56 protein-coding genes and 1 pseudogene (1 of these 57 cut by a window edge) are annotated in these 53,214 nt (G+C 71.7%); 26 read left to right on the top strand and 31 right to left on the bottom strand.

Annotated elements, in window-relative coordinates:
* Window positions 1-123: 123 nt before the first annotated feature.
* Entirely contained in the window at window positions 124-1,980 is a 1,857-nt protein-coding gene (locus ABZX11_RS35640) for an AMP-dependent synthetase/ligase (RefSeq protein WP_354921584.1), read from the bottom strand.
* Window positions 1,981-2,177: 197 nt separating this feature from the next.
* Here ABZX11_RS35640 and ABZX11_RS35635 point away from each other — a divergent pair, with 197 nt between their 5' ends.
* The 5 genes from ABZX11_RS35635 (at window position 2,178) to ABZX11_RS35615 (ending at window position 7,364) form a co-directional block, all read left to right on the top strand.
* A complete protein-coding gene (locus ABZX11_RS35635; protein WP_354921581.1) occupies window positions 2,178-2,834 on the top strand; it encodes a transcriptional regulator in 657 nt (218 codons plus the stop codon).
* Between the two features lie 601 nt (window positions 2,835-3,435).
* Window positions 3,436-5,997, top strand: coding sequence for an ATP-binding protein (locus tag ABZX11_RS35630; protein WP_176175285.1), 2,562 nt, complete (start codon window positions 3,436-3,438; stop codon window positions 5,995-5,997).
* The gene (locus ABZX11_RS35625) at window positions 5,997-6,413 is read left to right on the top strand and encodes a roadblock/LC7 domain-containing protein (protein ID WP_043776694.1); all 417 of its coding nucleotides are present in this window, start codon (window positions 5,997-5,999) and stop codon (window positions 6,411-6,413) included. Before ABZX11_RS35630 ends, ABZX11_RS35625 begins: the two co-directional genes overlap by 1 nt.
* Window positions 6,410-6,781 carry a DUF742 domain-containing protein gene (locus ABZX11_RS35620; protein ID WP_176175286.1) on the top strand — a complete coding sequence of 124 codons (372 nt, stop codon included), beginning with the start codon at window positions 6,410-6,412 and terminating at the stop codon, window positions 6,779-6,781. The genes ABZX11_RS35625 and ABZX11_RS35620 overlap by 4 nt, the downstream gene beginning before the upstream one ends.
* The gene (locus ABZX11_RS35615; protein ID WP_004561734.1) at window positions 6,762-7,364 is read left to right on the top strand and encodes an ATP/GTP-binding protein; all 603 of its coding nucleotides are present in this window, start codon (window positions 6,762-6,764) and stop codon (window positions 7,362-7,364) included. Before ABZX11_RS35620 ends, ABZX11_RS35615 begins: the two co-directional genes overlap by 20 nt.
* Before the next feature lie 16 nt (window positions 7,365-7,380).
* On the opposite strand, the gene ABZX11_RS35610 is transcribed toward ABZX11_RS35615, so the two are convergent.
* Window positions 7,381-7,818, bottom strand: a complete 438-nt coding sequence (locus ABZX11_RS35610) for a DoxX family protein (RefSeq protein ID WP_176175287.1) — start codon at window positions 7,816-7,818, stop codon at window positions 7,381-7,383.
* A gap of 115 nt (window positions 7,819-7,933) precedes the next feature.
* Between ABZX11_RS35610 and ABZX11_RS35605 the strand changes: the two genes are divergently transcribed.
* Entirely contained in the window at window positions 7,934-8,401 is a 468-nt protein-coding gene (locus ABZX11_RS35605) for an NUDIX domain-containing protein (RefSeq protein ID WP_176175288.1), read from the top strand.
* Here the strand turns inward: ABZX11_RS35605 and ABZX11_RS35600 are convergent.
* The 7 genes and pseudogenes from ABZX11_RS35600 to ABZX11_RS35570 all read right to left on the bottom strand — a co-directional run bounded on the left by ABZX11_RS35600 (window position 8,391) and on the right by ABZX11_RS35570 (window position 14,368).
* Entirely contained in the window at window positions 8,391-9,038 is a 648-nt protein-coding gene (locus tag ABZX11_RS35600) for an HAD family hydrolase (protein WP_354921576.1), read from the bottom strand. The two genes, ABZX11_RS35605 and ABZX11_RS35600, sit on opposite strands and share 11 nt — an antisense overlap.
* A 28-nt stretch (window positions 9,039-9,066) precedes the next feature.
* Window positions 9,067-9,255: pseudogene (locus ABZX11_RS35595) on the bottom strand (O-acetyl-ADP-ribose deacetylase); the annotation flags it as partial.
* A 117-nt stretch (window positions 9,256-9,372) separates the two neighbouring features.
* Window positions 9,373-11,283, bottom strand: a complete 1,911-nt coding sequence (locus ABZX11_RS35590; protein ID WP_354921573.1) for a hypothetical protein — start codon at window positions 11,281-11,283, stop codon at window positions 9,373-9,375.
* On the bottom strand, window positions 11,231-11,683 hold the full coding sequence (locus tag ABZX11_RS35585; RefSeq protein ID WP_354921570.1) for a hypothetical protein: 453 nt from the start codon (window positions 11,681-11,683) through the stop codon (window positions 11,231-11,233). Before ABZX11_RS35585 ends, ABZX11_RS35590 begins: the two co-directional genes overlap by 53 nt.
* Window positions 11,684-11,727: 44 nt before the next feature.
* The gene (locus ABZX11_RS35580; RefSeq protein ID WP_354921567.1) at window positions 11,728-12,519 is read right to left on the bottom strand and encodes an alpha/beta hydrolase; all 792 of its coding nucleotides are present in this window, start codon (window positions 12,517-12,519) and stop codon (window positions 11,728-11,730) included.
* A 100-nt stretch (window positions 12,520-12,619) separates the two neighbouring features.
* Complete coding sequence (locus ABZX11_RS35575) at window positions 12,620-13,741, bottom strand: metallophosphoesterase (RefSeq protein WP_354921565.1); 1,122 nt, start codon at window positions 13,739-13,741, stop codon at window positions 12,620-12,622.
* 213 nt (window positions 13,742-13,954) lie between these two features.
* A complete protein-coding gene (locus ABZX11_RS35570) occupies window positions 13,955-14,368 on the bottom strand; it encodes a DUF1992 domain-containing protein (RefSeq protein ID WP_354921562.1) in 414 nt (137 codons plus the stop codon).
* Window positions 14,369-14,430: 62 nt separating this feature from the next.
* Here ABZX11_RS35570 and ABZX11_RS35565 point away from each other — a divergent pair, with 62 nt between their 5' ends.
* Entirely contained in the window at window positions 14,431-15,201 is a 771-nt protein-coding gene (locus ABZX11_RS35565; protein ID WP_176175293.1) for a TetR/AcrR family transcriptional regulator C-terminal domain-containing protein, read from the top strand.
* Here ABZX11_RS35565 and ABZX11_RS35560 read toward each other — a convergent pair.
* The 3 genes from ABZX11_RS35560 to ABZX11_RS35550 form a co-directional block, all read right to left on the bottom strand.
* Window positions 15,198-15,458 (bottom strand): hypothetical protein, encoded by a 261-nt coding sequence (locus ABZX11_RS35560; protein WP_354921559.1) that lies wholly within the window; start codon window positions 15,456-15,458, stop codon window positions 15,198-15,200. The two genes, ABZX11_RS35565 and ABZX11_RS35560, sit on opposite strands and share 4 nt — an antisense overlap.
* Entirely contained in the window at window positions 15,455-16,618 is a 1,164-nt protein-coding gene (locus tag ABZX11_RS35555) for a lytic murein transglycosylase (RefSeq protein ID WP_354921556.1), read from the bottom strand. Before ABZX11_RS35555 ends, ABZX11_RS35560 begins: the two co-directional genes overlap by 4 nt.
* Window positions 16,619-16,813: 195 nt before the next feature.
* The gene (locus tag ABZX11_RS35550) at window positions 16,814-17,728 is read right to left on the bottom strand and encodes a LysR family transcriptional regulator (protein WP_354921553.1); all 915 of its coding nucleotides are present in this window, start codon (window positions 17,726-17,728) and stop codon (window positions 16,814-16,816) included.
* Between the two features lie 103 nt (window positions 17,729-17,831).
* Here ABZX11_RS35550 and ABZX11_RS35545 point away from each other — a divergent pair, with 103 nt between their 5' ends.
* On the top strand, window positions 17,832-18,527 hold the full coding sequence (locus tag ABZX11_RS35545) for an SDR family oxidoreductase (RefSeq protein ID WP_354921550.1): 696 nt from the start codon (window positions 17,832-17,834) through the stop codon (window positions 18,525-18,527).
* Window positions 18,528-18,617: 90 nt separating this feature from the next.
* Window positions 18,618-19,289 carry a hypothetical protein gene (locus tag ABZX11_RS35540; protein WP_354921547.1) on the top strand — a complete coding sequence of 224 codons (672 nt, stop codon included), beginning with the start codon at window positions 18,618-18,620 and terminating at the stop codon, window positions 19,287-19,289.
* A 3-nt stretch (window positions 19,290-19,292) separates the two neighbouring features.
* Here the strand turns inward: ABZX11_RS35540 and ABZX11_RS35535 are convergent, their stop codons facing one another.
* A complete protein-coding gene (locus ABZX11_RS35535; RefSeq protein WP_354921544.1) occupies window positions 19,293-19,730 on the bottom strand; it encodes a GNAT family N-acetyltransferase in 438 nt (145 codons plus the stop codon).
* Window positions 19,731-19,891: 161 nt separating this feature from the next.
* On the opposite strand from ABZX11_RS35535, the gene ABZX11_RS35530 reads away from it, so the two are divergent.
* Window positions 19,892-20,074 carry a hypothetical protein gene (locus tag ABZX11_RS35530; protein ID WP_354921541.1) on the top strand — a complete coding sequence of 61 codons (183 nt, stop codon included), beginning with the start codon at window positions 19,892-19,894 and terminating at the stop codon, window positions 20,072-20,074.
* 23 nt (window positions 20,075-20,097) lie between these two features.
* On the opposite strand, the gene ABZX11_RS35525 is transcribed toward ABZX11_RS35530, so the two are convergent.
* The 5 genes from ABZX11_RS35525 to ABZX11_RS35505 form a co-directional block, all read right to left on the bottom strand.
* Window positions 20,098-21,588, bottom strand: coding sequence for an alpha/beta hydrolase (locus ABZX11_RS35525; protein WP_354921537.1), 1,491 nt, complete (start codon window positions 21,586-21,588; stop codon window positions 20,098-20,100).
* Window positions 21,589-21,669: 81 nt separating this feature from the next.
* Entirely contained in the window at window positions 21,670-23,064 is a 1,395-nt protein-coding gene (locus tag ABZX11_RS35520; RefSeq protein ID WP_354921534.1) for an MDR family MFS transporter, read from the bottom strand.
* Window positions 23,065-23,121: 57 nt separating this feature from the next.
* A complete protein-coding gene (locus tag ABZX11_RS35515; protein WP_354921531.1) occupies window positions 23,122-23,451 on the bottom strand; it encodes a hypothetical protein in 330 nt (109 codons plus the stop codon).
* A gap of 231 nt (window positions 23,452-23,682) precedes the next feature.
* A complete protein-coding gene (locus tag ABZX11_RS35510; protein ID WP_354921528.1) occupies window positions 23,683-24,579 on the bottom strand; it encodes a hypothetical protein in 897 nt (298 codons plus the stop codon).
* 111 nt (window positions 24,580-24,690) lie between these two features.
* Window positions 24,691-25,155 carry a GNAT family N-acetyltransferase gene (locus ABZX11_RS35505; protein WP_176175302.1) on the bottom strand — a complete coding sequence of 155 codons (465 nt, stop codon included), beginning with the start codon at window positions 25,153-25,155 and terminating at the stop codon, window positions 24,691-24,693.
* A 60-nt stretch (window positions 25,156-25,215) separates the two neighbouring features.
* Between ABZX11_RS35505 and ABZX11_RS35500 the strand changes: the two genes are divergently transcribed.
* A complete protein-coding gene (locus ABZX11_RS35500) occupies window positions 25,216-25,851 on the top strand; it encodes a TetR/AcrR family transcriptional regulator (RefSeq protein WP_354921525.1) in 636 nt (211 codons plus the stop codon).
* On the opposite strand, the gene ABZX11_RS35495 is transcribed toward ABZX11_RS35500, so the two are convergent.
* On the bottom strand, window positions 25,808-26,773 hold the full coding sequence (locus tag ABZX11_RS35495) for a helix-turn-helix domain-containing protein (RefSeq protein WP_176175305.1): 966 nt from the start codon (window positions 26,771-26,773) through the stop codon (window positions 25,808-25,810). The genes ABZX11_RS35500 and ABZX11_RS35495 overlap by 44 nt on opposite strands.
* 51 nt (window positions 26,774-26,824) lie before the next feature.
* Between ABZX11_RS35495 and ABZX11_RS35490 the strand changes: the two genes are divergently transcribed.
* The 7 genes from ABZX11_RS35490 to ABZX11_RS35460 all read left to right on the top strand — a co-directional run bounded on the left by ABZX11_RS35490 (window position 26,825) and on the right by ABZX11_RS35460 (window position 33,413).
* Complete coding sequence (locus ABZX11_RS35490) at window positions 26,825-27,205, top strand: cupin domain-containing protein (protein WP_354921522.1); 381 nt, start codon at window positions 26,825-26,827, stop codon at window positions 27,203-27,205.
* 137 nt (window positions 27,206-27,342) lie between these two features.
* Window positions 27,343-27,846, top strand: a complete 504-nt coding sequence (locus ABZX11_RS35485; protein WP_176175308.1) for a helix-turn-helix domain-containing protein — start codon at window positions 27,343-27,345, stop codon at window positions 27,844-27,846.
* A 60-nt stretch (window positions 27,847-27,906) separates the two neighbouring features.
* Window positions 27,907-28,398 carry an SRPBCC family protein gene (locus tag ABZX11_RS35480; protein ID WP_354921518.1) on the top strand — a complete coding sequence of 164 codons (492 nt, stop codon included), beginning with the start codon at window positions 27,907-27,909 and terminating at the stop codon, window positions 28,396-28,398.
* Window positions 28,395-29,420, top strand: coding sequence for an LLM class flavin-dependent oxidoreductase (locus ABZX11_RS35475; RefSeq protein ID WP_354921515.1), 1,026 nt, complete (start codon window positions 28,395-28,397; stop codon window positions 29,418-29,420). The genes ABZX11_RS35480 and ABZX11_RS35475 overlap by 4 nt, the downstream gene beginning before the upstream one ends.
* Window positions 29,417-31,738, top strand: coding sequence for a molybdopterin-dependent oxidoreductase (locus ABZX11_RS35470; protein WP_354921512.1), 2,322 nt, complete (start codon window positions 29,417-29,419; stop codon window positions 31,736-31,738). The genes ABZX11_RS35475 and ABZX11_RS35470 overlap by 4 nt, the downstream gene beginning before the upstream one ends.
* A 26-nt stretch (window positions 31,739-31,764) precedes the next feature.
* Window positions 31,765-32,310, top strand: a complete 546-nt coding sequence (locus tag ABZX11_RS35465; RefSeq protein ID WP_354921509.1) for a dihydrofolate reductase family protein — start codon at window positions 31,765-31,767, stop codon at window positions 32,308-32,310.
* Window positions 32,307-33,413 (top strand): epoxide hydrolase family protein, encoded by a 1,107-nt coding sequence (locus ABZX11_RS35460; protein ID WP_354921506.1) that lies wholly within the window; start codon window positions 32,307-32,309, stop codon window positions 33,411-33,413. The genes ABZX11_RS35465 and ABZX11_RS35460 overlap by 4 nt, the downstream gene beginning before the upstream one ends.
* Here the strand turns inward: ABZX11_RS35460 and ABZX11_RS35455 are convergent.
* Complete coding sequence (locus ABZX11_RS35455; protein WP_354921503.1) at window positions 33,410-33,979, bottom strand: hypothetical protein; 570 nt, start codon at window positions 33,977-33,979, stop codon at window positions 33,410-33,412. The two genes, ABZX11_RS35460 and ABZX11_RS35455, sit on opposite strands and share 4 nt — an antisense overlap.
* Before the next feature lie 112 nt (window positions 33,980-34,091).
* On the bottom strand, window positions 34,092-35,615 hold the full coding sequence (locus tag ABZX11_RS35450) for an AMP-binding protein (protein ID WP_354921500.1): 1,524 nt from the start codon (window positions 35,613-35,615) through the stop codon (window positions 34,092-34,094).
* A gap of 61 nt (window positions 35,616-35,676) precedes the next feature.
* Between ABZX11_RS35450 and ABZX11_RS35445 the strand changes: the two genes are divergently transcribed.
* Together ABZX11_RS35445 and ABZX11_RS35440 are read left to right on the top strand one after the other, a co-directional pair.
* Window positions 35,677-36,513: a hypothetical protein gene (locus ABZX11_RS35445; protein WP_354921497.1), complete on the top strand. Its 837-nt coding sequence runs from the start codon at window positions 35,677-35,679 to the stop codon at window positions 36,511-36,513.
* Window positions 36,514-36,576: 63 nt separating this feature from the next.
* On the top strand, window positions 36,577-37,314 hold the full coding sequence (locus ABZX11_RS35440) for a nitroreductase/quinone reductase family protein (protein ID WP_354921494.1): 738 nt from the start codon (window positions 36,577-36,579) through the stop codon (window positions 37,312-37,314).
* Here the strand turns inward: ABZX11_RS35440 and ABZX11_RS35435 are convergent, their stop codons facing one another.
* The 5 genes from ABZX11_RS35435 to ABZX11_RS35415 are packed head-to-tail and all read right to left on the bottom strand — an operon-like array spanning window position 37,315 to window position 41,976.
* Window positions 37,315-38,163, bottom strand: coding sequence for an LLM class F420-dependent oxidoreductase (locus ABZX11_RS35435; RefSeq protein ID WP_354921491.1), 849 nt, complete (start codon window positions 38,161-38,163; stop codon window positions 37,315-37,317). It lies immediately after the preceding gene.
* 32 nt (window positions 38,164-38,195) lie between these two features.
* Entirely contained in the window at window positions 38,196-38,885 is a 690-nt protein-coding gene (locus tag ABZX11_RS35430) for a TetR/AcrR family transcriptional regulator (protein WP_354921488.1), read from the bottom strand.
* A gap of 29 nt (window positions 38,886-38,914) precedes the next feature.
* Window positions 38,915-39,841: a phosphotransferase gene (locus tag ABZX11_RS35425; RefSeq protein ID WP_176175317.1), complete on the bottom strand. Its 927-nt coding sequence runs from the start codon at window positions 39,839-39,841 to the stop codon at window positions 38,915-38,917.
* Between the two features lie 11 nt (window positions 39,842-39,852).
* Window positions 39,853-41,034 (bottom strand): histidinol-phosphate transaminase, encoded by a 1,182-nt coding sequence (locus ABZX11_RS35420; protein ID WP_254897180.1) that lies wholly within the window; start codon window positions 41,032-41,034, stop codon window positions 39,853-39,855.
* A 33-nt stretch (window positions 41,035-41,067) separates the two neighbouring features.
* A complete protein-coding gene (locus ABZX11_RS35415) occupies window positions 41,068-41,976 on the bottom strand; it encodes a hypothetical protein (protein ID WP_354921484.1) in 909 nt (302 codons plus the stop codon).
* Between the two features lie 210 nt (window positions 41,977-42,186).
* On the opposite strand from ABZX11_RS35415, the gene ABZX11_RS35410 reads away from it, so the two are divergent.
* From ABZX11_RS35410 to ABZX11_RS35400, 3 genes are all read left to right on the top strand, one after another.
* The gene (locus tag ABZX11_RS35410) at window positions 42,187-42,486 is read left to right on the top strand and encodes a hypothetical protein (RefSeq protein WP_354921481.1); all 300 of its coding nucleotides are present in this window, start codon (window positions 42,187-42,189) and stop codon (window positions 42,484-42,486) included.
* 114 nt (window positions 42,487-42,600) lie between these two features.
* On the top strand, window positions 42,601-43,167 hold the full coding sequence (locus ABZX11_RS35405; protein WP_176175321.1) for a dihydropteroate synthase: 567 nt from the start codon (window positions 42,601-42,603) through the stop codon (window positions 43,165-43,167).
* Entirely contained in the window at window positions 43,164-43,901 is a 738-nt protein-coding gene (locus ABZX11_RS35400; protein ID WP_354921590.1) for a dihydrofolate reductase family protein, read from the top strand. Before ABZX11_RS35405 ends, ABZX11_RS35400 begins: the two co-directional genes overlap by 4 nt.
* A gap of 209 nt (window positions 43,902-44,110) precedes the next feature.
* On the opposite strand, the gene ABZX11_RS35395 is transcribed toward ABZX11_RS35400, so the two are convergent.
* From ABZX11_RS35395 to ABZX11_RS35380, 4 genes are all read right to left on the bottom strand, one after another.
* On the bottom strand, window positions 44,111-44,512 hold the full coding sequence (locus tag ABZX11_RS35395) for an NUDIX hydrolase (RefSeq protein ID WP_354921478.1): 402 nt from the start codon (window positions 44,510-44,512) through the stop codon (window positions 44,111-44,113).
* A 15-nt stretch (window positions 44,513-44,527) separates the two neighbouring features.
* Window positions 44,528-46,198 (bottom strand): hypothetical protein, encoded by a 1,671-nt coding sequence (locus tag ABZX11_RS35390; RefSeq protein ID WP_354921475.1) that lies wholly within the window; start codon window positions 46,196-46,198, stop codon window positions 44,528-44,530.
* Between the two features lie 1,417 nt (window positions 46,199-47,615).
* Window positions 47,616-47,981, bottom strand: a complete 366-nt coding sequence (locus ABZX11_RS35385; protein ID WP_354921472.1) for a VOC family protein — start codon at window positions 47,979-47,981, stop codon at window positions 47,616-47,618.
* Window positions 47,982-48,011: 30 nt separating this feature from the next.
* Window positions 48,012-48,425, bottom strand: a complete 414-nt coding sequence (locus ABZX11_RS35380) for a hypothetical protein (protein WP_354921469.1) — start codon at window positions 48,423-48,425, stop codon at window positions 48,012-48,014.
* 100 nt (window positions 48,426-48,525) lie between these two features.
* On the opposite strand from ABZX11_RS35380, the gene ABZX11_RS35375 reads away from it, so the two are divergent.
* The 3 genes from ABZX11_RS35375 to ABZX11_RS35365 all read left to right on the top strand — a co-directional run bounded on the left by ABZX11_RS35375 (window position 48,526) and on the right by ABZX11_RS35365 (window position 52,884).
* On the top strand, window positions 48,526-49,662 hold the full coding sequence (locus ABZX11_RS35375; RefSeq protein ID WP_354921466.1) for a serine hydrolase domain-containing protein: 1,137 nt from the start codon (window positions 48,526-48,528) through the stop codon (window positions 49,660-49,662).
* A 328-nt stretch (window positions 49,663-49,990) separates the two neighbouring features.
* The gene (locus ABZX11_RS35370) at window positions 49,991-50,182 is read left to right on the top strand and encodes a hypothetical protein (protein WP_176175327.1); all 192 of its coding nucleotides are present in this window, start codon (window positions 49,991-49,993) and stop codon (window positions 50,180-50,182) included.
* Between the two features lie 209 nt (window positions 50,183-50,391).
* Window positions 50,392-52,884, top strand: coding sequence for a CHAT domain-containing protein (locus tag ABZX11_RS35365; RefSeq protein ID WP_254897181.1), 2,493 nt, complete (start codon window positions 50,392-50,394; stop codon window positions 52,882-52,884).
* Here the strand turns inward: ABZX11_RS35365 and ABZX11_RS35360 are convergent.
* Window positions 52,881-53,214, bottom strand: partial view of an aldo/keto reductase gene (locus ABZX11_RS35360; protein WP_354921462.1) — the final stretch only. Its footprint extends 632 nt past the window's final position; only the last 334 of its 966 coding nucleotides appear in the window; the start codon falls outside the window, past its right edge — the gene reads right to left on this strand; its stop codon occupies window positions 52,881-52,883. The two genes, ABZX11_RS35365 and ABZX11_RS35360, sit on opposite strands and share 4 nt — an antisense overlap.

The raw sequence follows: 53,214 nt of genomic DNA, 5'->3' as shown, positions 1-53,214 counted from the left end.
CCGGCCCCCCCGCCCTCGGTGCCTTTGTCGTCGCACCCCCCCCCGCCCCCGCCGCGCCCCCCCCCCCCGGTCTGGGGGTTGTGCGGCGGGTTCTCGACCCGCCTCACCACGCACGAGGCAGACCTAGGCGCCCGCGGCCGGCTCCGGGTCGCGGACCGCGGCGTACAACGCCTCGATGTCCGCCGAATACCGGTCGTTGATCACCCGGCGCTTCAGCTTGAGCGTCGGGGTCAGCTCGCCGGACTCGGGCGTCCACGTCTTCGGCAACACGTGGTAGCGCTTGATCTGCTCGATCCGCGCGAGCCTGCTGTTGGCCGACTCGACCGCGCGCTCCAGCTCGGCCCGCACCGCCGGGTGCGAAGCCAGCTCGTCCGGTGAGGCCTCCACGCCGTTCGCCGCGGCCCAGCCGGGGGCGATCTCGTCGTCGAGGACGATCAGGGCCGTCACGTACGGGCGGTCGTCGCCGATGGCCACCGCCTGGCCGATCAGCGGGTGCTCCTTGAGCAGGCCCTCGATCCGGGTCGGCGCGATGTTCTTGCCGCTCGAGGTGATGATCAGTTCTTTCTTGCGGTCGGTGATCGTCACGAAGCCGTCTTCGTCGATCGTGCCGATGTCGCCGGTGGCGTACCAGCCGTCGGCGTCGGTGGCGTCGGCGATCGTGCCGTCCTCCTGGAGGTAGCCGAGGAACACGATCGGCCCGCGCACCAGCAGCTCGCCGTCCTCGGCGACCTTCACCTCGACGCCGTCGAGCGGTTTGCCGACGCTGCCCGCGCGGAAGTCCGAGCCGGAGTTGGACGTCGCCGCGCCGGTCGTCTCGGACAGGCCCCAGACCTCGCAGATCTCGATGCCGAGCCCGGCCAGGAAGTAGATGATCTCCACCGGCAGCGCGGCCGCGCCGCTGGAGGCGACGAGCACCTTGTCGAGCCCGAGCAGCGCGCGCACCGGCGCCAGCGCGGCCTCGTCGGTCTGCCGGATCTTCTCGGCCAGCTCCGCGGGCACCGGCTGCCCGGCGCTGCGCAGCTTGTAACCCTGCTGCAGCAGCTCGTTCGCCTGCAGCAGGGCGGTGCGCCGGTCCTCCGGCACGCCACCGAGCATGTTCTTGAGTCCGGCGACCATCTTCTCCCACACGCGCGGGACGCCGAAGAAGCTCTGCGGGTGCACCTTGCCGAGCGCGCCGACGACCCCCGACGGGTCGGCGAGGGTGTGCACGTGCCCCGCCCAGACGATCGGCAGGTAGATCGACAGCTCCCGCTCGGCGATGTGCGCGAGCGGCAGGTACGCGATGTTCGTCGCGTGCATCGGCGGGTGGTGCAGCTCGGTGACCGCGTACGCCTGGTGGATCGCGTTGCGGTGCGAAAGCACGACCCCCTTCGGGTCACCGGTGGTGCCCGAGGTGTAGATCATCGACAGCGGGTCGTCCGGCTTGATCTCCGCCCACGACCGCTCGAAGGCGTCCGGGTCGGCGGCAAGCGCTTCCCGGCCGCGCTCCCGCACCGCGGCGAGGGAGACGAACCGGTCGTCGCCGTCCGGGATCGCGGTCTCGTCCATCACGACGACGTGCCGCAGCGCCGGGAGGTCGTCCAGCACCGGCCGCCAGCGCGCCAGCTCGGTCTCCCCGCCGAGCACCACGACCGGGGCCGCGCTGTGCCGGGCGACGTACCGGATCTGGTCCGGGCTGAGGGTGGCGTAGGCGGTGCAGGGGATGGCGGACAGGTGCGTCGCGGCGAGGTCGGCGACGATGTGGTCCGGGCAGCCCGGCGCCATGATCAGCATCCGGTCGCCCGCGGCGAGGCCGAGCCCGGCCAGCCCGCGGGAGACCTCGGCGATCGCGGTGCGGAACTCGGCCCACGTCAGCGTCGGCTGTCCTTCGATGTCGAGCGAGGTGATCGCCGGCAGGTCCGGGTACTCGACCGCGTTGCGGTGCAGCAGCCGCGGGATGGTCAGGCCTTCGGTCTGCTCGGCGACGGACGGGGTGGTCAACGCTGGCCTCCTCGGTGCTCCGGATGGCCACACTGTAGGGGCTTCCGGCGCAGGTGGATAGAGAATCGCGGCCACGTCAGGCGGCACCGTCGAAACGGACAAAGCGGTCAGGTACCCACCACTGTCCACTGTGTACACGGGCGTTCGCGGCGGAATCGCGCTTCAATGGAGGGGCCACGGACACCTGGGGGTAGGCGATGGCGCACTCCGCACGCAAGCTGCTCGAAGAGATCCAGGCCGAACTCGCGCCGCACGACGGCGACAACCGGCTGGTGCCGCTGATCACCGCGGGCCGGGCGCCCCGCGCGGTGTTCGCCGCGCTCGCCGCGGAGGAGAAGCTGATCACCCTCAGCGACTGGCGGAGCTTCCACGAGCTGGCGGCCCGGGCCGACGAGCCGAACGCGCGCACCTTCTTCGGCGGTCTCGCCCCGGGTGAGCAGCAGGCGAACAGGATGCTGGACGCCTTGCTCGCCGCGACTGGTCCGGACCACGGCAAGGAGCGCCCGCGCGCGGGCTGCCAGGTGTACCCGGCGTACGTCGCCTGGCTCGCGCTGAACGGCGAGTCGTCGGCCACCGCGGCGGGGATCTTCGCCAACTTCGCCGCCTTCGGCCGGTACTGCCGTGACGTCGCCGCCGGCATGCGCGAGCACTACGGGTTCACCGGCGAGCAGTGCGCATTCTTCGACTTCTTTGCTGCGGACGTCCCGGAAATAGAAGAACAAGCGCTCGCCGCGATCCAGGCCGGCCTCGACGCCCACCGGCTCGACGACCGGGAAGCGCACCGCTGCGCGCGGCTGTTCCAGAGCTACGAACTCCTCTTCTGGAACACCTTGGCCGACGAGTTCCCGGGCTGACCGGACCCGGTTCCGGCTCCGGAACCGGTACCGGGGCTGCCGCAGGGTGATCGTCCGGCCGCGGATGCGGAATGCCGGGAATTCGCGCGCGGTCTCCGGTGAATCCGCGGCCGGGAACGGCGATCCTGCGCATTCCGCTTTCTCCGGGGTGTCTACTCCGGACGAAGGCGGGGCGCGGGGGTGCGCGCGAACCCCCGTGATGTTTGTCACCGAACGATTCGCCGCTGTCGTACGTAGAGGGCGCCGGCCGGACGCACGGCGGTCCCGGGAGCGCTTCCAGTGCTCACACACCTGCGTGGAACCGGAGTCCTCCTGCGACGAAGCTCACGACTTGCGGTGGTGGACTTTCGAAGCGCAGGCAGCGACTGTGGAGGGATCACGGTCGCAAGATCACGTTCTCGCCACGGACTTGACGCGCCCTGGAGGGCTGCCTAACGTCGTCGCGGGCGAAGCAGACCACGGTGATGTTGATCCGGCTGGTCGGAATCCGGGTGTTGACCGCCTCGGGCGACCCGAAAACCATGTACTGCCGGAAGGAAAACGGACCCAGGTGAAGCAGATTTCTCTTCGACGCAACCGGGGATCCTCGATTCGGAAGCGCGTGCTCACGATCGCGCTCATCCCCAGTGTGGCCCTGCTGCTGGTCGGGGTGGCCCTCGCGGGCTACCTCATCTACGACGCGGTCACCGCTCGTGATTACACCAACCGGATCCGGAATTCGGAAGCCCCCGCGATCCCCTTCTTCGCCGCGCTGCAGCAGGAGCGCCAGGCGACCCTGAGCCTGCTGGCCGGGCAGAGCAACCAGCGGGCCGTGCTCGCGGCCGTCCGCCCGAAGACGGACGCGACCGCCGCGAAGGAGATCGAGAACCTCAAGGACAACTTCGCCGACTACGACAACACCCCGCCGAGCGTCCAGAAGAACATCGTCACGTTCTTCGGGCTCTACCAGCAGCTGCCGCAGACCCGCCAGGCGGTCGACAGCGGCCAGATGCAGATCGGCCAGGCGTTCGCCTTCTACAACAAGCTGTTCGACCAGTTCACCGACGGCGTGGCCGGGCTCGCGCAGAACGCCCGCGGCGCCCAGAACGCCTTCGACCGGCTGACCGCCATCCCGCTGTTCACCGCGGCCGACGCGATGCAGCGCAGTGACGCGCTCGCCGCCGCCGGGCTGGCGGCGGGCGGCCTGTCGAACGAGGACTTCCGCTCCTACGTCGGCCAGGTCGGTGCCTACCACGCCCAGCTCGACGCCTCGGCGCCGAAGATGATCCCGGACGTCAAGGCGAAGTACGACCAGCTGCTGGCCAGCCAGCCGTGGCAGGCCGTGACCCAGGTCGAGACCGCGTTCCTGCGCGGTGACCTGTCCAAGCTGCCGGTGCCGCAGGACCAGTGGCGGGCCGCGGCCCGCCAGGTCGGCGACGCGCTGATGGGCATCTTCATCCTGCAGAGCTCGAACGCCAGCCAGGCCGCGATCAACGACGCGGACTCGACGTTCACCGAGTCGCTGATCGCCGGCGTGATCGCGGTCCTGTTCGCGGTCTTCGTGGTCTTCGTCGCCGTCCGGCTGTCGAACCGGCTCATCGGCCGGCTGCACCGGCTGCGCGAGGACACCCTCGACGCGGCCGAGGTCCGGCTGCCCGAGCTGGTCGCCCGGGTCCAAGCGGGCGAGCCCGTCGACCTCGAAGAGGGCGGGCACTTCCTCGACCACGGCACCGACGAGATCGGCCAGGTCGCCGACGCCTTCAACAAGGCGCAGCAGACCGCCATCGCGGCCGCCATCGACGAGGCGAAGACCAAGGAGGGCACCAAGACGGTGTTCCTCAACATCGCCCACCGCAGCCAGGTCATCGTGCACCGCCAGCTCAAGGTGCTCGACCAGGCCGAGCGCAAGCAGGAGGACCCGGACCAGCTGGACACGCTGTTCCAGCTCGACCACCTCTCCACCCGCGCCCGCCGCAACGCCGAGAACCTGATCATCCTCGGCGGCGGGCAGCCGGGCCGCCAGTGGCGCAACCCGGTCGGGCTGGCCGAGCTGGTCCGCGGCGCGTCCGCCGAGACCGAGGACTTCGCGCGGGTCAAGACGGCCGTGCTGCCGCAGATCGCCATCCGCGGCCCGGTCGTCGGCGACCTCGTGCACCTGCTCGCCGAGCTGATCGACAACGCGACGTCGTTCTCGCCGCCGCAGTCGCGGGTCGAGATCCGCGGCAACGTGGTCGGCAAGGGCGTCGTGATCGAGGTCGAGGACCAGGGCCTCGGGCTCGAGCCGGACCAGACCGAAGAGATCAACGCGATGCTGGCCGACCCGCCGGACTTCGGGATCATGGCGCTGTCGGACGAGCCCCGCCTCGGCCTGTTCGTGGTCGCGCGGCTGGCCGCCCGCCACGGCATCCAGGTGCACCTGCGGGAGTCGGCCTACGGCGGCACCCGGGCCATCGTGCTGGTGCGCACCGACCTGCTCGCCCCGCTCTCGGAGTCCGAGCCGGAGCAGCCGATCACCCCGCCGAAGCCGGAGCTCGTCCCCAACCCGGTCGAGCCGGAGACCACGGCCAACGACGAGGTCGCCCCGCTCAAGCGGCCGGTGCGCCGCCCGGCGCGGCACCGCACCGAGCCGCCGACCGCCGTCCCGACGGCGCCTCCGACGGCTCCCGCGGCCGTGACCCAGCCGCCGACGCCGGTGCCGCCGATGCCCGCCCCGCCGGTCACCGTCCCGCCGCCGGCCCCGGAGCGGTCGCAGCCGTCGTCCGCGCCGACGCCGGTCCCGGTCGGGTCCGTGTCGGAGCCGGTGAGCCAGCCGACCCAGGCCCAGCCGGTGGCCGCGGTGCGGCCGCCCGCGCCGCCCGTCCGGACTTCGCGCCCGGCCCGCCCGGCCGCGCAGCAGCCGGTGTGGCCGCCGCAGGAGCCGCGCGCCGCGGCGACGCCGGAGAGCCGGCCGCAGCAGCCGCGCCGCCCGGAGGCACCCGGGCGGCCGCCGCTGCCGCAACGGCGACGCCAGCAGAACCTCGTGCCGCAGTTGCGGGAAGATAAGCCCGCACAGGAACGCGAAGAGGTCCGGCTGGACTCGCCGGAGGCCGCCCGCAGCAGGCTGTCTGCCTTCCAGCAGGGCACCCGGCGGGCCCGTGACGAAGAGTTTCCCGAGAACGACGACAGGTACGGAGAGCGCGAGTAATGGTCAACTCAGGCGCCCACGAGCTCGACTGGCTGCTGGACGACCTCGTCAAGCGGGTCGCCGGGGCGGACCGGGCGGTGGTGCTGTCCTCGGACGGCCTGCTCATCGGGCGGTCGGGCAACCTTTCCGAGGAGGACGCCGAACACCTGTCCGCGGTGGCTTCGGCCTTCCAGAGCCTGGCCCGCGGCACCGGGCGGCACTTCGGCGGCGGCAACGTCCGTCAGACGATGGTCGAGATGGACCACGCGTTCCTGTTCGTGACGGCGGCCGGGCGAGGCGCCTGCCTCGCCCTGCTGGCCCGTGAAGACGCGGACATGGGGCTGGTCGCGTACGAGATGAACCTGATGGTGAAGCGGGTCGGGCAGGTCCTCACCTCGGCCCCGCGGACCGCCGGCGCGCAGCCCACTGCACCATGAGCGCACGGCACGAAGCCTGGTTCGACGAGGAGGCCGGCCCGCTGGTCCGGTCGTACGCGGTCACGGGCGGCCGCACCCGGTCGGACACGCTCGGGCTCGACCTCATCACGCTCGTGGTGGCGCTGCGCACCGCGCACGAGGCAGGCATGCTCGAACCGGAGTACGCGCGCATCATCGCCCTGTGCCAGCGGCCGGTCTCGGTGGCCGAGGTGGCCGCCAGGGTCGATCTGCCGCTGCCCGTGGTGAAGGTGATGCTCAGCGACCTCATCGAGCAGAACCTGGTGCTGTTCCGTACCGCGGCACCGGTCCAGGAAACTCCCAACCGACACGTATTGCAGGCGGTTCTTGATGGCATCCGGAAACTCTGACCCCCGGCGGAACCTGACCGCGACCGCGGTCAAGGTACTCATCGCCGGCGGGTTCGGGGTCGGCAAGACCACGATGGTCGGCTCGGTGAGCGAAGTGCCGCCGCTGCGGACCGAGGAGGTCATCACCACCGCCTCCGAAGGCGTCGACGACCTGTCGGGCGTCGAGCAGAAGACGACCACGACGGTCGCGCTCGACTTCGGCCGCATCACGATCAACCCCGACCTGATCCTCTACCTGTTCGGCACGCCCGGTCAGGACCGGTTCTGGTTCATGTGGGACGAGCTGGCCGAAGGCGCGCTCGGCGCCGTCGTGCTGGCCGACACGCGGCGGCTCGACAGCTGCTTCGCGGCGGTGGACTTCTTCGAGCGCCGCAACCTGCCGTTCGTCGTCGGCGTGAACTGCTTCGACGGCGCGTACCGCTACGGCACGGAGGAGGTCCGGCAGGCGCTCGACGTCGGCATGGACGTCCCGCTGCTGCTGTGCGACGCCCGCGAGCGCGAGTCGACCAAGCAGGTGCTGACCAGCCTGATGGAACACGTGATGGCGCGGTCCGACCTCGCGGCCGCCCAGGGCGGCTACTGACCGGACCGCGCGCTCGTCAGCGACGTCGCTTGATCAGGGTGTCGAGCGCGAACCGGCCCGGGCCGATCGCGGCGAACAGCAGGAAGACCCACGAGTAGACCGCGGCGGGCTCGCCCATGTTCTGCAGCGGCAGCAGGCCCATCGGCGCGTGCACGGTGAAGTAGGCGTAGGCCATCACGCCCGACAGCAGGATCGCGGCGGGCCTGCTGGCGAGCCCGACGAGCAGCAGCAGCGCGCCGACGAGCTCGAAGACGCTGCCCCACCAGCCGGGGAACGAGCCGAACGGGACGCCCCCGCCTTGGCCGTCGATGCCGCCGAAGAAGCCGAAGCCCTGCAGGCCGTGGAAGCCGAACAGGAACGAGATCACGATCCGGCTCGCGCCGATCACGATGCCGGTGACCTGGGTCTTCGCCGGGGCGGTGGTGCGGGTTTCGCGGACGGTGGTGGCGGTCATGGCGGGTTCCTTCCCCTGGGTTGCCGTCTTGCCTTCTGCCTACGCGTCGAGTGGGTTCTCGCCGGATCGACAGCCCCGCGGAAAAATCTTGGAAGAGTTTCGGGAGACTGTCCCCATGGCGGGCAAACAGAGTGCCGGGCTCCTGCTCCACCGTCGCCGCGGCGACGAGGTCGAGGTGCTGCTCGGGCACATGGGCGGGCCGTTCTGGGCGAAGAAGGACGCGGGCGCGTGGTCGCTGCCCAAGGGCGAGCTCGACCCCGACGAGTCGCCGGAGGCCGCGGCGCGGCGCGAGTTTTCGGAGGAGCTCGGGCTGCCCGCGCCCGACGGCGAGTACGTCGAGCTGGGCGTGGTGAAGCAGTCGGGCGGCAAGGTCGTGACGGCGTGGGCGGTCGAGGCCGACCTCGACCCGGCCGCGGTGGTGCCCGGCACGTTCACCATGGAGTGGCCGCCGCGCTCGGGACGGCAGCAGGAGTTCCCCGAGGTGGATCGGGTCGAATGGTTCCCGCTCGAGGCCGCCCGGGAGAAGCTGGTGAAGGGCCAGCTGCCGTTCCTGGACCGGCTGCTGGCGCTGGTCACCGGCTGAGCAGCGTCTCCAGTGGTTTGGCGGTGAAGGACGGCAGCACGACGTCCGCCTGCCCGAAGTCGAGGTTCCTGGTGATCGCGTTCGGCACGGCGACGCAGGTCAGCCCGGCGGCCTTGGCGGCGGTGACGCCGTGCGGGGTGTCCTCGAAGGCGATGGCGTCCGGTGCCGCGGCGCCGAGTTCGGCCAGGGCGGCGAGGTAGAGGTCGGGGTCGGGTTTGGCCTTGTGGAGGTCCCCGGTGAGGACGGCGTCGAAGTAGTGGTCGAGCCCGAGCCGTTCCAGGTGCGGGTTCACCCAGGCCCCGGACGAGCTGGAGGCGACGGCCAGCCGGATGCCGAGGTTCTTGGCCGTGTCGAGGTAGTCCCGGACCCCTTCGCGCGGGCCGAGGTCCTCGAGCAGCCGGAGGACGTGGGCCCGGGTCTTCGGCCGCAGTGCCTCCGGATCGATGCCGGGCGCGTGCTCGGCGAGCAGGGCGAACATGGCGGGCGTGGTGTGCTGGGTGCCGATGACGGCGTACCAGGCATCGAGCGGCAGCTCGGCACCGTACTCCCGGAAGACGGCCTGCCAGGACTGCAGCACGGCGGATTCGGTGTCGGCGAGCGTGCCGTCGAAGTCGAAGACCAGGGCGCGGGTGGGCACGCCTGCACCCTGCCCGGTGGGTGATCGTTCAGGCAAGGGAGTTGTGACGAGCCTGAAAGGCTTGGACGGCGGCTTCGGCGCGGAGCGCGAAGACGACTTCCTCGATGGGCCCGGGTTCGGCCTCGGAGACGGTGGTGAGCGCGATGTCGGCGGCCGACACCATCGGCCACCGGTAGATGCCGGTGGAGACGGCGGGGAACGCGACGGTGCGGGCCCCGGCTTCGTGCCGTGGAGCGCGTTGGAACCGGCCGCGGACGAGCGGCCCGGCCCGCCGCTCCCGCCCTTCCCGTGTGGGTCCGGGCGTTCGCGGCGTGGGCCGGGCCACGGTCTCCGGCTACGGGTGCACGGTCAGCCGGTACAGGCGCTCGCCGATCTTGTAGTACAGGTCGCCGAAGCGGTCGGCCGTCAGGTCTTCCATGCCCTGCTTGGTCAGCAGGACCGTGACCGCCTTCGTGACCTTGTCGATCTTGAAGATCCGGTCGCCCTGGGTGCCGTACACGTGGTCCGGGTCCTTCGGGACCGTCAGCAGCACGCCGTCGCGCCAGGCCATCGTCGGCTTCGCGTCGTAGTCCGGGTCCGGGAACAGGCGCTGGGTCTTCATCGCGCCCGGTGCGGCCGGGTCGAACGTGAGCAGCGTTACCCCGGCCAGGCCCCAGACCTGGCCGTCCACCTCGGTCAACGCGGTGATCGCGCGGGTCGAGGGCAGCGGGTACCGGGCCACCGCGCCGTTCGCCGGGTCGTAGGAGAACACCTCGGCCGAGGCGCCCGGCGCGAACACCGGGTTGACGCCCAGCGCACCCCTCGTCGACGTGCCGCCGAAGACCTTGCCGCCCGCGTAGGCCAGCGAGACCACCGCCTGGTCCGGGACGACGCAGACCGCCCGGCCCGGTGTGCCGTCTTGCCAGATGTTCAGCGCGCCGCTGCGCTTGCCGTACTTCGGGGCCGTTCCCATGTAGACGGTCCCGTCGGGCGCGCCGGCCAGCGCGTACGGGCGGTCCTGCGGCGGCGGGCCCTCGCCCGTGCGGCAGTCGGCGGCCTTGTCGCCCGTCGCGCCGCCGGTGTACTGCAGCTTCGGCGGCCACGTGCCGCCCGGCTCGTAGCTGTACAGCCGGGCCGACGGGTAGACGCCGATGTAGAGCTTCCCGTCGTGGGCCAGCAGGCTGTCGGTCTGGTTGAGGCCGTTGCGGGTCGGCGTGTCCGGGCGGTTGTCGTCGGCGTCGCCGTGCAGCGGGTCGTACACGCCGGTGCCGCCGGTCAGGTAGCCGCCGGTGTAGATCCTGCCGTCCGGGCCGGTGCCGAGCGCGTTGATCGCGGCGGGCAGCACCGGTGTCCCGGTGACGAGCCGGGTGCTCGACGCGCCGGTCGCCGGGCTGTACTTGAAGATCCGGGTGCCGTCCGGGCCCGCGCCGAGGCCGGCGAGCGTGCCGTTCTCCCAGCTGTAGCCGGTGACGTCGAGGTCGGGCCGCACGTTCGTCGCCTGCACGGCCTTCGTGGCGATGTCGTAGGACTGCAGCAGCCCCTCCTTGACGAACCAGACTTTGCCGTCCGCGGCCGGGGAGTGGTGCAGGTCGGTGTCGGTGATCGTCGCGTCCACCACCGAGCGGTACGAGCCGTCGGCGTTCTTGACGACCTGCAGCACGAGCAGCGTCCGGTCGAGCCAGGCGAACAGCCGGCCGCCGGTCCAGGTCAGGCCGCCGACCATCGAGTTGTGCGTGTACTCGGCGGGCAGCAGGCTGTCGGTCCGCCCGGTGACGTTGTCGTAGCGCACCAGCGAAGCGTTCGTGCCGGTGCCGAGGTAGGTCGCGTTGGCGGCCGGGTCGTGGGCGATGCTGCGCACGTACTCGGCACCGGCGACGACCGGGGTGGCGCCGATGGTGGTGAACGTGCCGTTGTCGTACTTGAAGTAGCGGCCGTTGTCGTAGGTGCCGCCGTAGACCTTGCCGTTCGCGCCGGCTTCGAGGTCCCAGATGAAGGAGTACCCGCCTTCGGCGCGGCCGAGGTCGGTCAGCGTGGTCGTGCCCGGCACGTGCCGGTACAGCTTCGAGTTCGGATAGGTGCCCAGGTAGACGCTGCCGTCGGTGGCCGTGGTGGCGGCCCAGCCACCGACGGTGGGGGTGTCGGCGGTGTCCGGGAAGGTCAGCTTCGAGGTGACCTTCTCGGTGGCGACGTCGATGACCGCGAGCTGCGGGTTGCTAGATGAGCGCGGAGACGCTGGTGGTCCCCGCGGGCGCCACTCCCGAGGCACTGGCGGTGTTCCACTTCCTGCCGGAGACCGGACCGCCGGTCACGCCGCCCAGCAGCTGCCCGGACGAGTCGCGGAACCGCAGGTACAGGTCGGCCGCGCCGCTCTCGGTCCACACCTGGCCGTAGGCGGTGTACCGGACGCCGGCGGTGGCGGGCAGTCCCGGCTGGCTCTCCCGGCCGTAGGCCTTGTCCGCGGCCGTGTCGTCGATGCGCGCGGTGGTGCGTCCGTCCCACGTCGCCGCGGTGACCCCGCCGGGGCTGTGCGATCCGCTCCAGCCGGTCAGCCCCAGGTCGAACCCGCCGTTGGCGATCTGCAGATCGGCCGCACCCGCCGGGGTGGGCACGGCGAGCAAGCCGGTGGCCAGCGCGGCGGCCAGGGTGCGGGGCAACAGGCGTCTCATGGCGACCACGATCGGGCGCGGCCGTACAAAACGGGTACAAGCCCTCAGCGGAGGAAGTATTCCTTCAGCACCGGCGCCAGCGCCGTCGCCTTCACGATGTGCGTCTGGCCCGGCAGCGTCCGGTACTCCGCCGACGGCAGCACCTTCGCCAGCGACCCCACGCCGTTGCGCATCCAGTCCGGGCTGCGGCCGCCGTCGATCACCAGAGTCGGGGCCGTCACCTCCGGCCACGCCGCCGGCAACGGTTCGCCCGACTGGTGACCGATCACCAGCGCCGTGTCGTACGGGATCGTGTGGGCGACCCTCTTGAGCTTGGCCCAGAACGGCATGAGCCGCATCATCGCCACCACCGCCCGGCCCAGCCCGACGCCCTCGGTCATGAACATCTTGACCGCCTTGCCGCGCTTGCCGTCCTTCAAGGCCTGGTCGAGCCGGGTGGGGTAGTCCTCCGGGACGCGGGGGCGGCTGCCGTCGACGATGAACGGGGGCTCGTACAGCGCCAGCTTCGGCGCCGCGACCCGGGGAGCCGCTTCGAGGACCAGCGCGACGCCTGACGAAATGCCGAACAGGAACGCCTCGCCGCCCGCCTCCTTCACGATCGCCGCGAGGTCCTCGACTTCGCGCTCGACCGCGTACGGCCCGGCGTCGCCGCTCTCGCCCCGGCCCCGGCGGTCGTAGGTGTACACGGTGAAGTGCGCGGCCAGCTCCTTGGCCAGTGCGTCGTTGGGGGACGAGCCGCGGTAGCACATCGCGCCGTCCACGAGCACGAGCGCCGGGCCCGACCCGGCGCGGGTGTACGCGATCCGGGTGCCGTCAGCAGAGGTTGTCGTCGTCATGCGGACAGCCTGCCTCCGACGCATGCATCTGTCAAGACAAAAAAAGTTGTCGGTAGACCTGGTCCGGCTCGGCTTGAGCTCAGAGCTCAGAGCTCTGCGCTCAGGCCGGACGCAGGGTGAGCAGCGTGATCTCGCTCGGCGCGAAGACCCGGAACGGCGGGCCCCAGAACCCGGTGCCGCGGCTGTTGTACAGCTGCGTCTCGCCGTGCCGGGTCAGCCCGGACAGCGTCGGCTGGTCGAGCCGCACCAGCAGGTGGAACGGCCAGATCTGCCCGCCGTGCGTGTGCCCGGAGATCTGCAGGTCGACGCCGGCCTCGCGGGCTTGGCGGACCTGCTTCGGCTGGTGGGCCAGCAGCACCACCGGGACGCCGTCGGGCCGTCCGGCCAGCGCCGCGGCGAGGTCGGGCCCGTGGCCGGGCAGGCCGGACGCCGTGCCGGTCGGGTCGTCGATGCCGGCGAAGAGGATCCGGTCGCCGCCGCGTTCGAGCAGCGTCGAACGGTTGTGCAGGGTGTCCCAGCCGAGGCCCTCCATGTGGTCGAGCCACGCCTGGGCCTCGCCGAAGTACTCGTGGTTGCCGGTGATGTAGAACCGCCCGAGCCCGGCCTGGACGCCGCCGAGCGGGTCGACCTGCTTGCGGCGCTTGGCCACCGCGCCGTCGGCGAGGTCACCGGCGTGGCAGACGACGTCCGCCTCGAGCGCGTTGACCGCCGCGACGACCTCCTCCGACCACTTCGTCCGGTCGATCGGCCCGAAGTGGGTATCGGTCAGCACGGCGACGCGCAGGCCGTCGAGCCCCGGCCCGAGCCGCGGGATGAGGACGTCGACGGCCTTGACGGGCGGCACCCGCATGGCGACCCGGTTGCCGTGCACGAGCAGCCCGGCGGCGATCAGCGCGGTGGCGCCCGCGACGATCCGCGACCGCAGCGGATCGTCGACGCCGAGCAGCGCGACCCGCAGCACCAGGCTCAGGACGGACCAGCTGAACAGCACCCAGATGACGGCGAGCAGCGAATCGCCGAGCCGGGCGGCGGCGTCGCTCTGGTGCCGGGAGTGCCCCCGGAACATCGCGACCGGCATGGTGACCAGGCCGAGCGCGGCCAACGCCGTGCCGGCGATCGTGCCCGCGGTGCCCCACTCCGGGGCGAGCACCAGCGTCCACCAGGGCACGGTGAACAGCAGGAGCACCGCCAGCAGCGGCACGACGACTAGTTGGCCTCTCATCGAACCAGATTACAGCCCGTCGGGCTGTTAGCGGGTTCGCTGATCTGTGGCTCGTCGGCGCTCGCTGGCAGGTTGTGCACAATCCGGTGGGGCTGTGGACAACAGGGCCGCTGGCGGGGTTGGTCCCCGATTTTCGTCGGGCGGCCCCGATACGCTGGAAGCGGGGGCAGCCCCCAGGGAGGGCGGGCCGTGATCGCTGCCGTGCGGGCGCCGCTACGACGCCGCTCGTGAGCGCTGCCAGTCCTGGACCGCCTCCTCGACGTCCACCAGCGCGACCGTCAGCGGTGGTCCCGTGTGGTGGTTGAGGTAGGCCTGCCGGATCCGCTCGTTCAGGTCGGCCACGACTTCGCGCACCCGCGCCTCGGTGCGTTCCGCGGCGAGCGTCTCCGGCAAGTCTTGGACTTCTCTCTTCAGCGCGAGCGCCGGCGGCAGCAACGCCTTCGTGTCGTGGCCGCCCTTCTTCACCTCGCGCAGCACCCAGTCGGTCGCCGCGTCGTTTCCCGTCGGCTTCGGCAGGGGCTTGCCGGTGCCCGGGAGGTCGTCGAACTCGCCCCGGGCGCGGGCCTGGTCGATCTGGCGGTCGATCCACCAGCGGAAAGACACCTTGGGTGGTTTGCGTGCGGCCATCTCCTCACACCCCCTCCGTCCCCTTCCAGGGTAATCTCCGCAGCGACGAGCGAGGGGACCGCATGACCGCCGAACGCACTGGCGCCGAGGACGTCGACCGGACGCTGGCGCTGCTCTGGCGCGCCCGCGCCGCCGCTGCCGAACCGACCAGGGGCCGCCGCCCGACGCTGACGATCGAGCGGATCGTCGCCGCCGCCATCGCGGTTGCGGATGCCGATGGGCTCGCCGCCGCGTCGATGCACCGCGTCGCCAAGGAACTCGGCGCCGGCACGATGACGCTCTACACCTACGTCCCCGGCAAGGCCGAGCTGGTGGACCTGATGGTCGACGACGTCCTGGTCGGCCGCCGGCTGCCGGGGCCGGGCGAGCCGCGTGACGGGGACTGGCGTGCGCAGGTGGCGCTCTACGCCGAACGGACCCGGCAGGCCTACCGCGCGCACCCGTGGCTGTGCGAGGTCTCGCGCGTCCGGCCGCCGCTGGGGCCCGGCCAGCTGGCGGGCCAGGAGTACCTGCTGTCGATCATGGACGCGCTCGGCCTGCCGCCGCGCCAGGCCGTCGCGGCGGCCAACGGGATCGGCACCTACGTCGACGCGAACGCGGCGCTCGACGCGGAGAACACCCGGCTGGAGCGCAGCACCGGCCAGTCCACCGAGGCGTGGTGGCACCAGCGGTCGTCGTTCTGGGAGAACTACTTCGTGGTCGACCAGCACCCGGCGATGAACCGCATCTGGCTCGGCGGCGGCTTCGACCAGACGGCCAAGGCGCAGGGCGACACCGCCTACGAGTTCGGCCTGAACCGGATGCTCGACGGCATCCAGGCCCTGGTGGACTAGCGCCGGCTGCGCCACCGCAGCCGGCGGCGCTCCTGCCGGGGCACGGCAGGCTCGCTGCTCGCGCGCAGGACGTCCCGGCACACCGGGTCGAACCGGCCGGGCTCCTCGATCATCGGTGCCGCCAGCACGACGTGCCCGCACACCGCGCGGAACCGGCCGTCGTGCCGACCCACCGCGAACTCTTCCTCGGTGACCGCGTGGGTGTAGCCGTCGGTGTCGCAGCGGATGTGCACCAGGAACGGCTCCACCGGGCTCATCCCGCCGCGCTGGTCGAGGTGGTCTCGGTGGGGGCGCTGTCCGAACCGGCGGCCGCCGTCGACGACGGGGGCGGGGCGGTGGTGGTGCTGCTGGTCGGCGACGGCGTCGTGGGCGTCGTCGACGACGACGGCGGCGTCGGTGACTCCGTGGAAGTCGGGGTGGCCGACGTCGGCGTGGTGGACGTCGGGGTCGACGAGCTCGGCGTCGTGGACGTGCCGGGCAGCGGGGTGGTGGTGACCGGCGGGGTGGTTTCCGGTGGCGCGGGCGGCGCCGGGACGCCCACCGGGGCTCCGGCCGCGGCGGCGTCCGGGGCGTCGGGCGCGCCGATCGGCACCTGGCTGTCGGGCAGCTGGGCCACGCCGCCGCGGTAGGCCGATGCCCACGCCACCACGGTGTCCACATAGGACTGCGAGTTGTTGTAGCGGCGCACGGCGATGCGCTGCCCCGCGTCGGTGGAGAGGTCGAGGCCGCCCGAGCAGAGGTAGCGCGCGGTGGCCAGCGTCTCGTCGTAGATGTTGTTCGGGTTCGACACGCCGTCGCCGTTGCCGTCGGAGGCGTAACCGCGCCACGTCGACGGGATGAACTGGGTCGGGCCGACCGCGCGGTCCCACACCGCGTCGCCGTCGTACTTGCCGCCGTCGGTGTCGCGGATCGCGGCGAACGCGCCGGCGCCGTTGAGCACCGGGCCGAGGATCGGCTCCAGGGTGTCGCCGTTGGCGTTGACGTACCCGCCGCGGGCGTGGTTCGACTCGATCCGGCCGATGCTGGCGATCAGCGCCCAGTCGACGTGGCAGTTCGGCTGTTCCTTGGCCAGGATGTCCGCGGCGTTCTTGTACGCCTTGAGCATGCTCCCCGGGATGCCGAGCGAGCCGGAGATGCCCGCGGAGCCCGCTCGCCCGCCGGGCACGACCAGCGGCTCGGGCAGCGGCGGCTGGGGCAGGCTGCCGTCGACCGCGATCGGCGGCATGACGATGTCCGGCTGCTGCGGCGGGGCGGCGATCGCCTGGTCCGGCTGCCTGTCCCCGGCGTTGGCCACGACGACCGGCGCCGGCAGGCCCGTGGTCAGCGTGGGCAGCACGACGAGCGCCCCACCCGCGAGCGCGGCGGCGGTCCGGCGGACCGAACGCGTGCTCCTGCGACGTGGCCGGTGCTTCGGCATGGTCGTCCCCGCTTCCCTCGATCTGTCGCTGATCGCCTCACCCGATCGGCCTCACCCACCGGTACTGACCGGTAGGAGCAAGCTATCCGATGGAACCAAACTTTGGCGAATGCCGACGCCAAATCCGCCGTCGCGGGAGAAGTTCGTCTGGATGGCACAAAACCTTCGTAGGAAATCTGTCAGATTCACCAGGACTTAACGGTGTGCTGCGGAGAGTTTGTCCGACAGGACACCGGGTACGGTGAGCCCGCGCCGGAGCACGTCCGAACGGAACCGCCGGACGAGCGAATCCGACGGCGTCGCCGTGAACGTCACGACGTCCCGGTGCAGCGGAGGCTGCAGCCGCCGCAGGGCACCCGGGTAGGTCCGGGTGAGCGCGGTGGTCGGGACCAGTGCCACGCCGAGCCCCGCCGCGGCGAGCTGGGCCGCCGTCGCCGCCTGCTTCGTCCGCATCACCGCCTCCAGTAGAGCGCCGCGCCGCGCGGCCTCCTGGTCGAGCCACCCGGCGAGACCATTGTCCCGGTGGTAGTGCACCACCGGAATGCCCGCGAGGGCGGTCATCGGGACATGCGCGCGGGTGGCGAACGGGTGGTCCGCGGCCAGCGCCACGACGATCTCCTCGCGCCCGACCACCTCGACGGCGCCGGTCCAGCGGCTCGGCCGCGGCCCGGCCGCGACGTCGGCTTCGCCCGCCTCCAGTGCCGCTACCAGCGCGTCTGCGCTCGTGGTCTCGATCAGCGTGATCAGCACCTCCGGGTGGTGCCGGTGCCAGGCCCGCAGCACGGGGGCGAGCAGCCCGGCGGTCATGCTCTCCGCGCACGCGATCCGCAGGGTGCCTTCGCCACCGCCGGCCACCGCGCGTCCGGTTCGGACCACCCGCTCGGCGGCGGCCAGCGCGGCTCGCGCGTCCGCGAGGATCGCCCGCCCCGCGGCGGTGGGCCGGACCCCGCGGGGCAGCCGTTCCAGCACCGGCGTGCCCAGTTCCCGTTCGAGCGCGCCGATCTGGTGCGACAGCGCGGGCTGCGACAGGTGCAGCCGCGCGGCCGCCTCGGTGATCGAGCCCGCGTCGAGGACCGCGACCAGGCACTCCAGCGCGCGCAGCGTAGGCATTCACGAATTCTATCGCAGCCATCGAAAACCTCCGGATCACGACGGGATTGTTCGCGGCGGCTCCGGCGCTGAACCCGGTGTGCGAGACGAAAGGAGCACCGAAATGTCGTTCTCGGGAAAGCGGCTGGTCATCGTGGGTGGCAGTGCGGGAATCGCGCGGCAGATCGCGGTGGACGCGGTCGCGGCGGGCGCGGAAGTGATCCGGGCGGGCCGGAATCCGGCGGCGCTGGCTGAGCCCGGCGTCCGGGCCGCGTTCGCGGATCTGGGGGAGGAATCGTCGATGAAAGCGCTTGCCGAAGAAGCAGGCGAAGTGGACTACGTGGTCTCACTGGCCGCGGCGCCGGCCAACGGCCCGGTCACGACGCTGGAGCGGGACGCGGTCGCCCGGGCCTTCGACGCCAAAGTGGTCGGTCCCCTGATGCTGGCCAAGCACTTCGCCCCGCGGTTCCGCGAAGGCGGGGCGATGGTGCTGTTCTCCGGGGTCGCCGCCTGGCGCCCGATGCCGGAAAGGACGGTCATGGCGACCACGAACGGCGCGGTCGCGTTCCTCGCGGAAGCGCTCGCCGTCGAGCTGGCCCCGATCCGGGTCAACGCGATCTCCCCGGGGATCGTCGACTCGGGCGCGTGGGACCGGCTCGGCGAGGCGAAAGCGGAATTCTTCCGCCGGACCGCGGAAGCGAATCCGGCCCGCCGGGTGGGCCGCCCCGCGGACGTTTCGGCGGCCACCCTCCAGCTGCTGGCGAACCCGTTCGTCACCGGCTCGGTGCTGCATGTGGACGGTGGCGGCCGGCTCGGGTGATCGAGTCTTTACAGCGACTTGAAGCGTTTCTATGATCGGCCGTCCGGACGCGTTGCCGCCGGCGTCCGGACGGCCCAGGTGGAGGGTTTGATGGCACGTAGGGCTCCGCGCCGGGAACAGGTCACCGTCGCCGAACTGCTGGTCCGGTCCGACGCGCCGCGCGACCGTTACCGCGGCGAGGACACCCTCGTGCTGCCCCGGGCCCGGCACCGGGAGAAGCCGCAGGTCCTGCGGTCGCTCTCGCGGCTGCGCGTGGTGTCCGTGGTCGCGGGGGCGCTGGCGTTGACGGGCGGGGTCAGCGCGGCGGTGTCGATGCCGTCCGCGCGCGACACGGTGGCGGCCTGGCCCCCGGCCGGGTTGGAACCCCCGGCGGTGGCCCTGGTTCCGCTCCCGGCTGACGTCGTCGTACCGCCGGCGAAGCAGGCGCCGCCGTCGGCTCCGGAATCCGTGACCGAACCCGGCCAGTCGGCTCCGATTTCTCCGGTGGACGCCGACGCGGAGGCGGATTCCCTCAGCCCGGGTCACCGGGGAGCCCTGGCCCGCGCAGTGAAGGTCGTCGACAAGGTGAAGCCGCTGGCCAAGGCGAAGCCGAAGCTGCCCGAACAGGCGGCGCCGGTCCGCCACGAGATCCCGGACGTTCCGCTGTGGTCCCGCGGCCGCCCGGGAACGCCGGACTGGCCGTCGATGTGGGGCGGCCGCCGCCCCGCGGGCCCGTCGTTCGGCGGGCACCACGAATGCGGCGGCGGCCGGCACCGTCGGTGAGGGTCAGCCGAGCGGGATCTGGTACTGCATGAAGCCCTTGTCGAGGGCGATCCGGTCGTAGAGCTGCCGCGCGGTGGTGTTCGACGCCTGGGTGTGCCAGTAGACGCGGGCACACCCTTGTGCGCGGGCCCAATCGGCCACGGCTTCGATGAGCGCCCGCCCGGCCCCGCGGCCGCGCGCCGCCGGATCGGTGAAGAGGTCCTGCAGGTAGCAGACGTCGGCCGAAGTGGTGCTGACGTGCGTGAAGAAGTGGACGATGCCGACGAGCCCGCCCTCGGCCCGCGCGCCCAGGGCGTGCATCCGTTCCCCGGCGGCGAACTCGCGCCACGCCCGGTCCACCAAGTCCGGAGCGAGCGTCCTGCCGTAGAACGTGTTGTAGCCGGCGAACAGGTTTTCCCAGGCAGCGCGGTCTTCTTCGGTGAGGCCCCCAATGGTGATCATGGTCCGAGGCTAACCAGCGAGGGACACGTACCGGACACAACTCGCCAGTAAGGTGACGAACCCGAATCCAATTCATAGAATCGCCACGCCCGGGTCGGCAAAAGCAGCGGAGGTTCCTGATGGCGCGCACGGCGCACCGTGGCAGCGGCAAGCCTGTGACGGTGAGCGAGCTGATGCTGCGGCCGGATGTCCGCGGCCGTCGCCGCCCCGAGGACCTGGAAGTGCTGGAGCTGGCCTACCGCATGCGCCGCCGGATCGGCCCGGAGGCGGCCGCGCGCGTGCCGTCGCCGGGAGCGCGGGCACTGGCGGCCGTGACCGGTCTCTGGCGACGCCGGGGCCGGTAGCCCGCGGAAACCCCGGCGGCCGCTCAGAAACCGATCGTCGACGGCGGCCGCGCAGCCAGCGCCGTTGCCGTTCCCGGCTCGACCGCCGCGCAGTGCGTGCCCCGGGCCGGAAGCTTCCCGGAGATCAGGTAGTCGTCGGTCGCCTTGACCACGCACGCGCTGTTCTTGAAGTAGGCGCCGTGGCCCCAGCCGTCGTAGGTGAGCAGGGTGCTGCCCGTCTGGCGGGCCACGGCCTGCGACCACGCGTACGGCGTCGCCGGGTCGTGCCTGCTGCTCAGCACCAGCAGCGGTGGTGCGCCGTGGACCTGCAGCGGGTGCTGCGGGTTGCTCGTCCGGTTCGGCCAGCCGATGCAGCCGGTGAGCGCCGTCCAGCCCAGTGAGTTGACCTTGACGTCCGGGGCGAACGCCGCGGCCACCCGCCGGTACGTTTCGAGCTCGGCGAAGTCGTGCACCGGCAGCCGCCAGTCGTCGCAGAACACGCTCGGGAAGACGTAGTTGATCGGGATGTCTTCGCGCAGCTTCGCCGAGGCGCCCGGCGCGGTGCCGTCCACCAGCAGCTTGAGCACCGTCGCGAGCCTGTCCCAGCTGGGGCCGTAGAAGTTGCCCTGGAAGATCCCGGCCAGGTCCAGTGGCTCGATCACCTCTTCGCTGCGCGGGTCCCTCAGCTCTCCGCGCGCCGCCTTGTCCTGCAGGTCGCGCGTGAGCTTCGGAATGTCACGCCCGTGCAGCGCGCAGCTCGGCGTCCGCTGGCACCACGCGGCGAACTCGCCGAATTCCGCCTGCACCGACCGCGTTTCACTGAGCAGGAACTCGGCCGAGGTGAACTGCGAGTGGTCCATGTTGCTGTCCAGCACGAGCGCGCGGACCTTGTCCGGGAACAGTTCCGCGTACTGCTGGCCCATCAGCGTGCCGTAGGAGACGCCGTAGTAAGTCAGTTTCGGCTCGCCGAGCGCGGCGCGGATGGCGTCCATGTCCCGCGCGACGCTCTTCGTGTCGCCGAACTGCCCGAGCGGGCCGGAGAGCCGGTTGCAGCTCTCGCCGAGCTTCCGGTTGTACGCCGCGAGCTGCTCGAACTCGGCCTGGTTGCGCGGCACGCGCGGGTGGTCGGCGATCAGCTCCTCGAGCCCGCAGGAGATCCGCCCGCTGGCTCCGACGCCGCGCGGGTCGAACCCCACGGTGTCGAAGCGCCGGGTGATCTCGGCCGAGAGCGACCAGCCGTTCTTGACCTCCTCGGTGCCCGAGCCGCCGGGACCGCCCGGGTCCATCAGGACCGAGCCGATCCGCGCCTGCGGGTCGGTGGCCTTGCGCCGGGCGAGCGCGACGGTCGTGGTGCCCCGGTCCGGGTGCGCCCAGTCCACCGGCACCGTCACCGCGGCGCAGTCGACACCCGGCGCGTCCGCGCACGGCTGCCAGTCGAGGGATCCCGCGGCCGCGGCGGGCGTGGCCGCCAGCAGGCCGCCCAGCACCGTTGTCGCTGTTACCGCGGCCAGCAGCCGCCTGAACGCCCCTGCCATCGCCAGTCCTCCCCTACCGACAGTGCATGACCGACTCCAGGAAATCACCGATCAGGAGATCCCGCCAGCTTCCCTGGTGGATCACGCCTTGGCGTCCACTGTGGACGACCGATCGGCCCGCCGGAGCCAGGCCGTGGCCGCCGAACCCAGCACGCACAACGCCACCAGCACGGCGAACGCCCAGCCGAACCCGGTCGCCGGGCCGGCGCCCAAGCCCGCCGACAGCACGATCACGCACACCGCGCCGCCGAGCGCGCCGCCGACGCGCAGCACGATGTTGACCAGCGCGGTGGCGTGGCCGAGCTCGGCGGCGCCGACCGACGCGTACGCCGCGGTCGACGCCGGCATGATCGACAGCCCCAGCCCGGCGCCCCGGACCAGGAGCACGGCCTGGACGAGCCACATCGGCGTCTCCGGGCCGAACCACGGCAGCGGCACCGTGCTCGCCAGCACCACCAGCGACCCGGCGAGCGCGACCGTCCCGCCGCCGTGGCGGTCGGTCAGCCGTCCGGCGAAGAACACGAACACCGTGGTGGCCAGCCCCATCGGCGCGAGCAGGACGCCCGATTCGGCGGTGCCGGCGCCGAGCCGGAGCTGGAACCACAGCGGCAGCAGCAGCACGGCGCCGAACATCCCGGCGCCGCCGAGCAGCACGGACACCAGTGCCGACCCCATCACCGGCCGCGCGGCGAGCCGTAGCCGCAGCACCGGGTGCGGAGTCCGCAGCGACCACCAGGTGAACACACCCATCGCCGCGGCGCCGACGGCCGCGAGGACGACGCGGAGCGGGCCCGGCGCGCCGAGTTCGGTCAGCGCGTACACCAGCAGCGGCAGGCCGAGCGAGACCAAGGCCAGACCGCGCCAGTCCACCGGCGGCGGCTGCTGCCGGTCGCCGCGTGGCACGTACCGCAGCGCCAGCCCGAACGCGAGCAGGCCGATCGGGACGTTCAGCCAGAACAGCACCGGCCAGGAGAAGTGCGCGAGCAGGAAGCCGCCGACGCTCGGCCCGACGACCGGGGCGAGCCCGACGACGAGGGCGAGTGTGCCCATGGTGCGGCCCAGCCGTTCCGGGCCGACGGCCAGCCCGATCACGGTCTGGCCCGCGGTGACCATGACGCCCGCGGCCATGCCCTGCACGGCACGGAAGCCGATCAGCGTGACGGCGTCCGGGGCGAGTGCGCAGGCCACCGACGTGAGCAGGAACGCGGCCAGCGCGCCGAGCCACAGCCGCCCGGCGCCGAACCTGTGCCCGAGCCACGGGGTGAGCGGCAGTGCGGCCGAAAGGCCCAGCAGGTACGCCGTGGCGACCCACTGGATGGCGACGAGCTCGACGCCCAGGCTGTCCCGCATCGATTCGAGCCCGAGCGCGACGATCGACGCGTCCATGTTGCCGAGGAAGCCGCCGAGCGCCATCACCCCGGAGGCGATCCAGACGGTGCGCGGGATCGGCGGCGGTGCGGTGCGGAGATCGGTCATGGCTCCGACGGTAAAAGCTCGAGGAAGGTTGAAGTCAATCTCGCCGATCGCGCTCGTTCACCGCGCCGGACGGCGGCTGACGACCTTCCGGCTGCCTGCTTTGAGCCCCCGGTGGTGCTCGAGCGCCGCCACGGACTCGGTGACCTGCTCGAAGCTCGGGAGCGCGCGCACGTTCGCCACCAGTGTCATGTCCTTGCGCGGGATTTCGATGAAGCAGACCTCTACGCCGGCGTGCTCGGCGTGGGCGGCGACCTCGGCCTGCCAGCTCGGCAGGTCGAGGTCGTCACCGAGCCATTCATGCAGGTAGACGCACCACTTGCCGCGCAGCAGCTCGCCCGCGATGGCTTCCAGGCCGACCAGGTACGGATCGGTCACGCGTTCGGCCATGACCGTTCCCCGCAACACCAAGGCACGCTTCCCTCCTGCACCCGGCGGCGACCCCTACCGCCGGAAAACGCTCTCCCGGCGGCAGCCTCCCCGCTCCGCCGGGCAACGCGCACCCCGGTGATCGTGGGTTGACCTCCGGGATCCGCCAACTTACCGGTGGTTTTGGCTCCCAGCAACCGTTTCCCGGCAGATCACGGAAGGCGCGTGCACATTCGGCGTGCGGATGCACGTTCATCGCACCCGTGTGCGCAGCAGGTTGGGGGAGCCGCCGAAGTACGCGCTGTCGGCCACGTACAGGGTGTCACCGCGGACGGCCACCGACGTCGGGTTGGCCAAGCCATCCGAAATGGACAAAATGGTCCGGACCCCGTCGCGGCCGACGCTGACCACCCGGTTCTCCTGGTTGACGGCCGCGACGACGTCCTCGCCGTGGAAGGCGAAGTCGTCGACCGGGCCGAGTCCCGAGGCGACGACCCGGCCGGGTTCCCCGCTCAGCGGGAACCGCACCAGCGTGCCACGGTCCAGGTTGGACACCCAGACCGCGCCGTCGTGCACCTTGACGCCGTTCGCGCCGAAGCCGCCGTCCGGGGCGAGCAGTTCGCCGGTGGCCCAGTCGGTGACCTGCCCAGTGCGCGGGGAGACGCGCCGGACCACCGAGCCGAACGAGTCGGCGACGAAGACGTCCCCGCTGGCGGGATCGCGGGCGACGCCGTTCTGGAAGCCGGACGGCGGCAGCGCGGCCACCTGCACCGGTGCGGCTCCCGGCCGGACGCGGTAGAGGCCGGTCGCCGCGGTGCCGGTCGAAACGGCGACGTAGAGGTCGCCGCCCGGCGCGCGGACGATCCCGCCGAGGAAGAGCTTCCGGTGCACCACCGGGACGTCACCGTCGGCGGGGACCGGGATCCGGGCGATGACGCCGACGTGGCCGCCGGGCGTGACCCGGCCGATTTCGCCGGTGTAGGCGAAGGTGAGGTCGGCGGAGCCGTCGGGCTCCAGTGCGATGTTTTCGGGCTGTTGCCCGGCGGAGAGGTCGAGCGGGATGATTCGCGACGCCGCGTCGGCGGGCGTCGCGGGGACGGCCAAGACGGCGGCCGCGGCCAGCGCGGCGCCGATCTGCTTGATGCGCAAGGGAAACTCCGGTTCGTGGCGGGAACGGCGGAATCGCCGTGCCTCCGACGTTAGGCCCGGTGCGCGTCCGGCCGCCAATAGCTCAGCCTGGGGCGGCCATCGGAAAGCCGATCACAGATCGCGGGCGAAGCAGCGGGAGAGCGGCTCGCCGCGGTACGGCCCGTACGCCTCGATCGGCTCGTAGCCTTCGCGCTGGTAGAACCGGATCGCGTCCGGCTGTCCGGTGCCGGTTTCCAGCAGCAGCCGCGTGATCCCGAGGTCCCGCGCGTGGTCTTCGAGCGCACGCAGCAGGGCTGCCGCGACGCCGGTCCCGCGGGCCGCCGGCTCGACGTACATGCGCTTGACCTCGCCCGACCCCGGCCCGAGCGGCCGCAGCCCGCCGCAACCCAGCGCGGTGCCGCCGGCGTCGCGCGCGAGCAGGAACACGGCGACGGTTTCGGCGGTGGGGACCGCGCCGGGTTCGTGGTCGTCGGTGCCGTAGCGGGCGTCGAGCTCGGTCCGCTGGGCTTCACGCAGGCGGACCGCGTCCGGATCATCCCAGGTCACCGGGGTGATCGTCAGCGTGCAGTCGATCATCGGCGTTCACTTTCTTTCCCGTAACAAGCGTTACCGTAGCACCTGTTACGCTTCCGGGCCATGGCGAGGCAGCGTGACGTCCGGGCCCAGCGCGAGCTGTTGTCGAACGCGACCTGGCAGGTCCTCGCCGAAGACGGCCTGCCGGGCCTGACGCTGCGCGCGGTCGCCGAGCGCGCGGGCTGCACGACCGGCTTGGTGATGCACGCGTTCCCGACGAAGAAGGCGTTGCTGCTGCACGCCAGGGACCTCCTGTACGAGCGAACGGCGGCCCGCGCGGACGCGGCGGAGGCGGCGTGCGAGCGGCCGTCCGACGCACTGGCGGCGGTCCTCGGCCAGGCGGTGGACCTCCCGCACGGCCACCACGAGGAATCCCGCGTGTGGGTGGGCTTCCTGGCGGCGGCGTTGGCCGACGACGACCTGGCGGAGCGGCACCGCGCGGCGAACCGGTCGTTCTTGGCCCGGGTGAACCGGTTGGCGGCGGCGTGCCGTCCGGAGTGGACGGACGAACGGCTGGAGCGCACGACGAAGAGCTTGGTGGCGTTGGTGGAGGGGCTGAACGTCCTGGCGGCGGCGGACCCGCAGACGTACCCGGCCCGGCTGCAGCGCGCCGCGCTGACCGCGGCACTCGCCGACCTGGCCGGAAGCTCGTCCGTCACGCCGCCGGGCCGAAGCGGCGGCGGTACGCGCTCGGGCTGAGGCCCGTGTGACGCCGCAACTGCGCCCGCAAGTTCGCCGCCGTTCCGAAGCCGCTCGATGCCGCTACCCGGTCCAGTCGCAGCTCGCCGCGCTCGATCAAGCGGCAGGCCAGCGAGACTCGTTCCGTCGTCAGCCACGCCAGCGGCGTCGTCCCCAGTTCCGCGCGGAACTTCCGGTGCAGCGTCGCCGGGCTCGTCGCCGCTCGGGACGCCAGGTCCGACACCGTCAGGGGCTGGTCCAGCCGCTCCAGTGCCCACGCCAGCACCGGGGCCAGCGACGTCTCCGGGACCGCCGGGACCGGGCGGGCGATGAACTGCCGCTGGCCGCCGTCGCGGTGGCCGGTGAACACCAGGCGGCGGCTCACGGCGTTGACCACCTCGGCGCCGTGGTCCCGGTTGATGAGGTGCAGGCCCAGGTCCAGCGAAGCCGCGCTGCCGGCCGCGGTGAGGACGTTGCCCTCGTCGACGAACAGCACGTCCGGCTCCCACCGCACCTTGGGGAACCGGGCGGCCAGCGAAGCGGCCCACTGCCAGTGGGTGGTCGCGCGCTTGCCGTCGAGCACGCCCGCTTCGGCGAGGGCGAGCGCGCCGGTGCAGAAGCTGACCAGACGGGCACCGCGGTCGGCCGCGCGGCGGACCGCGGCGATGATCGCCGGGTCCGTCGGCACGTCGGTGTCCGGGCGGGCCGGGACGATCAGGGTGTCCGCGGTGTCGGCCGCCTCGAGACCCGCGACGCCGGAGAGCGTGAACATGCCGAGGTTCATCCGGACGTCCGGCGCCGCCGCGCAGAGCGTGAAGTCGTACCAGGGCCGGCCCAGCTCGGGGCGGCGGAGGCCGAACAGCTCGGTGGCCACGCCCATCTCGAACGGGTTCGACTGCTCGGTGACGATCGCGACGACCCGGTGTGAGAATTCTTGCGACATGTGCGATTCCTAGCACTCCCCGGCCGCCGGAGCCAGGCCGAGGATGGACGCATGAACCCGATCGACCTGAACGAAGTCCTCGCGAGCTTCGACGCCGCTTGGAGCCCGCGCATCGTGACCCGCGTCAACGACTACGACATCCGCCTCGCCCGGTTCGACGGCGAGCACGTCTGGCACGTCCACGAGAACACCGACGAGTTCTTCCTCGTGCTCGACGGCGAGATCGAGATCGGGGTGCGCGACCCGGACGAACGCGTCGTCACGCTGGGCCGCGGGCAGGTCTTCGTGGTGCCGAAGGGCACGTTCCACAAGCCGTCGTCGAAGACGGGGGCGAGCGTGCTGCTCGTCGAGCCGGCGGGAACGCTGTCGGTCGGCGACGTGCACGACGAGGTGCCCGAGCACGTCGACGTCACCACGGGCCACTTGGTCTGACGCGCGCGCGACCCGCCCTCCCCGGGGGCTGCTTCCGCACCTGGCCCCGCGGGGTGGGGGAGCTGGGGCGCCTTTATCGACTGCGCCGACCGGCTGACCTGCTGAGTCCTTCCAGAGAACGGCGTACCCTCAGCCGCATGAAACGGACGTCGTTCGCGCAGTGGCCGTGCTCCATCGCGCGCACCATGGATCTTCTCGGCGACTGGTGGACCCCGCTCGTGCTGCGGGACGCCTTCTACGGCGTCCGCCGCTTCGACGAGTTCCAGCAGGCGCTCGGCATCGCGCGCAACACCCTCGCCGACCGGCTCAAGCGGCTGGTCGACGAGGGGCTCCTCGAGAAGGTGCCGTACCAGACCGAGCCCGTCCGCTACGACTACGTGCTCACCGAGAAGGGCCGTGACTTCTACCCGGTGCTGCTCGCGATGACCCGCTGGGGCGACAAGTGGCTCGCGACCGAGGCCGGCCCGCCGATCACCGTGCACCACCTCGCCTGCGGGCACGACACGCACGCCGAAATCGTCTGCGCGGAGTGCCGGGAACCGATGACGCCGGACGACACGCGGATGCGCCGCGGCCCCGGCTTCCCGCCGCGGCTGGCGCAGCGGCCGGACGTCGAGGAGCGCTTCGCCCGGCAAGAGTGATTGACAGAGTCAGTCTATCTACGCAACTATCGTGGTCAACCGGGAGAAGGGGCGACCACGATGGAGTGGACGGGTGCGCGGTACGCCGACCTGCCGACGGCCGAGGTTTCGACCTGGATCGACGCCGTGCCCGAGGACGTCTGGCCGGTGGTCTCGGACATCACGCTGATGCCCGAGCTGAGCCCGGAACTCCAGTCCGTCGAGTGGTGCGAAGAAGGCCGCAAGTTCCTCGGCCGCAGCAAGCACGACGCGTTCGGCGAGTGGGAGACCACCTCGTACGTCGTCGAATGTGAAGCGCCGCGCGTGTTCTCGTGGGCCGTTCAGGACCCCGACCGACCCAGCGCCGTCTGGAAGTTCACCCTCGAACCGGACGGCGGTGGCACGCGCCTGAGCCAGTGGATGCGGATGGGCCCGGGCCGGTCCGGGCTGTCGTTCGCCATCGACCGGATGCCGGAAAAGGAACAGAAGATCGTCTTCGTCCGGATGCGGGAGTTCGAGACGGCGATGCAGGGCAACCTCGCCGCGATCAAGGCCCGGATCGAAAGCCGATGAAGACCGCGACCACCGTCGAGTTCTCCACGGACACCCGCGCGACGCTGGACTTCGTGCTGGAGGCGGAGAAACTCGGCCTCGACGTCTGCTGGGTGGCCGAAGCCTGGGGCTCGGACGCGCCGTCCGCGCTCGGCTACCTCGCCGCCCGCACCGACCGGATCCGGCTCGGTTCCGGGATCATCCAGCTCGGCACGCGTACGCCGGTCGCCATCGCGCAGGCCGCCCTCACCCTCGCCGACCTGTCCGGCGGCCGGTTCGCGCTCGGGCTCGGGCCGTCCGGGCCGCAGGTGATCGAAGGCCTGCACGGCGTCCCGTTCGCCAAGCCGCTGACGCGCATGCGCGAGACCGTCGAGATCATCCGCCAGGCGTTCGCCGGGGAGAAGATTTCGTATTCCGGCAAGGTGTTCGAGATCCCGCTGCCCGGCGAAGCCCGCCCGATGCGGCTGTCCACCGCCCCGAACCCGGACATCCCGATCTACCTCGCGACGCTGTCGCCGAAGCTCCTGGAGCTCACCGGCGAGGTCGCGGACGGCTGGCTGGGCACCAGCTTCGTCCCCGAAGGCGCCGACGCGTACTTCGCGCACCTCGATGCCGGGCTCGCGAAGGCGGGCCGCAAGCGTGCGGACATCGACGTCTGCCAGGGCGCCGAAGTCGCCTTCGCGGACAACGAAGACGAGCTGCGCACCCTGGTCGGCAGCCGCAAGAAGGAGCTGGCGTTCAGCCTCGGCGGGATGGGCTCGGCCACCACGAACTTCTACAACGACGCCTACAGCCGTCAGGGCTGGGCGGACGTCGCCGCCGAGGTCCGCGAACGCTGGCAGGCCGGCGACCGCGAAGGCGCGACCGCGCTCGTCACGGACGAGATGGTCCTCGGCACGACGTTGATCGGCACCGAGGAGATGGTCCGCGACCGGCTGCGCGTCTGGCGCGAGGCCGGGATCGACACCGTCCGGCTGTACCCGGCCGGCGAAACGCTGGAAGCGCGTCTCACGACGCTCGGCCGCGCATTGGAGCTGACATGACCGGCGACTGGCACCGCACCGCGTGCAGCCTCTGCTACCTCAACTGCGGGCTGGAGGTGCAGCTCGACGGCCGGAAGATCACCCGCGTCCGCGGCGACAAGGCGCACCCGCGTTCGGGCGGCTACCTGTGCCAGAAGGCGCAGCGCCTGACCTGGTACGGCGACCACGAAGACCGGCTCACGACGCCGCTGCGCCGCCGCCCCGACGGCACCCACGAGCCGATCGACTGGGACACCGCGCTCACCGAGATCGCCGCGAAGCTGCACGAAATCCGAGACGCCGACACCGAAGCCGGGCGTCCGGGCTCGTTCGCCTACGTCGGCGGCGGCGGGCAGGGCAACCACTCCGGTGGCGCGTACGGCGCGTCGCTGCTGAAGTGGATGAACTCGACGCGCCACTTCAACGCGCTCTCACAGGAGAAGACCGGCGACTTCTGGGTCAACGGGCAGCTGTTCGGCTCGACGACCGTGCACACCGCCGAAGACGTCGAGCACTGCGACCTGCTGGTCGTGCTCGGCTGCAACCCCTGGCAAGCGCACGGCTTCAGCAACGCCCGGCACGCGCTCAACACGCTCAAGAACGACCCGGACCGCCGGATGATCGTGATCGACCCGCGGCGCACCGAGACCGCCGAAATGGCCGATCTGCACCTCCCGCTGCGCCCGGGCACCGACGCCTACCTGCTGGGCGCGATCCTGGCGCTGCTGGTCGAGCGGGGCGCGCTCGACGAGCGCTTCCTGGCCGAGCGCACCGAGGGCTTCGAAGAGGTCGCCGCCGTCCTGGCGAAAGTGCCGGTCGACGCGTGGATCGCGCACACCGAACTGTCCCGTGTGGACGTCGAACGGGCCGTCGACCTGATCAGCGCGGCCGAGGCGATGACCGTGCGCGTCGAGCTCGGCATCCAGCAGGGACGCCACTCGACGCTCAACAGCTACCTCGAGAAGCTGCTCTACCTGCTCACCGGGCACTTCGGCAGGCGCGGCACGAACAACGTGCACTCGTGGCTGCTGCCGCTGTGGGGCACGACCACCGGGCAGCGTTCCGAGATCACCGGCTTCGAGTACATCGGCGGCCTGCTGCCGGCGAACACCCTCGCCGAGGAGGTCCTCGCCGACCACCCGAACCACGTCCGCGCGGTGTGGGTGGAGTCGTCGAACCCGGCCAACACCTTCGCCGGGACGCGGGACGTCGAACGCGCTCTGGAGGCCGCGGAGCTGACCGTGGTCGTCGACGTCGCCTACACCGAGACGGCCGCGCTGGCCGACTACGTGCTGCCCGCGGCGTCCCAGCACGAGAAGTGGGAGTTCACGCTCTTCACCTTCGAATGGCCGACGAACTACTTCCAGCTGCGGCGGCCGTTGCTGGACCCGCTGCCGGGCACGCTCGTCGAAGCCGAGATCTACGCGCGGCTGTTCGACGCCCTCGGCGTGCTGCCGCCGTCCGACGTCCTGGCGTCGCTGGCCGCCGGGCCGCGGGCGGAGCTGCAGGCGGGCCTCGGTGCCCTGGTGCAGGCGATGCCGGAGCGCGCGGCGATCCTGCCGGTGCTGCTCTACCGCACCCTGGGCGCTTCGCTGCCCGACGGTGCGGCGTCGATCGCGCCGCTGTGGGCCGGCTGCCACCGCGCGGCGAAGACGATGACCGTGCCGGTGCAGCGCGCGCTGGGCAGCTCGGCCACCGGTCCGGCGCTCGGGGAAGCGCTCTTCGAGCGGATCCTGGCCGGTCCCACGCCGTTTTCGGTGCACGAACAGGACGAGGTGTGGAGCCTGCTGCGCCGCGAGCGCGTCCGGCTGGCCGTGCCGGAACTGCTGGACTGGCTGGCCGCGCTCGACCCGGCCGCCGAATCACCCGACCCGGCGTACCCGTTTTCGCTGCTCAACGGCCAGCGGCGGGCGCACAACGCGAACCAGATCCTGCGCGACCCGCGCTGGCGCCGCACGGATCCGGACGGCGCGCTGCGTGCGCGTCCCGAAGAACTGGCCTCGATCGGGGCGGTGCCGGGGGACTGGGTGGCCGTCGTGACGGCGGCGGGTCGCGTGGTCGTCCGCGCCGAGGCCGACCCCGCGCTGCGGCCGGGGCAGCTCGCGCTGCCGCACGGCTACGGCATGGCCCACCCGGTCGCGGACGGCCGCCGGGTGGTCAGCGGCCCGCGGATCAACCTCCTGACGGACGCGCTGGACCGCGACCCGATCGCCGGGACGCCGCACCACAAGGACGTTCCGGCGCGCCTGGAGCCCGCGACGGAGGCGGAGCGGGCCCGTGCGGAGGCCGACCACGACGCCGTCGCGAGTGGACAGTCGAGGGCGTTCTCCGGGCTATAGTGGGACCCCTGCCTGAAAGGGGGCCCATGCGCAAGATCGTCGCGAACCTCTTCATTTCGCTCGACGGCGTGGTCGAAGCGCCGGACAAGTGGTCGTTGCGGTACTGGAGCGACGAAATCGGTCAGGCGGTCGGCGGCGGGATGGCCGCCGCCGACGCGATGCTGCTCGGGCGAGTCACCTACGAGGGGTTCGCCGAGGCGTGGCCCGGCCGGACCGTCGAGGACGACGAAGGCGCCGAGTTCATGAACAGCGTGCGCAAGTACGTGCTTTCGTCGACCTTGTCCGAGGTCGCCTGGAACAATTCGACACTGCTCACCGGCGACCCGGCCGAGGCGGTCCGCACGCTGAAGGCCGGACCGGGCGGCGACATCATGACCAGCGGCAGCACGACGGTGGTGCGCTGGCTGCTGGCCGAAGGCCTGGCCGACGAGCTGAACCTGCTGCTGTACCCGGTGGTCGTGGGCCACGGGAAGCGCCTGTTCCCGGAGGAGGGGCCGTCGTTCCCGCTGGAGCTGAGGAAGTCCGCGACGTTCGGCAACGGGGTCGTGCAGCTGACGTACGTACCGGCGTGAGCACGCCGTTCCGGATCGAAGTCCCCGAAGCCGACCTCGAGGACCTGCGCACCCGGCTGCGGCGGACGCGCTGGCCCGAAGCGGAGCCGGTGGACGACTGGAGCCAGGGCACGCCGCTGGGGTACCTGCGTCCGCTGTGCGAGTACTGGGCGTCGGACTACGACTGGCGCCGCACGGAGGCGCGGCTGAACCGGTTTCCGCAGTACCGCACCGAGATCGATGGTCTAGGCATCCACTTCCTGCACGTCCGTTCGCCGGATCCGGCCGCGTTGCCGCTGATCCTCACGCACGGCTGGCCCGGCTCGTTCGTGGAGTTCTCGAAGGTGATCGAGCCGCTTTCACGGGAGTTCCACCTGGTGATCCCGTCGCTGCCGGGCTACGGCTTCAGCGACAAGCCGCCGGAGCCGGGCTGGGGCATCGAGCGGATCGCGGCCGCCTGGGCTTCGCTGATGGCCGGGCTGGGGTACTCGCGCTACGGCGCACAGGGCGGCGACTGGGGGACGTCGATCACGACGTCCCTGGCCCAGCAGGACGCGGCCCACCTGGCGGGCATCCACCTCAACCCGCCGATCGCGGCCCCGGACCCGGCGACCTTCGGTGACCTGACCGACGCCGAGCGGGCCGCGCTTTCCGCGTTGGAGCACGCGCAGCGGTGGGAGGACGGGTATTCGGTGCTGCAGTCGACCCGCCCGCAGACGATCGGCTACAGCCTCCTCGACTCCCCGGCCGGGCTGTGCGGCTGGCTGGTGGAGAAGTTCCACGCCTGGTCCGACGGCTTCCCGTTCACCCGCGACGAACTGCTGGACGACATCACGCTGTACTGGCTCACCGGCACGGCGGCGTCCTCGGCACGGTTGTATTGGGAGAGCATCCGCAAGGTCCAGCAGTGGTTTTCCGAGGCCACGGACGACACGGTGGACGTGCCGACCGGCTGTTCGATCTTCCCTGCGGAGATGCCGCAGCCGTCACGCCGGTGGGCGGAGAAGCGGTACACGGACATCCGGCATTGGAACGAGCTCGACCGAGGCGGCCACTTCGCGGCGTATGAGCAGCCCGAGCTGTTCGCCGACGAGGTGCGGACCTTCTTCCGGCTGGTCCGCTAGGCCTTCGGTTCGGGCGTGGTCTGGTCGGCGCCGATCAGCCGGCCGATCTGCCACTCGTAGCTTTCCGGCACGTTCCCGACGGCGATCCCGATGTCCGCCTTCGCGGCCTCGTAGAACCGGCGCCGCGCCTTGCTCACGGCCTCGATGGCTTCGGACCACGGCAGATCGGTTTCCGCGCCGGTGGCGATTCGCTGCAGCCGGAACGCGCTCTCGTGCCAGGCCCGTGCGGCGACAACCGTGCTCCCGGTGCCCAGCAGCAGCACGGTCTCCCACTTGACCGTGCGTTCTTCCTCGGCTGCGGCCAGGGCAGGCAGGCCTTCCTCGGGCGGGAGGGAGTCGATGTCGGGGTGGATTCCGCGATGGGCCGCGATCCGCACCGAGAGGGCGATGACTCGCTTCAGCGCGAAGGCGTACTCGGCGTAGGCGGTGAGCCGCCGTTCGTCCCAGCGCACCGACTGGGTCCGGCGCCAGCGTCCGCGTTCGGCGGCCGAGGTGGCCGCGAACGAAGCCAACGCGCCGATGACGACTCCGATCAGAGCCGGCAATTGCTGGAGGAACGTCTGCACGGAAGCGGCCTCTCATCGTGGCGACCCGGTCCATTGCTGGGTCGCTGCGGACACGCTCGGCGCTACATCGTCGCCATGGGCGAGCGACCTGCCCCCGCGTCGAAGAGGAACCTCAGTTGACCTGCCTCCCCTGGCCTTGCCAGAACGGCTCCCGCAGCTTGAACTTCTGGATCTTCCCGGTCGCCGTCCGCGGCAGCTCCTCCAGGAACTCGATCCGCTTCGGGCACTTGTACCCCGCCAGGTACCCGCGGCAGTGCTCGATCAACTCCTCCGCCGTCACGGAGCCCTCCACGACGACCAGCGCCGTCACCAGCTCGCCCCACTTCTCGTCCGGGATGCCGATCACCGCGGCCTCGCGGATCGCCGGGTGCGAGTTGAGCGCGTCCTCCACCTCGATCGACGACACGTTCTCGCCGCCGGAGATGATCACGTCCTTCTTGCGGTCGGCGATCGTCAGGTAACCCTCCGAGAACGTCCCGCCGTCGCCCGTGTGGAACCAGCCGCCCTCCTGCACCCGCGCCGTTTCCGCCGGGTTCTCCCAGTAGCCGTCGAGGTTGTGGTTCGACTGGGCGAGCACCTCGCCGTCGGTGTCGACGGTGATCCGGACGCCCAGCGCCGGCGTCCCCGCGCGGCCCAGCAGCCGGGCCTGCTCGTGCGGGTCGAGGTCCGCCCACTCGCTGCGCATCCGGTTGACCGTCAGCAGCGGCGCCGTCTCGGTCAGCCCGTAGATCTGGATGAACTCCCAGCCCAGCTCCGCCCGGACCCGCTCGATCGTGCGTGTCGGCGGTGGCGCGCCGGCCACGACGATCCGGACGCGGTCGCGGCCGGGGATCTCGCTCTCCCACGAAGCGGCGCCGTCCAGTGCCGCCGTGACCACCGCGGGCGCGGCGCAGAGGATCGTCACGCCGTGCTCGTCGATGCGCCGCAGGATCTCGGTGCCGTCGACCTTCCGCAGCACGATGTGCCGCCCGCCCAGTCCGGTCACCGCGTACGGCATACCCCAGCCGTTGCAGTGGAACATCGGCAGCGTGTGCAGCAGGACGTCGCGGTCGCTCAACGTCGTGTGCAGGCCGAACACGGCCGCGTTCAGCCAGATGTTGCGGTGGGTGAGCTGCACGCCCTTCGGCCGCGCGGTCGTTCCCGACGTGTAGTTGATCGTCGCGGTGGCCGATTCGTCGCCGTCCCACGGCCGGGGCGTCCCGTCGCCGCCCCAGATCGCGTCGTCGTCGCGGCCGATGACGAAGACGTGCTTCGCCGTCACCGTGTCGAGCAGGTGCTCGAGCTCCGGGTCGACGATCAGCACCTCCGCCCCGGAGTGCTCCACTATGTACTCGACCTCGGCGGGCGCCAGCCGGAAGTTCACCGGCACCAGGATCCGGCCCCAGGCGGACACACCGAAGAACGACACGAGCAGCCGCGCCGCGTTGTGCGACACCACCGCGACGCGCCCACCGGCCGGCACGCCCAGCGCGTCGAGGTTGGCGGCCTGCGCACGGGCCCGGCGCGCCACCTCGCGGTAGGTGAGCGAACCCCAGCTCGGCGCCGGCTGGTTCGGCTCGTCGACCACCGCGACGCGGTCCGGGTACACCGTTTCCGCGCGGTCGAGGAAGTCCCGGACACCCAGATTGAAGAACATCTCCCGATGATGACTCTTCACCGGGTGCCCGCACCAGTCCGATGTGGTTCGCTGGAGCGCGATGGACTTCGACACGGTGGCCGGCGAGCTCTACGGGGGTGACCTCGCGGAGTTCGTCAGCGCGCGCACCAAGGCGGTTAAGGCAGCGAAGGCGGCGGGCGACGCGGAGCTCGCGAAGCGGATCCAGCAGCTTCGCAAGCCGACCACGGCCGCGGCGATCGTCAACGGCCTGGCCAGGGACGACTCCGACCAGCTGAGCGAACTGGCCGAGCTCGGCACCGAACTGCGGGAGGCGCACACCCGCCTGGCCGGCGACGACCTGCGCGCGCTGACCCGCCGCCGCGGCGAGCTGGTGCGGCGGATCCTCCACGAGCTGCCGTCGATGAGCGACACGGTGTCCCGCGAGGTCGAGGCGACCCTGGAAGCCGTCGCCGCCGACCCGGACACCGCCGCGCTGGCGCTCGCCGGGCGGCTGACGTCGGTCGCGCACCAGGACACCGACCAGTGGTTCAGCCTGGCCGCGAGCGCCCCGACCGCCACCGGGAAGCGTCCGGCGAAGCTGGTGGAGAAGGCGGAACCGGCCCGGCCGAAGCGCGATCACCGGCGTGAAGAACGCGAAGCCGAAGACAGGGCGAAGGCCCGCGCGGAACGCGAGCGCCTGCGCAAGGAAACCGCCGAGCGGGAGAAGGAACGCGCGACGGCCGAGCGCGACCTGGTCCGCACCGAACGCGCGGCCGAGCAGGCCACCGCGCGCGTCGACGACCTGCGCGAGCGCCTGGCCGAGGCGGAGGAACGCGCCGAGCGCGCGACGGCGGCGTTCCAGGCGGCGAAAGCGGCCTTCGACGAAGCCGACGCGGCGGCCGCGGCCGCCCGGAAAGCCGCCGACGCCGCTCGCTGAGCCGGGTCCGGGCTACGCGGTTGAGGGATGCCCGGCCGCCGGCCCGGTCGATAACGTGCGATCGTGCCCCGTTCGATCAAGCTCACCACGACCGGCGCCCGGACGGGCCGGAAGCACCAGGTGACCCTGGGTGCACTGGACATCGACGGCCGGCTGGTCGTCGTCGCCTCGGCGATGGGCGCGCCGAAGCACCCGGCCTGGTACCACAACATCCGCCACCACCCGCTCGTCACGGTGGAGACGGACACCGAGACGTTCGAGGCGATGGCGGCCCTCCCGCCGGACCGCGACGAGCTGTTCGCCGAGGTGGTCTCCCGGGAGCCGGGGTTCGGGGACTACCAGGCGCGGACGACCCGGATCCTGCCCGTCGTCGAACTGCACCGGGTCGACACCGCCCGCCGCATGGGCGACTGGCTCGTCGAGATGCACGACTGGCTGCGCGGCGAGCTGAAGGAGATGCGCGCCGAGCTGGACTGCGGCACCCCACGGGAACTGCGCCTGCGCTGTGCCGGGCTCTGCACGGCCCTCACCAGGCACCACACCGGTGAGGCCAGGAACATCTTCCCGGTGCTGGCCGACCGGTTCCCCGCCCTCGCGCCCACGCTGGCGAAACTCGACGAAGAGCACGTCGTCGTCGCGCGGCTGCAGGAAGAAGTGCAGCAGCTCGTCGAGGCCGAAGCCGACCCGGTCCGGCTCCGCGCGGAGTTCGACCGGCTCCGGTCCGAACTGGACAGTCACTTCGCCTACGAGGAACGCACGCTCGTCGCCGCGCTGAACGCCCTGCTGCCCGCCCCGGGCTGATCAGAGCAGCACTTCGGCCAGCCGCCGCTGGTTCGCCAGCTCGACGGCGGGGGACGGGCCGAGCACCTGCACCGCCACGTGGTCGGCCCCGGCGTCCACGTGGGACAGCAGGCCCTTGGCGATCGTCTCCGGCGTGCCGTGCAGCACGAGGTCGTCGATCAGGCGGTCACTGCCGCCGCCGTCGACGTCGGCCTCGGTGTACCCGTGGCGCAGCAGGTTCTTCACGTAGTTGCTGAGGCCCAGGTAGGGGGTCTGGACGTACGGCCGTCCGATGGCGCGCGCGGCCACCGGATCCTCGTCCACGACCACCTTGTGCTCCGGCGCCAGCAGCTTGCCCGCGCCGAGGATCGCCCGCGCGTGCCGGGTGTGCGTGGGCGGCACGAGGTACGGGTGCGCGCCCGCGGTCCGCTCGGCGGCCAGCTCGAGCACGCGGTCGCCGAGCGCGGCGAGGATCCGGGCGTCGACCGGGACGCCGGCCGCGTCGAGCCGGTCGAGGTAGCCGACGATCTTGGCGTAGGGGCTGCGGTACCCGGTGACCGACTCGGGGTGACCGACGCCGATGCCGAGCAGCAGGCGTTGTCCGTACCGGTCCGCAAGCCGGTGGTAGGACGCGGCGAGGGTTTCCGGCTCGTCGACCCACATGTTGACGATCGCCGTCGCCACGGTGATCCGTTCGGTCGCGGCGAGGATGTCTTCGACCAGTGCGAGGTCGCCGACCGAGTTGCGCCCGGTGCCCAGCCAGACCACGCCGTAGCCCAGGCCGTCCGCCGCGACCGCTTGTTCCTTGCGGGTCACGTCGTCGCGGTGCGGCGCCAGGAACACGCCGAACGTGCTCGATACATTTGCCATAGGCGTCAATATAGCAAATGTATCGCTGGTCGTCAGGAGGCGAGCCGGTGCAGCCACTCCTGCAGCATCAGGCGTTCGGTCGGGGTCAGGGCGCGGTCGTCGTCCTCGAGTGCGGTCGACAAAGCGACAGCGAGGGCACCGACGGACGTGCCCTCGGTGGGGCGCTCGACGAGCAGCCCGGCCAGCACCGACTCCCTGACCTGCGCGGACATCGTGAGGTCCCGGCGGTCCTCAGGCTGGGCGATCAGACTGAGCGTCACGCCGCTGTTGGCCGCCGCGAACTGCCGCGCGGCCTCCGCCGCCTCGACGCGCAGGCGGCCTTCGCGCGCCAACGGCGTGAAGAGTTCAAGCAGCATCGCTTCGGCGCTCGAGGTGAGGTTGCACGGGACACCCGGCTCGATCTGGCCGTAGAGCAGCACGTAGAACGCGGGGTGCGCCAAGCCGTACTCGACGTGGCGGTCCCAGCCCGCGCGGATCCGCTCCACCGGGTCGCCGCCCGGCTCCGGAGCCTGGACGTACTGCGTGAAGCCGTAGTTGACGACCGCGTCGAGCAGGCCCTGCTTGCTGCCGAAGTGGTGGTAGAGCGTGGGGGCCTGGACGCCGGCGCGCTCGCAGATCGCCCGCGTCGACACCGGTCCGTCGCCGGCTTCGTGCAGGAGCTGGCCCGCGGCCATGAGCAGGCGGTCGCGGGTGCTGGAGGCGTTGCTCGATCGTCCGGCCATGTAGCAATTGTAGCGACGGCCTGTAGCGGTCAGCGCAGCCGAAGCTGGACCCGCCGGAGCCCGGCGAAGGCGGCCAGCACACCCGGATCCGTCGTGGCCGCGGCCGGGCGCACCGCCCGGTAGCCGTCGAGCAGCGCCTCTCTCAGCTCTTCGCGCTGCGGCAGGTGCCGGAGGGCGTCGAGCGCCACGGCGAGGTCGTAGGCGTAGTGCCCGTAGCCGCAGTCGTCGAAGTCGATCGCGCGCACCCGGCCGCGGTGCAGCAGGTAGTTGTCCTGGTGCAGGTCGCCGTGCACCAGGCCGAAGACGTCGGAGCCGTAGCCCAGCTCGGTGCGCACCGCGCGGACGCGGGCCACCGCCGTGCGGATCCGCTCGTCGCCGCCGGCGGCCGCGACGGCCCGGTCGACGACCGCGGTGGAGAAGCCGTCCACCTGGGTGCGGCCGAACTCCGTGAGGTCGTCCACGCGGCGGCGGTCGAGGCCGTTCATCCGCGAACCGTGCAGGTGCAGCCGCGCGGTGAACTCGCCCACCGCGTACAGCTGCGGCGTGCTGAGCCGTTCGTCGACGAACCGGCCCTCGACCCAGTGCACGAGCACACAGGTGCGTGGTTCGGGCACGGCCGGGTCGGCGACCACGGTGACCAGGTCCCGGGTGCGCGTCGGCACCGGCTGCGGGACGACGAGGTCGGTCTCGCGGCGCAGCGCGGCGAGCCAGGCCATCTCGGCCCGGACCTGGCCGGCACCGGGACCGTCCGGCCGCTGCACCCGCAGCACGTACCGGTGGCCGTCGGCGCCGTCGACGCGGAACGCCGTGTTCTGCCCGTGGGCCAGCGGGGTCAGGCGGGCCACCGGCACGGCGTAGGCCGTCAGCGCCGCTTCCGCGAGCCGGCGCAGGCGGCGGGTCCGCCCGGCGCGGTCCAGCTCGGCGAACGGCCGGGAGTTCGCCTGGAAGTCGGCCATCGCCCAGGTGCTCAGCTGATCGACCGTTCCGGCTCGCGGGAGTGCGAGACCAGCTCGATGGCCGGCGTCGTGTGCCGCCCGCCGCCGAGCCGGTCCACGCCGCGCAGTCCCTCGGCCAGCCGCTCGACCTCGGTGTCCGGCCGCACCCCGAAGCGCATGAACTGGCTGGTCATGCCGATCTTGTTGCCGCACTGGCGCACCAGCAGGTGGTGCTCGGCGAGCAGGTAGTCGCACAGCTCGGCGCCGTCGACCGACGCGGGCAGCTTGACGAGCAGGAAGTTCGCCTGCGACGGGTACACCGTCAGCTCCGGGAACTGCCCGAGCTGCGACTGCATCATGAACCGGTCGAGCGCAAGCTTCTTCAGGCTGTCCTCGTACTCCGCGCGGTGCTCGGCGAGCATGAAGATCACGGTCTCGGCGAGCGAGTTCAGGTTCCACTTCGGCAGCGCCGCCGACAGCTTGCGCGTCAGCGCCGGGTTGGAGACCTGGTAGCCGAACCGGATCCCGTGCAGCCCGAAGTTCTTGCCCAGGCTCTTCAGCACGATCACGTTCGGCCGGACGACGGCTTCGGCGGCCACCGACGGGTTCCGCTCGACCTCGACGAAGTCGACGAACGATTCGTCGATCACGACCAGGTCGAGGTCCTCGAGGGCGTCCATGAACCGGATCACCTCGCGACGCGGCAGGTACCCGCCGTCGGGGTTGTTCGGGTTGCACAGCACCGCGACCCGGGAGCCGCGGCGCTTGATGAAGTCGAGGTAGTCATCCACCCGCAGCTCGAAGCCGTCGGCCTCCTTCAGCAGGAACATGTCGACGCGCTTGCCGGTCTCCATCGGCTGGTCGGTCCACCGGCCGAACGTCGGGATCGGCACGGCGACGCTGGACCCGACCAGCAGCTGGTCGATCCAGGTGATCAGCTCGGTCGAGCCGTTGGCGAGCGAGATCGTCGACGGGTTGAGCCGCAGCACGCTCGCCAGCTGCGCGGTGATCGCGGCGGCGTCGCTCGGGTAGAACTTGAGGATCGTGCGGAGGTTGCGTTCGAGCTCGCCGAACATCTCGTCGGTCGGGAAGTACGGGTTGCACGGGATGCAGAAGTCCGCGAGGTCGTCCGCGTACTGGCCCATCGCCCTGGCCACGGAGAAGAACGACGGGCTGTGGGCCTTGTCCTGCCGGAAAAGGCCCTGGGGGGTCATACCGTGCCGCACGCGTGTTCTCCGTCCGCCGCTTTACCGGCCCCTTGCCTTCCCGTTGAGGACACGTACGAATCGGGCGGCCGGTTCAATGCCGGACAACGCGTGGATTCCGGTGCCAGCCAATACCGCCGCGGCCAGTGCGGACACGAGCAGGAACGGCAAGGGGGCGGCCAGCGGGTCGATGCCGGTGAAGGACTCGACACCGATCACGGCGGTGAGCACGGCGTCGGCGGCGACGGCCGTCTGGACGACGCGCAGCCGGTGCGCTTCGGGATGGCCGGTGAACCGCAGCAGCCAGGCCAGCGCGGGCAGCACCAGGATCGCGTGCATCGCGACCGCGTGCAGCGGCTTGAGCGAGCCGGCGGTGGTGTAGGCCAGTTGCGGGTCGCCGCCGCGGGCCGCGACCACCCCGCGGCCGATCATCACCGCCCCGGTGGCCAGTGCGACCAGCAGCACGGCCAGGCCGGCGCGGACGGCCAGGCGCAGGCTCGGCGCGGCCGGGCCCGGTTCCACGAGCGCGGTGGCCGTGAAGCCGATGACGGCCAGGACGAGCACCCCGCCACCCGCGGCCAGCGTCATGGAGACGAAGGTGTCGAAGGGCGTCTCGAAGTTGAAGTGCGACGGCACTCCGCGCCACGCCTGCATGCTGACCAGGACGACTTCGGCGACGCTCGCCACGGTGAACGCGCCGAGCAGGACCGTGCGCAGCCGCGGGCGCATGGTGAGGAACGACGTCGCCCAGGCGACCGACGCGAGCGTCAACCCGAACGACAGGCCGAACGTGACGGCCTTGCGCATCGACAGCGGGCCCAGCCACGAGCCGCCGGTGGCGAGGAGCACGAGCGCGTGCGCGACGCCGCTGAGGAACAGGGCCGCACCGACGGCGTAGGCGATCCGCTCGGCTCGCCTTCCGTCGTGCCGGATCCGGGTGAGTGCGTTCATACCGGGAGTCTCGCGGCCCCGGGTCGCCGCCGCGTCGGCCAGGGGATGGCACCTCGACGTACGACGACGTGCGTACGGCAATCGGCGAGTATGTCGAAAAAGCGCGGGTAAAGGAATTTATTTTTTCTTGACGGAATATTGACGAGAGGCGTGCCGCGTGACACTCGCCAGGCGGATGCGGTGGCGGCAAAAGCGTCCTATCCTGCAGACATGTACATCGCACTGTTGACCTATACGGCGCCCGAAACAGAAGTCGACTACGCGCTTCCCGACCATTCGGAGTGGGTGCGCAAACAATTCACGAAAGGACTCTTCCTGGTTTGCGGAAAGGGTAACGGCGCGGCCGACCACGTGATACTGGCCCGCTCGGTGCTGCGCGGCAAGCTCGACGCCGTGCTCGCCAGCGACCCGTTCGTGGTCCGCAGGCTCGCCCGGTACGACGTCATCGAGTTCGCCGCCACGCGCACCGCCCAGGAGCTGCTGGCGATCAACGAGGCCATCGCCTCCTGAGGAACCGTCGGGTCGGGTGGCCCGGCGACGACGCCCCGCCACCTGACGGCGAAGAGCACTCGCCCGCTGGACCTCGCTTATGATCGCGAAGGACGTCCAGCCAGGGAGAGTGCGATGAAAACCCCCGACCTCGTCTTCCGGGGCCGCCGGTTGAGCCGTGACCGCGCGCTGGTGCTGGCCGCGGTCGAGTCGCTCCCCGCGGCCCGTGACGCCGTCGCCGACGGCGCCGACCTCGTGAGTTTCGCCGGAGCCGGCGCCGAGTCCCTGGTCGAGCAGGCCCGGTCGGCGTTCCCCGACCTCGTCATCGGCGTCGACACCGCGGACCCGTCGGTCGCCGCGGCCTGCTGCGAAGCGGGCGCCGACCTGATCGTGACGAGCGCGGACCTGTCCGAGGTCGCGGCCCGGTACGACGCCGGGTACGCGGCCCCTTCGCTCGTGGCCGGTTTGTCCGTTGCCGTGGACATCGGGGACTTCCGGTCGATGCCCGCCGAAGACGTGCCGGTGCTGGCTTCGGTCGCCGAAGACGGCACGCCGGCGGGGCTCGCCCGGGCGGCCCTCGCGGCGTCGGCGGGGGTGGCGATCATCCGCACGAAACACGTCCGCCAGGTGCGTCAGGTGGCGGAGATGGCGGCGAGCATCGCGGGCACGCGCCCGCCGGCGAAGGCGGTCCGGTGGGAGTGATCCGGGAGGTCTGGCCGTCCGCCCGCGACCTCACCGACGCCGACCTCGAGCAGCTGTACCGCTACCCGGCGAACCCCCGCTGGCTGGCGGTGAACTTCGTGTCGAGCACGGACGGCGCCATCGAGGTCGAAGGCCGCTCCGGGGCGCTGTCGACCCCGGCGGACCGCATCGTCTACCGCCTCGGCAACGACCTGGCCGACGTGGTACTGGTGGGCGCGGGAACGGCGGTGGCGGAGGGCTTCGAGGGAATGCGCCCGGACGCTGCGACGGCCGAGCGTCGCAGGAGGTTCGGCCTGGCCCCGATCGCCCCGGTGGCGGTGGTGACGACGGGCCGCTCCCTGCCCCCGGACGCGCCGGTGATCACCAAGGCGGCGGTCCCGACGTTGGTGTTCACGTCCGCGGCGGCCCCTGCCGAGTTGCGCGACGCCTGGTCGGCCGCCGGCGCCCGGGTGTTCGTGGTGGGGGAGCGGGAGGTGTCGGCCGAGCGCGTGGTGTCGACGCTGGTGGCGGAGGGCTTGGGCCGCATCGATTGCGAGGGCGGGCCGAGGTTGTTCGGGTCGTTGATCGAGGCGGGCGTGGTCGACGAGTTCCGGTTGACGGTGGCGCCGTTCCTGGTGGCGGGGACCGCCAGCCGGGCATCTGTTGGTGCGCCGGTGGATCCGGCGTCACTGGAGCTGGCTTCGGTGCTCACCGACGGCGCCAGCGTTCTGCTGCGGTACCTGGCACCGCGCTAGTTTTGTCGGTCCCCTCTGCTAGCGTGGAAATCGGGGCTCCCTGGCGCGATACCCGTTGCGGCACAAGGGAAATCGCTGCTCACGGCCCCGCTGCAGTTCACCCGTTCCAGCGATGACGGTCGCACATTTGTTCGGGTACCGTCGAAGACATGATCACCGCCCGAAGACCTCGGCAGCACCGCGAACCGGTGCTGCGCCAAGGAAATCCCCTACCGATCGACCAGCCGCCGGAAGTGGTCCGGCAGCGGAAGTTCCCGAGCCTCCGCCCGCGTCAGCCACGCGAAGTCGTCGTGCTCCTCGGGATTCAGCACCACCTCGCCGGCGCCCGTTTCTTCCACCGTGTAAACGAAAGCGTGGATGCGCAACGGCCGCCCCGTCACGTCCGGCCACGCGTCGCGCGCCAGTTCACCGGTGACGCGCACCGTCAACCCGGTCTCCTCCGCCGCTTCGCGCGTCGCTGTGTCCTCGAAGCGTTCGCCCGGCTCGGCCGTGCCGCCGGGCAGTTCCCACTTGCCCGCGAGGAACACCCCGGGTCCGCGGCGGAGGAACAGCACCCGGTCGCCGCGGGCGATCCAGCAGTAGGCCAGGTGCTTGTGCGCGATCTCCGTCATGCGCGCGATTCTCGCTCAGTTGGTCTTCGACGTCGGCAGGTGGGCGCCGAGGTACCCGACGTACACCGTGCCCGTGCGGTCGGTGTCGTCGAGGAAGTGCAGCCGCGGGGCCGGCGACTTGAACCGCTCCAAGGCGATGTGGGCGCCGAAGTAGTCGCGGCCAGCCGGGTTCGTCCGCGGGTCGACGCGGAACGTGCGGGCCTGGCGGAGCCGCTCGTTAGTGGTCACCGTGTCGGACTCGGCCAGGGCGATGATGTTCGCGCTGATCAGCGAACCCGGCTGGCCGGTGCGGGCGAAGGCGAGCACGTCCGAGAGCTCGGGGCCCGGGTCCTGGCCCGCGTCGAGCAGGGAGGTCCGGGCGCCGGCGTAGGCGTCGAGGGTGCGGAGCGCGTCCCAGGCCTTGCGGCGCCAGGCGGCGGCCTTGGGGTGGTGGTCGAGGATCGCGGCCGGCGCCGGCTCGGCCGTGATCGCGAGGTGCTTCAGCGAGGCGGCCGCGGCGCCGATCAGCTCGGCGAAACTCGGGAAGTCCTCCGGCGGGCGCCCGGCGTCGGCGACCTCGTCGTCGGCGTCGTGGTGGCGGGCGAGCCGCCCCGCCAGCAGCCCGTTGACACGCCGGAGCTCGTCGCGCTCGGCCTCGGTCTCCTCGAACGCCCGCGCGTAGTCGTCGGCCTCCGCCTGCAGTTGCGCAAGCTGGTCGCGCAGGCAGGCGACGTCGGTCGCGCACGCGTCCTCGAGCCGGCGGCGGAGCGTCTTCACCTCGCAGGCGTGCCGGTCCCGTTCCTCGGCGTGGGCCTTGGCTTTCTTCCGCAGAATGGTGATCACGCGCCGCGCCTCGGCCAGCTCGCGCTCGGCGCGGCCGAGCTTCTCGACCAGTTCGGCGTCGGGCTCGCGTTCCGGCGAGGCGAACGGATCGGCGGCGTACCAGGCCCGCACGCTCGGCACGTCCGCCCACTCCTCGGGCAGGGGCGTCCGGCCGCGGGCCTGGATGAGCCGGGTGATCGCCCCCTGCAGCGCCTCGCCGGAGACGGGGCTCTCGGTGACGACGAAGTCCGGCAGCTGGTCGCAGGGCGGCACGTAGAGCCGCGCGCCCTGCGGCACCGCGCAGCCGAGCGGCAGGTGCCGGTTGAGGGTGTGGCGGAAGCGATCGTCGACGTCGAAGACGTTGACCAGCCCGGGCCACCCCTCGACCGGTACCGTCGGCGGCTCGGTGAGCACCAGCACCGCCGAAGAGCGCCACGGTGCCACCAGCGCCTCGCCCAGGAGGTCGGCGAGGTGGTCGCACTCCTTGCGCGACCAGCCCCGCATCGCCAGCACCGGCGTCTCGATCGGGATTTCGTCGCTACCGCTGGCGCCCAGCTCTTCCAGCCCGATCCGCTGCGCGGGAGCGTCGTGGCAGCTGCGCCACGGCCGCGTGCACGCAGCGGTCAGCAACCACGTCACCCGATCTTCGCCGGCGCGGTAGCACAGCGAAAGCAATACCTGAACGGAGTAGCGGCCTTCGCCGCCCTCGTACGCGAACTGAAGATCACACCGGCGCGAACCGCCGTCATCGGACGAGCCGAGATCGGTCACCGTGTAGTCGTCGTGCTGCCTCTCGCGGCTGATCAGCCTGCTGCGCAACGCGTCCAGGGGGCGTTTTCCCTCGGTGGGGACCAGTCCGTGGTGCCAGATCCGGTGCACCCCCACAGGACTCAACTCCGTTCGCCGAGAACAGGACCTCAGCCGAACATAGCGGATCCTGTGACCGTTCGAACGCGGGGCGTCACCCCACGAGCGCCCCCCGGGTCCGCAACACTCACCAAGCTCCCGGCCGCCGGCGCGACCCGCCAAGCTCACGACACCCCTCGATGCACGTGGCGCAGCACCACCCGTGTGCGCCGGGCCCCGCCAAGGCGGGCGGCCTCCACGAAGTGGCTCCCGGCGACGCGCAGCACCTCCGCGCGCATCACCCGGACAGTGCTTCCGTGCCGGCAGCACCAGCTCGGCGGACTCCGACACCGCGTTCAGGTGGCCATCGAGCTCCGGCGCCCCCTTCGTTGGCTCGGTGGGGCCGTCGAGGTCCGGCGTCACCTTCGTGGGTTCGGTGAGGTCGTCGAGGTCCGGCGTCACCTTCGCGGGTTCGATGAGGTCGTCGAGCTTCGGTGTCACTTTCGTGGGCTCGGTGGGCTGTCGAGCTTCGGCGTCGCCTTCGCGGGTTCGATGAGGTCGTCGAGCTTCGGTGTCACTTTCGTGGGCTCGGTGGGCTGTCGAGCTTCGGCGTCACTTTCGTGGGCTCGGTGGGCTGTCGAGCTCCGGCGTCACCTTCGTGGGCTCGGTGGGGCCGTCGAGCTCCGGCGCCACCTCCGTGGGCACGGCGAGGCCGTCGAGGACTCCGCGCCATGCCTGCCGGGCTTCCGCTCGTCCTGGCGGCCGAGCCAGGCGAGGCTCAGGTGCCCGCCCTGACCGTCCGGCAGCGGCGGCGCGGCCTCTACGCGTCCCTACCGCACCGCCGCCTCCCCCGACGGTGTAGCCCCGGAACGGCGCGACCTCCGGCAGCACGGCCGCCGGGCCGTGCGTGGCCAGCCCGCGAATGAGGATCGGCTGCCTTCAGTGGCGATGTGGTGCGCGTTCCACAGGAAGCGGCCGCGACCTCGATCACGGTGAACCGAACCAGCGGCGCGTGCACCAGATCGAACCGGCGTTCACGATCCTCGGCCGCCAGCCGCTTTTCCCGGTCGGCTTCGGCGCCCGTTCCGCGCGAGATCGATAGCCGCGACCGCCTTCGTCGGCCGGCCCACCGGCGAGGAGGCCCGCCCGGATCGAGTGGAACCGCGGCAGACCGAGCTCCTCCGCCGGCACCCATGAGCCCTCGACCTCGGCGCGGACCACGCTCGACGAACGCGACGGCAAGCTGTTCCGCCGGCGGTGCAGACTCACCCCGGCCGCGCACGCCCGCGGATCACCGTCACCCGCGGTAGCCGCGCAGGGCTGTCGACCGGAGCGACCGCCAGCCACGGCGAGGCGATGGACCTCAAAGGCAGGCGCCCGCGCGAATCCGTTGCGGACTCGCAAGCAAACCGGCTTTCAGCCTGCGCCGGTACAGCGCCGCGGCCCGGGTCCCGAGTCACCCCGTGCGCGTCCAGAGGCAGAACGGGTGCCCAGCCGGATCAAAACAGACCCGCACGTCGTCCTGCGGCTGAAACTCCGCGACCACCGCACCCGCCGCAGTCGCCGCGGCCGTTGCCTTCTGAAGGTCGTCGACCTCGATGTCGAGGTGCAGCTGCATCTGCTGGGCACCCTCGGCCGGGGGCCACACCGGGGGAACGTGGCCGGTCTCCAGCTGGAACGACAGGCCCGCGCTGCCGTCGTCCGGGCGCAGGGTCACCCACTCCGGTTCGTCGGTGCGGATCGGCCAGCCGAGGAGCTTCGAGTAGAACTCGGCCAGCGCCCGGGGTTCCGGGGTGCCGAGCACGGTGGAGGTCAGCTTCATGATCGGACTGGTACCCGCGCGGCGGGTTCTCTACCGCGGTCCGGGGGTTCCCGGGTCGAAGTAGGCGATCGGCGGGCCGATCCGGTGCCAGGACGTCGTCGCGAACACCGCGGCACCCGACAACGCCAGAAGGGCGGTGATCACAGCCAGCGTGGCCCCGATCCGGGCGGAACCGGGCCGGGTGCGTGCGCCGGCGCAGATGCCGAACACCAGTGCCAGCACGCTGATCGGCAGCAGCGCGAACCACAACGCTCCGAGAACCAGGATGAACGCCTGCGTGACCCACGAGAGCATCCACGCGGAGACGATCCCCGGCCGGACGATCAGCCAGGCCGCCCAGGTCGCGACCGCCAGCGTGAAGCCGGCCGCACCGATCGCGAGCGACGCGATCGCCAGGCCGCGGCCGGCCCGGGTAGTGGTCTCCTCCGCCTCGATCTCCCCCATGCCGGGAACATCCCGTCCGGGCGATCGCGTGTTACCGGAATACCTCGGCTTCCCGTGGGTTGCTTCCTGGCGCAGGCGTTTGATCACTGAGGGAGCTGCCATGTCCGAGCACATCGAGGGAACCGTCGCCGACGGGTTCGAGGCCGTCCGGGAGGAGTTCGCCGCCGTTGCGGCCGCGGAAGGGGGTGACTACGCCGCCCAGCTCGTCGCGCACGTCGACGGGGAGCGGGTTGTCGACCTGTGGACCGGGCCCGACATCACCGGCGACTCGCTGACCGGCGTGTTCTCCTCGACGAAGGGCGCCGCGCACCTGGTGGTCGCGCTGCTCGTGCAGGACGGCGTGCTCGACCTCGACGAGCGGGTCGCCCACTACTGGCCGGAGTTCGGCGCCGCCGGCAAGGACGGCATCACCCTGCGGGAGCTGCTCGCGCACCGCGCCGGCGTCGTGGGCGCCGACGACGGGTTCACCGGCGAAGAGATCGCGGACGACCGCGTCATCGCCGAGCGGCTCGCCCCGCAGCGGCCGTACTGGCGGCCCGGCACCGCGTTCGGCTACCACGCGCTGGTGATCGGCGCGCTGACCGGCGAGGTCGTCCGGCGCGTCACCGGCCGCAGCATCCAGGAGCACTACGAGGAGCGCGTCCGGAAGCCGTTCGACTTGGACTTCCACCTCGGCCTGCCGGAGGAGCTGGAGCCACGCTTCCTGACCACCCAGCCGATGCTGCCGACGCCGGAGCAGCTGGCCGAGCTGCAGGCGAACGCGACCGCGCCGAACAGCATCACGGGCATCGCCTTCAACCGGAACCACCCGAAGGCGCCCGAGCTGTGGGAGCTGCCGAACCTCAAGGTCGTCCGCACGCTGAGCCCGGCGTCGGTGGGCGGCGTCGCGTCGGCTCGCGGTCTGGCCGGGATGTACGCGGCGGCGATCAGCGGCCCGGAGCCGCTCCTGCGCCCGGAGACGGCCGCGGAGTTCGCGCAGATCCACTCGATCGGCGACGACCTCGCCACCCGCAACCGCAACGCGTTCGGGCTCGGCTTCGCGATCGTCTCGGACAACTACCCGCAGCTGGGCCAGGGAGCGTTCGGCCACAGTGGCGCGGCCGGTTCCCAGGCGTTCGCGGACCCGCGCAGCGGCCTCGCGTACGGCTACAACCGCCGCCGGTTCGCGTTCCCGGGTGGCGCGGCCCCGGAGAACGCCCGCCTGGTCCGCGCCGTCCACGCGGCGGCGACCGCCTGACCGTCCACACAGGACATCCCGGCCCCGGCCACCGGTCCCGTTGTCACGGTGCGTGCCCGGAGCAACACCTGCCGTCCGGCGGCCGGAAAGCGCAGGTCATGCACGTCCGGAGTGGACGTCGTTACAGACTTCACTCGTTAGGACGTTCCGGTCGGGACATCAACCCTGCTCACGCGCTTCGGACTGACTTTCCGTAGCGAAAACTCTCCCGATCATTGCTCCGATGTGAAACTATTGGGCCGTTCGCGGGGAGAGGGCCTCGCGACGAGGGGGACTCACCGTCACGGCCGCGTCCCCATGAAGATCCCCAGGGGAGAGGAGATCGACCATGTCGACGCCCACGGATGTCAAGCCGGAAGAAGCTCCCGAGCCGACCGACCCGGCCGGCCCGGTGGCCGAGCACCCGGAGCCGGACGAGTTCGGCTGGGTGCACATCGACCACGTCCCGGAGAAGCCGAAGGACGGTCCGGTCGTGGTCCCGAACTGCGGCAACCCCTGCTACCAGGTGGTCAAGTCCTGAAGTTCACCGATTCGTGACCGCCCGCCTGCCGGTCTTCGCCTGGCAGGCGGGCTCTCTTATGCGACTTGCTGTGATGTCATAGGAGTGTGCCTGTGACGAATCTGGACCCGACCGAAGTCATCGAGACGGTCCGCGGCCTTCAGCGACAAGCTGCTGAAGGATCCTGCCTGAAGCACTACCGCGAAGGAGTTCGGCTGCTTCGTCGCGGCATGACGATGCTGGACTCGATCCACCCGGTTGCGGCCGAGTACCGGACCGACTGGCTTGTCGCCCGGATCCGGCTGTCGAGCCTCATGGCGGCGCTGTCCTCGGAGATCAGCGGTGACCTCGCGGCGGGGCTCGCGGGGCTCGACGACGTGCGGCTGCTCATCAGTGCGGTGCCGGACCCCGTCCTGCAGGCCGAACTGAACGGTGCCCTGAACCACAACTACGCGGCCCGGCTGATGAGCGTCGGCCGCAACGAGGAGAGCCTGGCTTCGTTCGACATCTCCGTCGCGCACCAGGAGTACCGGCTGGCGAACGGGCCGGCTCCCGAGACGCGCATGGGTGCCTTCGTGCAGACCTTGTCCTCGCGAGCTTGGGTGCAGATCCGGCTGGGCAACGTCAGCGCCGCCCAGGACGACCTCAATCGCTCGCTGGAGCTCGCCGAGAAGTTCGAACTCCGCACGGTCGCCGCGGACATGCGGCGGACCATGGGCATGCTCGCCCTGCGCACCGGTGACGTTCCGGAAGCCCTCCGCTTCTACGAGGAGTGCGAGCGGACCTACCGGGCCTTGGAGCTGGGAGTTCCGGACGGTCTCCGGTTCGAGCAGGCGGAAGCACTGCTGGCGGCCGGGCTGGCCGAAGAAGCGGGTGCGCACCTGGACGAGGTGCTGCCGAAGCTGGTGGCACAGCAGAGCATCAGCCGCGAGGTGGCGCGGGCGGAGCTGTACCGGGCGACCGCGGCGCTGATGACCGATGACATCGAGCTCGCACGGCAGATGGCCGACTCCGCCCGCCGCAAGATGTTGCGTGTCGGTTGCCAGACCTGCATCGCCAACGCCACCTTGGCCGGTCTCCAAGCGGACGCCCGTGATGCTCTGCGGGCCGCCGACATCCCGGCGGCCCTTCCGACACGCGCGCTCCGGCTCGCCGCGAAGATGCCGGCTCCTCAGCTCGCCGAGCAGGCCGCCACCGCGCGCATGCTCGCCGTGCGGCTGGACATCCGGCGGGGCAACCTCAAACGGGCCGTCGAGACGCTCCAGCAGGTCCCGCGGCCCGGGCAGCTCACCCCCATCGACTACCGGATGCTTCGCCGGCTCTGCCGCGCCGAGCTCGCCGTCGCGCGGGGTGATCGGGCCAAGGCGCTCACCGAAATCCGGTCGGGCCTCACCGAGCTCGACGCCGTCCGGGATCGGATGGGTGGGCTGGACCTCGTCTCCGGGACCGCGCTGCACGGGCAGGAGCTCGCCGACCTCGCCGTCAAGCTCGTGCTCGAACGCCATGATGCCCGGCGCCTGTTCGTCTGGCTCGAACGGACGCGGGCCCAGACCTACCGCTACGAACCCCTCTCCGCCGGCACCGACCCCGAGCTCGCCGCGCGCGTTGCCGAGGTGCGAGGGCTCGGCCAGGCCATCCAAGAAGCCCAGCACGACGGGCACCCCATCGCCGCTCTGCGGGCGAAGTACAACGAACGGCTCCGGGAAGCGCAGCGGCTCGGCTGGCACACCGGGCGGTGGGGGCGGCCGCGGCCGGTGGCCGGGCTGGCGGAGGTCGTCGCGCGGCTCGGTGAGCGGGCCATGGTCAGCTTCGCCGCCTCCGGGGACGAGCTCGTCGCCGTCGTCATCGCCGGAGGTGAGTGCCGGCTCGTGCGGCTCGGGTCCGCCGGGGCCGCCGCCGAGTCCGCGCGGGTGCTCAACGTCGACCTCGATGCGCTCGCGCCCGACAACCTGCCCGAACGGCTGGCCGAGGTCGTCATGGCGTCGGCGCACAAGCAGGCCGACAAGCTCGACACCCAGCTCATCCAGCCACTGGCCGAGGTCATCGGCGATCGCGAGCTGGTCATCGTCCCGACCGGGCCGCTCTACGCCGTTCCGTGGGGCGTGCTGCCGGGCCTGCGGGGGCGGCCGACCGTCGTCGCGCCGTCGGCGACCGCCTGGCTCGCCGCCGAGCTGACCAGGTCGTCGCGGGCCCGCAAGATCGTGCTCGTGCGCGGTCCCGGGCTGGCCGGTGCCCGTGGTGAGCTCGAGAAGCTCACCACGCACTACCGCACCGCCACGACGATGACCGGCGCCAAGGCCACCGTGAAGTCCGTGCTGCGCGCCATGGACGGCGCCAAGCTCGCGCACTTCGCCGCGCACGGCGCCCACGAGCCGGAGAACGCGCTCTTCTCCCGGCTCGAACTCGCCGACGGTGCCCTCTTCGGCCACGAGATGGCCGGGCTGCGGCAGCCGCCGCGGCAGGTCGTGTTCGCCGCGTGCGAGCTCGCGCTGAACCGGATCCGGCCCGGCGACGAAGCTCTCGGCTTCGCCAGCGCACTGCTGGCCAGCGGCTCCCGCACGGTGATCGCGCCGCTGTCCCGCGTCGGCGACCTCGCCTCGGCGGCCGCGATGGACGACTACTACCGCGCGCTGGCCGTCCGGGACAGCCCGGCGCTGGCCCTGGCCGACGCCATCGCCGTCGACCCGTTCCGCCGCCCGTTCGTCTGCCTCGGCGCCGGCTAGGCCGGCTGCGCGGGCGGCGACCACACCAGCCGCGGGTCGGTCTGGACGAAGCTGCCGAGCAGCTGGTCGACCCGGGTCAGCACGTCGAGGTCGAGCCGGACGCCGGCGGCCTTGGCGTTCTCCGTCACCTGCTCCGGCGTGCTCGCGCCGACCACCGCCGCGGCGACCGTCTCGTGCTGCAACGTCCACGCCAGCGCGAGCTGGGTCATCGTCAGGCCGCAGTCGTCCGCGACACCACGCAGCAGCTCCACCCGCTCCAGCAGCTCCGGCATGAGCAACGGCCGGGCGTGGGGGAGCGCGGCGGCCCGTGAACCCGCCGGGATCCGCCCG

This window comes from Amycolatopsis sp. NPDC004169 (genome assembly GCF_040610315.1).
Classification (GTDB): domain Bacteria; phylum Actinomycetota; class Actinomycetes; order Mycobacteriales; family Pseudonocardiaceae; genus Amycolatopsis.
This window is presented reverse-complemented; position numbering and strand designations above follow the sequence as displayed.

Bases quoted from the DNA above. Each gene is read 5' to 3' on its own strand.
- ABZX11_RS35635 (WP_354921581.1), top strand. From the start codon at position 2,178: ATGGCGCACTCCGCACGCAAGCTGCTCGAAGAGATCCAGGCCGAACTC.
- ABZX11_RS35625 (WP_043776694.1), top strand. From the start codon at position 5,997: ATGGTCAACTCAGGCGCCCACGAGCTCGACTGGCTGCTGGACGACCTC.
- ABZX11_RS35620 (WP_176175286.1), top strand. From the start codon at position 6,410: ATGAGCGCACGGCACGAAGCCTGGTTCGACGAGGAGGCCGGCCCGCTG.
- ABZX11_RS35615 (WP_004561734.1), top strand. From the start codon at position 6,762: ATGGCATCCGGAAACTCTGACCCCCGGCGGAACCTGACCGCGACCGCG.
- ABZX11_RS35610 (WP_176175287.1), bottom strand. From the start codon at position 7,818: ATGACCGCCACCACCGTCCGCGAAACCCGCACCACCGCCCCGGCGAAG.
- ABZX11_RS35605 (WP_176175288.1), top strand. From the start codon at position 7,934: ATGGCGGGCAAACAGAGTGCCGGGCTCCTGCTCCACCGTCGCCGCGGC.
- ABZX11_RS35585 (WP_354921570.1), bottom strand. From the start codon at position 11,683: ATGAGACGCCTGTTGCCCCGCACCCTGGCCGCCGCGCTGGCCACCGGC.
- ABZX11_RS35580 (WP_354921567.1), bottom strand. From the start codon at position 12,519: ATGACGACGACAACCTCTGCTGACGGCACCCGGATCGCGTACACCCGC.
- ABZX11_RS35575 (WP_354921565.1), bottom strand. From the start codon at position 13,741: ATGAGAGGCCAACTAGTCGTCGTGCCGCTGCTGGCGGTGCTCCTGCTG.
- ABZX11_RS35570 (WP_354921562.1), bottom strand. From the start codon at position 14,368: ATGGCCGCACGCAAACCACCCAAGGTGTCTTTCCGCTGGTGGATCGAC.
- ABZX11_RS35565 (WP_176175293.1), top strand. From the start codon at position 14,431: ATGACCGCCGAACGCACTGGCGCCGAGGACGTCGACCGGACGCTGGCG.
- ABZX11_RS35560 (WP_354921559.1), bottom strand. From the start codon at position 15,458: ATGAGCCCGGTGGAGCCGTTCCTGGTGCACATCCGCTGCGACACCGAC.
- ABZX11_RS35555 (WP_354921556.1), bottom strand. From the start codon at position 16,618: ATGCCGAAGCACCGGCCACGTCGCAGGAGCACGCGTTCGGTCCGCCGG.
- ABZX11_RS35550 (WP_354921553.1), bottom strand. From the start codon at position 17,728: ATGCCTACGCTGCGCGCGCTGGAGTGCCTGGTCGCGGTCCTCGACGCG.
- ABZX11_RS35545 (WP_354921550.1), top strand. From the start codon at position 17,832: ATGTCGTTCTCGGGAAAGCGGCTGGTCATCGTGGGTGGCAGTGCGGGA.
- ABZX11_RS35540 (WP_354921547.1), top strand. From the start codon at position 18,618: ATGGCACGTAGGGCTCCGCGCCGGGAACAGGTCACCGTCGCCGAACTG.
- ABZX11_RS35535 (WP_354921544.1), bottom strand. From the start codon at position 19,730: ATGATCACCATTGGGGGCCTCACCGAAGAAGACCGCGCTGCCTGGGAA.
- ABZX11_RS35525 (WP_354921537.1), bottom strand. From the start codon at position 21,588: ATGGCAGGGGCGTTCAGGCGGCTGCTGGCCGCGGTAACAGCGACAACG.
- ABZX11_RS35520 (WP_354921534.1), bottom strand. From the start codon at position 23,064: ATGACCGATCTCCGCACCGCACCGCCGCCGATCCCGCGCACCGTCTGG.
- ABZX11_RS35515 (WP_354921531.1), bottom strand. From the start codon at position 23,451: ATGGCCGAACGCGTGACCGATCCGTACCTGGTCGGCCTGGAAGCCATC.
- ABZX11_RS35505 (WP_176175302.1), bottom strand. From the start codon at position 25,155: ATGATCGACTGCACGCTGACGATCACCCCGGTGACCTGGGATGATCCG.
- ABZX11_RS35500 (WP_354921525.1), top strand. From the start codon at position 25,216: ATGGCGAGGCAGCGTGACGTCCGGGCCCAGCGCGAGCTGTTGTCGAAC.
- ABZX11_RS35495 (WP_176175305.1), bottom strand. From the start codon at position 26,773: ATGTCGCAAGAATTCTCACACCGGGTCGTCGCGATCGTCACCGAGCAG.
- ABZX11_RS35490 (WP_354921522.1), top strand. From the start codon at position 26,825: ATGAACCCGATCGACCTGAACGAAGTCCTCGCGAGCTTCGACGCCGCT.
- ABZX11_RS35485 (WP_176175308.1), top strand. From the start codon at position 27,343: ATGAAACGGACGTCGTTCGCGCAGTGGCCGTGCTCCATCGCGCGCACC.
- ABZX11_RS35480 (WP_354921518.1), top strand. From the start codon at position 27,907: ATGGAGTGGACGGGTGCGCGGTACGCCGACCTGCCGACGGCCGAGGTT.
- ABZX11_RS35475 (WP_354921515.1), top strand. From the start codon at position 28,395: ATGAAGACCGCGACCACCGTCGAGTTCTCCACGGACACCCGCGCGACG.
- ABZX11_RS35470 (WP_354921512.1), top strand. From the start codon at position 29,417: ATGACCGGCGACTGGCACCGCACCGCGTGCAGCCTCTGCTACCTCAAC.
- ABZX11_RS35465 (WP_354921509.1), top strand. From the start codon at position 31,765: ATGCGCAAGATCGTCGCGAACCTCTTCATTTCGCTCGACGGCGTGGTC.
- ABZX11_RS35450 (WP_354921500.1), bottom strand. From the start codon at position 35,615: ATGTTCTTCAATCTGGGTGTCCGGGACTTCCTCGACCGCGCGGAAACG.
- ABZX11_RS35445 (WP_354921497.1), top strand. From the start codon at position 35,677: ATGGACTTCGACACGGTGGCCGGCGAGCTCTACGGGGGTGACCTCGCG.
- ABZX11_RS35435 (WP_354921491.1), bottom strand. From the start codon at position 38,163: ATGGCAAATGTATCGAGCACGTTCGGCGTGTTCCTGGCGCCGCACCGC.
- ABZX11_RS35430 (WP_354921488.1), bottom strand. From the start codon at position 38,885: ATGGCCGGACGATCGAGCAACGCCTCCAGCACCCGCGACCGCCTGCTC.
- ABZX11_RS35425 (WP_176175317.1), bottom strand. From the start codon at position 39,841: ATGGCCGACTTCCAGGCGAACTCCCGGCCGTTCGCCGAGCTGGACCGC.
- ABZX11_RS35420 (WP_254897180.1), bottom strand. From the start codon at position 41,034: ATGACCCCCCAGGGCCTTTTCCGGCAGGACAAGGCCCACAGCCCGTCG.
- ABZX11_RS35415 (WP_354921484.1), bottom strand. From the start codon at position 41,976: ATGAACGCACTCACCCGGATCCGGCACGACGGAAGGCGAGCCGAGCGG.
- ABZX11_RS35410 (WP_354921481.1), top strand. From the start codon at position 42,187: ATGTACATCGCACTGTTGACCTATACGGCGCCCGAAACAGAAGTCGAC.
- ABZX11_RS35405 (WP_176175321.1), top strand. From the start codon at position 42,601: ATGAAAACCCCCGACCTCGTCTTCCGGGGCCGCCGGTTGAGCCGTGAC.
- ABZX11_RS35395 (WP_354921478.1), bottom strand. From the start codon at position 44,512: ATGACGGAGATCGCGCACAAGCACCTGGCCTACTGCTGGATCGCCCGC.
- ABZX11_RS35385 (WP_354921472.1), bottom strand. From the start codon at position 47,981: ATGAAGCTGACCTCCACCGTGCTCGGCACCCCGGAACCCCGGGCGCTG.
- ABZX11_RS35380 (WP_354921469.1), bottom strand. From the start codon at position 48,425: ATGGGGGAGATCGAGGCGGAGGAGACCACTACCCGGGCCGGCCGCGGC.
- ABZX11_RS35375 (WP_354921466.1), top strand. From the start codon at position 48,526: ATGTCCGAGCACATCGAGGGAACCGTCGCCGACGGGTTCGAGGCCGTC.
- ABZX11_RS35370 (WP_176175327.1), top strand. From the start codon at position 49,991: ATGTCGACGCCCACGGATGTCAAGCCGGAAGAAGCTCCCGAGCCGACC.
- ABZX11_RS35365 (WP_254897181.1), top strand. From the start codon at position 50,392: ATGACGATGCTGGACTCGATCCACCCGGTTGCGGCCGAGTACCGGACC.